Source organism: Leptospira kanakyensis (assembly GCF_004769235.1).
Lineage (GTDB): Bacteria > Spirochaetota > Leptospiria > Leptospirales > Leptospiraceae > Leptospira_A > Leptospira_A kanakyensis.
Genome location: NZ_RQFG01000005.1, coordinates 230,687 through 288,357, shown reverse-complemented (window position 1 = coordinate 288,357; position 57,671 = coordinate 230,687). Strand labels below are relative to the sequence as shown.

Below are 57,671 nucleotides of genomic sequence, written 5' to 3'. Positions count from 1 at the left end.
TGGAAATTCCTTGTCGTATCATTTGGACGAAGATATTCAAAAAGAAGGATAGGATGTTTCGAACTACAAATTCACTCACTTCTCCCTTATAACTAGGGGTTTTTTCTTTGAAAGTTGTGTATTGATCAAAATTGATTTTTGTGAGCCGAGTGAGGACGGTATCGGGAAATTCTTCTAGATGTGACCCTTGTGATTTGGTTAACAAAAGGATAAAATCATCTCGATTGGAGTCCACATATTCGAGTGCAATGTGAAATCGTTCTTTCCAAGCATCATAACTGTCGTTAAACCTTTTTTCGAAATAATCTGGATGGGAAACATAAGCAAAAGCTTTCTCCATCCCAGAAAGAACTGGTTGTAAAATCTCTGTTAGAAGGTGTTCTTTGTTTTCGAAGTAATTATAGATATTACTAGTGGAGACCTTTGCTTTTTTAGCAATGGTTCGCATACTTGCCTTCTCAAAACCGAGTTGGATGAATTCTTCTCGAGCCGCTTGTAAGATTTCTTTTCTTGTATGTTCTTTGGGAGTTTGCATGGTCCTGAACGTTGTTTCCTAAAAGAACAATGTCGTTCAGGATTCATTTGTAAAGTTTAATTTTACATGTTTATTGTATTTTGTATCAAATTTGCCACAATTCCATACAGGCGAAAACTTCCTAACACCAAAACCGGAGATCTGCCTTGGAATAGGGCTCCTAAGTCCTCTTCGGTCTGAACTCTGGTTGTTTTCGTTCTTAAAACTTCTGGAAGTTCGGGAAAAGTTCCAAAACCCGGGCCTTCCCAAAGGTAAAGCGCTACCAGGGGAAGATTTTCTAGCACAGACAAAATCCCTTCTCGGTCTTTGTCCGGCAGACTACCCAAAACAACCGCAAAAGATTTATGGGTCAGAGAAAACTCTAAGGTAGTGGTGGTGATGGCCACAGGGTTGTGCGCGGGATCAAAAACAATTTCAGGAGATTTCTGGAGAACTTCCATTCGTCCCCGAGGTCGATCCACACTTTCAAAGGAAATGGATTTTAATTTGGGTTCAAATTCCGGAAACAAATCGCTAAGGGTAGTTTTGGAAAAGAGAAAGTTAGTTTCTAAATAGGTTGGTTTTTTTGTCAGAGGGAAGATTTGGAGCGGAGTTTTGTTTTCCGAAAAATTTTGAATGATGGTTTTAAGGGAATCATCTTCTGGATCCATCACCACTAACTTTCGACAAACATCTGTTATAATCCCTAGTTTTTCTAAACAAATTTTTTTTTTGGTATCCCCTAAAATTTCAGAATGATCCAATCCAATTTTCGTAAGTACAACAAAGTCTGCCTCTACTAGTTTTGTGGCATCAAGCCTTCCTCCAAGCCCTGCCTCCCAAATTTCAAATTCTGTTTTTTCTGCCGCGAAGTAGAGGTAGGAAAACACTGTTAAAAACTCAAAATAAGAAAGTGACTTAAATTTTTCTAAATTGGGAAGGATGGTTTTGGTGAAGAAGGATTCCACATCCACTTCTTTAGGAATTTCGGATTTGCCTTCTTTAAAAATTTGAAATCTTTCCAAAGGTGAGAGTAGGTGTGGTGAAGTATAAATTCCTGTTTTGAATCCTAATTTTGATAACAGAGATGCTAAATAATGTGAAGTGGAACCTTTCCCATTGGTTCCTACGACACTGATACGAATGGGTTTGTGTAGATTTTGTTTGGATTTTACAAATTGGAAAAGTTCAGAAAGGCCATCTAAGGAATAGGTTTGAAAGACATTGAAGTTTCTTGTTTTTTCTATATTTTGTAGGCTATGTAAAAAATCTAAAAACTGCATGGTAAATTCTTTTGTGAATCTTAAAGTTAAGATCCTAGATTTAAGATCTGTTTTTCAATTGTTTTAATAATAAGGATTCTACTTTTTTTATCCATTTGGTTTTGACTTCTAAATTTGTAAAGAGTTCGAATTGTCTGATTCCTTGGTAAAGTAACATATGATAACCAGGAATGATCTCTGCCTTTTTTTTCTTTGCTTGTTTGACCAAATCAGTCTCTAGCGGATTGTAAACAATGTCGAATAACGTATGTTTTTTGGTAAAAAAGTTTTTATGAAGTAGTGGTTCTCCACCAAATCCTTTCATTCCAACGGGCGTAGTATGAATGACTAGGTCGTAATTCTCTGCTTCTTTTAGACTTTCTTCTTGAGTGGTCACTCCCAACCAATCTGGGTTTTCTAACGATTGTATGATTTCTTTCGTTGCAGATTCATTTCTTGCAAGTATTTTTACTTTTCTTTGGATCTTTTCATTCCCAAGATTTTGTTTGAGAGATTCTGCAATGGCAAATAGAATGCCTTTGGCACTTCCACCACTCCCAAGAACCAAAATTTGTTTTTCGATTCCAGGATCTAAGAGTTTGGAATTGGCTTTGGTAATGGATCTTACCGCACCAGATCCATCTGTATTCACAGCTTGGACTCCTTCACGAAAGAGTAATGTATTGGATGAACCCATTGTTTTTGAGGTTGTACAAACAATGTTCGCTTGTGAATAAGCCCATTCTTTAAAAGGGATGGTCACGGAAACTCCCTTTACACCGAGGTCGATCAAAGGTCGAAGGCCTATCTCTTTCCAGTTTTGGTTTTCAAATACTAGATACACTCCATCATACCCAGAGAGTTGGAATAGGGTGTTATGAATCCAAGGAGAAAGGGTATGTCCTAAGGGATATCCCAAGATGCCAAATATCTCTGTGTGTTTTGAATACAAGGAAAACCTCTTTTTTTATCTTATGGACTTACGAACTGCTTACCGAAAATAGGTAATAGACAGGTACAAGAACAATGATTTCATTACCGCTTGCCGCACCATCTGAGCCATGGACCATTCTCGTAGATATTTTATTCTTTTTTCTCGCATCCGCAGCCTGTGCCTATTATTTTTATTATTATAAACGTAAAGACTTACTCGGAAAATTTTGGGGATCCACATTTGTCGCAGGGATTGGAGCCTTAATCGTTTTTGCAACCTTCCAAACTTATATCCGAGATATCATCATGTGGCTCATGTCTCCAAAAATTGGATCCACTCAATTATCCAACGTGAACTTGGTTGCCATCTTTCTTGGTGGATTTACTGCTCTTTACATCATGAACCGAATCAACCATAACAAAGAAAGAAGAGATTGATTTCGATTTTTCGTATAACTTTAAGTATTTAAGAAAATTATAATAAAATCCTAGTAGGGCGAGAACAAATCCTTGTTTCCCATCTAGGATTCCCAACCGAATCCAATACATATAAAATCCTTTAAAACACGCTTTTAAAAAAGCCCAAAGAATAGAACTGGATTTTCCTTTTCTAAACTCTTCTTCCGCAAACAAACTAGAATAACGATCTATGAATTGTAAATGATCGGATATGTTTTTATAAGAATAATGATAAAGTGGGTTTTTTAATTTGATTGGTTTTCCGGAAAGTTTAACTCTTTCATGCACCAAACCACCGCTAAACTCACCGGCCGTTTTTTTGAACAACCGGATTTGGTAGTTGGGATAGTATCCACCAAATCGAATCCATTTTCCTAAATAATAGGTAAGTCTAGGGACAAGATAACCAACGGATTCTAATTTGTTTTTTGTAAATAACTCTGTGATTTCTGATTCTAAACCATCGGATACCACTTCATCAGCATCAATGGCTAGAACCCAGTCGTATTTCGTTTGTTCGATGGCGAAGTTTTTTTGGTCTGCATAGTTGTCGAACTTACGAAAAAAAACACGTGCACCTAAAGATTTAGCAATCTCAACTGTTTTGTCAGTGGAACCGGAATCGATCACTACAATGTCATCGATAAAAGAAAGGGCAACGAGCGTGCGAGAGATGTTATCCTCTTCGTTGAGGGTAATGATGGCACAGGATAAAGGAAGGGGCATATTTAAATTTGATTGGGGTCGCGGACAGAGATGAATTTTTCAGAGAGGGGAATTTCCAACCGAGCGATGGTGGAATCTTCTCCGATGATGATACGAAAGAAATTGGGGTCAATGCCTTCCCCTTTGAGCATTATGAGAATGAGGGCAAGTCCAAGACCAGCTCCTTCTGTGGTGTCCGCGTTGTCCATGTAGAACTGAGCGATGTCATCATATACCATACCTTTTTCCAATCGTTCGCGGATGGCTTTTTCTTCTTCCTTGGCAATGGGTGTGTTGTTGATGACTTCGATGGTGATTCCATCGTCATTGAATTTAAAGTTAATTAAACAATAGTATCCTTTCTTTTTGGCCTTCATTCCAAATTCGTTGGACATCTCTTCGGAAAACATTTCGCGATACTCTCTGACTCCCCTTGCATACTGCGAAGGATTTAACATACTGTATCCACGTTCTTCAAAAAAGACACGTTTTTGGTTGGCTTTGCAGGCATTGATTGCCAGTTCTTTGATGATGGTATAGAGAGTAGGGACAAGAGTGGGATAGGTAAGGCGATCCAGGATTAGGCCAACGGCCTCCTTGATATGTTCCTCAACGGATTTGGAGACCCGGTGAGTCTTTAGCGAGAGAATTTTCCCATTTTCGATGTGTAATTTGATGTGATCAGAAATCTCGCTTGTTTCCTTTCCCATACCCGAAATCTTTTCCATTCTAGTCCTTACTGTCAAGGTAACTAAGACCGCTAGTATGAAAAACCGCAGGCTTCTATTCCTCTCCTTATTTCTATCGGCTTTTGCCCCCACGATACTTTTGTCTCAAAATTTGAAAATGAAATCGGTTCGGATCTGGGACAGTGAAAAAGCCAATTTTGGCGGATTTATAGACTTGGAAGTGGCCCAAGGAAAAATCCTCTCTTTCAAAGAAGGATCCACCGTTCCGAACCCAAAGTATCTATTGCCTGGATTTTGTGACGCTTCTGTCACCATTGGGGCTGATGCCATGGGCGGAAAAACAGGGCGTGATGAACTTCCCACCTACCTTTCAGGTTATTTGGCTGCTGGATTTAGCCATATTGAGTCCGTGGGAGATCCAGGACTCACCCAATTACAAAACGAAATTGTTAAATCAAAATGGTTTTCCCCCATCCTCACCCAATCCCAAAAACCAGCATTGTATTCCGAGTTATCTGCAGGAGATGGGGCCTTGTATACTTCGGGACTAACCCATGTTCCTGATTCCAAACGGAACCGCCACCTCCCCATTTTTTTAAAAGAAGTAGAGAATCGGGGATTTTCTCAGACCGAACTGTTTGCCAAACGGAGAGAAGGAGAAGAAAAAGGATATCTTCCCATTGCTTATACTTTTTCCGACAAAACCAGCTGGGAAGATGCTCTCGACACGGGTTTTCCTGTGATCTTCCATCCCATGCCAGAAGGTACAAACTTGTACCGAGCTCAAAAGCGAGATTTCCTTTGGGCCCCCATGCTTTCTGTTTTGTATCTCCAAAATTTAAAATTGAAACAGGATGATTGGAAAGAGGAGTCAGAAAACTGGGCTCGCCTCCATTCGGTGTTTGGATCCCGATGGAAAAATTCCCTTTCCGTCGAATCTGTCGGTGAAGGCGGAGAAAACGATTTGAGCCCCCCTTCTTTTTCCGAATACCAATCCACCTTCCGAGGGGAAGTGGAGGCTCGGAAAAACCTTCTTTTCGCCAGTGGGGCAGGGCATTGGGGACTTTTTCCTGGGCAAGCCGCCATTGTTGAAGTCAGACTTTGGGAAGCACTCCTCTCCAAACCAAAAGAAAGAAAGGTGGATTTGGCATCGAACCGTCCAGGATTTTGGGCCTCCCTATTTGGTTCTTTTTCCCCGAGTCTCCTTCCCACAAATGCCGATCCGGAATCCTTACCACAAATTCGTAGGGAGATCATCCAAACTTTGACACGAAAGACCTGCGCTTTTCTTGGAGCTGACCATGGGGGAAGGATCCGAGTCGGTGGGCCTGCCCATTTTTCTGTTCATAACGAAAATCCTTTGAAACGCGCTTCCGGAATATTTCCAATTGAATCCATGGTATTAGGAGGAAAACTGGTCTATACCCCAAAACCCACCAAGGAAGGAACCGCAAAATGAAAGGCCCATCCTCAGAATTTGACCGTTTATTAGAAGAAAGTTTTAAAAAAAGACAATCCATTGAACCTGGCTCACGTCATGAAGCCAAAGTAACAGCTGTTAAGAATGATTACGTATTCATTCGTACTTCAGAAAATAAAATCTTAGGAAATATTTCTACCGAAGAATGGAGAGAAGAAGTTTTACCGAAGGTAGGTGACTCTCTTGTTGTTTATTTTCTGAAAGAAAACTCTGGTGATTTTTATTTTACTACCTGTCTTTCGGGAGATAACCTAACAGAAGAACATATGGAGATGGCATCCCAATACGAAATCCCAGTACTCGGCCAAATGTTAGTAGAGGCAAATGGTGGATGGGACGTCAAACTCGGAAGTCATTCCGCTTTTGTTCCATTTAGCCAATTAGATAGTTCTTTAAAAGGAACAAACATTGCAGGAAAACGTATTAAGTTTGTGATTTCCGAAATTGGGAAAAAACAAAACAAAATCGTTTTGTCTCAGAAAAAAATTGCTGATAAAGAAAGAGAGACCAAAAAGCAACTGTTACGTGATGAGTTGAAAGCTGGGATGTTTGTTTCCTGCACAGTCAAAAGCATTCATAAATTTGGACTCATAGTCGATATGGACGGATTTGATGCTTTGGTCCCTCAATCAGAAGCAACCTACAAAAAAAATGCCGATCTCACAACCGAATTTCGAGTAGGGGAAACTCTCCGTGCCAAAATCCTAACACTAGACTGGGTAACGAATAAAATCTCTCTCAGTGTAAAAGATTTTTTAAGTGATCCTTGGTCGGGAAAACTTCCTTTTAAAGAATCTGATATTGTATCCGGAACTTTAGAATCAATCAAACCATTTGGCCTCTTTGTTCGGTTAGGTGATGATTTTACAGGCCTTGTTCCCAACAAAGAATCCGGAGTTCCCTCGCGCACTCCGCTAAATACGGTATTCAATCCAGGTCAAAAGTTAGAAGTTTTTGTGATGGAAATCAATCCGGAAAAAAGACAGATTGCTTTGTCGATTTCCAAAGCCAGTGAAGCCAAAGATCGGATGGAATACCAAGAGTATATGTCCAAGGAAGAAACATCGGGATCCGTCTCTAGTTTTGGACTGGCCTTACAAAAATCTTTGGAAAAAAAGAATAAAAAGTAATTCACGATTTGGAGATCGCACTTTATCGCCCCGAAATCCCACCTAACACAGGAAACATTGCAAGACTCTGTGTGAATGTGGGAGTCCCCCTCTCCATTGTGGGGGAGCCGTCTTTTGACCTTTCGGAAAAAGCGGTCAGGCGTGCTGGCCTCGATTATTGGAAAGATTTGGATCTTCGCCGATTTGCGGACTATGAAGAGTTCCGAACCAAAAAAGAAGCGGAAGGGAGCCGAATTTTCCTCGTTTCCAAGTTTGGTACCAAACTGTACTGGGACGTAGACTTCCAGAAGACCGATGTTTTTTTGTTTGGAAGGGAAACTTCTGGCCTCCCCGAAGAAATCCACAAGTCCTGCCCCCCAGAACAGATCATCTCCCTGCCGATGGCAGAGGTGAGTCGATCCATCAATCTTTCCAACGCCGTTGCCATTGTACTTTATGAAGCACTGCGCCAAGAAAAAACGCGGACTAATCCCAAAGGATAAAACAATTTACAACTCCTCCGTTCCCGTTGAAATGGGAATATATGCCGTTCCCTCTCTCCAGAACTGAGTTAGAGAAAGAAGTGAAGACTTTGTTCTCCAATGGCCTTTCGGGGAATGTGAACGATTTTCACTCTTGGGTGTTTATGGAAACCCAGAGAAAATTTAAAGAAAATCCCAATACCACTTTAGAAGGCATTACTTCTCTCCTTGAAGATTTAATCAAAGACGGAATCATCACTACCAACCCTATCGATCCGCGAGAGTACCTACTCCCTGAAACTTCACCTATCGTTCGTAAGATGGGTACAACCGAACAATTTGTAATCCTTGGTGCCCTTGCCTACAATCCGATGCAGTATGTCCGGGCAAGGCTTGATTATTTTTTGAAACGGAATGGAATCCAAGAAGAGTTACGGATGGATCTTTGTATTGCTACTGTGGAAGCCGTAGAAAACGCCGCAAAGTATGGTGACGGCGGTGGTGTGGAAGTGATTTTTAAAATCGACAAACACAATACCTTCACTATCGAAATGATCAATACTGTTAAAGACTTTAATCTAGAAGATGATATCCAGAGAGGTAAGTTTTCTTCCACAGCAACACTCATGCGTGGTATGATGGTCATGCAAAAACTTTTTGATTCCGTTGATTTAGAAATCAGCGACAATCGAAAACAAGCTATACTCAAAGCAACTCGTAAACTAACATAGGTTCCTATGGCAAATTTCAAAATGGTTTCTCCTTTTAAGGCTGCCGGAGACCAGGTCAAAGCAATTGAAGACATTGCGAAGTCCTTTGGTGATGGTAAAAATAAAGTGACTCTTGTCGGTGTGACTGGTTCTGGAAAAACCTTCACCATGGCCGAGGTCATCACTCGGGTCAAAAAACCAACACTCATCTTATCGCATAACAAAACTCTTGCAGCACAGCTTTTCCGTGAGTTCAAAGAGTTTTTTCCTGAGAATGCGGTCGAATATTTTGTTTCTTATTACGATTATTACCAACCGGAAGCATACGTTCCATCTTCAGATACATTCATTGAAAAAGATATGTCAATGAATGAAGAGATCGACAAACTTAGATTACGTGCCACTTCAAGTTTACTCGAACGTGATGATGTCATCATCGTAAGTTCTGTATCTTGTATTTATGGTTTAGGATCACCTGAAGATTATATGAACTCGGTGGTGATGTTAAAAATTGGTGATAAAATCGATAGAGACCAAATCATTCGTAAGTTTCTCCATATCCAGTATGCAAGAAACGATATTGATTTTAGCCGTGGAAATTTCCGTGTTCGTGGTGATACCATAGAAATTATGCCTTCCTACCAAGAAGAAGGGATTCGGATTGAGTTATTCGGGGACGAAATTGATGGATTATCAAAAATTGATCCACTGACAGGAAAGGTAAAAATCAAACTCGATCGAGTGGTTGTATACCCTGCCAAACACTTCATCACCTCTGGCCCAAAAATCAAAGATGCCATCGAAAAAATTAAAGATGAGATGGCGGAACAAAAAGATAAATTTCTAAAACAGGGAAAACATTTAGAAGCCGAACGAATTGAATCCAGAACCAACTATGATATGGAAATGCTTGTGGAACTTGGATATTGTAGTGGGATCGAAAACTATTCTCGCCACCTAACGGGAAGACAAGAGGGCGAAAGGCCGGCTTGTTTACTGGATTATTTTCCTAATTTAGATTTTTTACTCATCATTGATGAATCCCATGTAACCTTACCTCAAATTGGAGGGATGTATGCGGGAGACCGTTCTAGGAAAATGACCTTAGTTGATTTTGGATTTAGACTTCCTAGCGCTCTTGACAATCGGCCTTTGAATTTTGAGGAATTCGAAACTCTTACACCAATGACTTTGTATGTTTCGGCCACTCCTGACCAAAAAGAAATTGATAAAAGTGAAGCGGTCATAGAACAAATCATCCGACCGACAGGTTTACTTGACCCAGTAGTCGAGGTTCGTCCTACCACAAACCAAATTGAAGATTTGTTAAATGAAATTCGTCTACGCATTGAAAATAAAGAAAGAATTCTTATCACTACTTTGACAAAGAAGATGTCAGAGGATCTCACTGATTATTACAAGGAAGTGGGTTTAAAAATCGCTTACCTTCATTCCGAAATTGATACCATTGAACGGACAGAGATCATTCGCGATTTACGTAAAGGTGTATATGATTGTATAGTAGGGATCAATTTACTCAGAGAAGGGTTGGACATCCCTGAGGTTTCTCTCGTTGCCATTTTAGATGCGGACAAAGAAGGTTTCCTCAGGAATTATAAATCACTCATTCAGACCATTGGACGGGCCGCAAGGAATGTGAATGGTAAGGCCATTCTTTATGCTGATCGAATGACTGATTCTATGAAAAAAGCAATCAGCGAAACAGAACGTCGCCGTCTAATCCAAGAAGAACACAATACAGCAATGGGGATCACTCCTCAAAGTATCATCAAAGAAATTCATGACATCCTCCCACGTGAAATGGCAGAAGAGGATAGTAAGGAAGAGGCTCTCAGGGAAATGGAAAAAGAATTTACCCTGAAGAAATACAAAACCAAAGACAAGTTACGTGATGCATTAAAACGAGAGATGTTACGATTTGCATCCGACTTGGATTTTGAAAAGGCTGCCATGTTCCGTGACAAAATGTTAGCACTCGGGCCCGATAAGATAGAATCATAAGGTAGGATATTAATTGGAAACAAATGAATTTTGGGAAAACTCAACAAAATTGGCGAGAATGGAAGACTCTCTTCCGAAACAAATTTTCCTTCTTCCCATTAAGGTAAGACCTGTATTCCCAGGAATCATCACTCCGTTAATTGTTCCGCCGGGTCGTTTCATCCAATCCATAGAAGAATCTTCGAAAGGTGCTGGGTTTTTAGGTCTCATTCTTCTAAAAGAAGATGAGTCGGATCTCCCTTCAGAAGATAATATTTTCCAAATTGGAGTGGTGGCTCGTATTTTGAAAAAAATCAATCTGCCTGACGGTGGAATGAACATTTTAGTAAACACCATCCAAAGATTCAAAATTAATTCGATCCATACAAAAGAACCTGTTCTTATGGCTAACGTAAGTTATCCGGAAGAGGAACTTGGAACAAGCAAAAACAATATCAAAGCTCTGATGAGAACTTTGCTGATTTTGACCAAAGAACTCGCACAAAATAACCCTCTATTTACTGAGGATATGAAACTGACGATGATGAATGTAAACGAACCAGCCAAAATGGCTGATTTTGTTTGTTCCATTCTGAACTTAGAAAAAGAAGAATACCAATCTGTCATCGAAGCGATTCAAATCAACGATCGATTAGAAAAAGTCTTATTATTTCTTAAAAAAGAAATTGAATTAGTAGTTCTTCAGAAAAAAATCCAAGAACAAATCAACGATAAAATTGATAACCAACAACGCCAATTTTTCTTAAGGGAACAATTAAAAGCCATTCAACAAGAGTTAGGAACTGGTGAAGACAAAACAGAAATCAAATATGAAAAACTTTTAGAAAGACTAAAGTCGATTCCCGTTGCGGAAGAGATCATTACTGAAGTGGATAGGGAAATTGATAAGTTTAAAAACTCCGATCCCATCTCCAGTGATTATAATGTAATTCGTAACTATTTAGATTTGGTGGATGCACTTCCTTGGGAAAAACCAAAGGAAAAGGATGTAAATCTTGTTCATGCCAAAAAAATTCTCAATCGCGATCATCATAAACTAGAAGATGTGAAAGAAAGGATTTTGGAATTTTTGGCAGTTCATAAACTAAACCCGAAAAGCAAAGGATCTATTCTTTGTTTGGTGGGGCCGCCGGGTGTCGGTAAAACATCCATTGCTAAATCAGTGGCGGAAGCTCTTGGTCGAAAGTTTTATCGATTTTCTGTGGGTGGTGTGAGAGATGAGGCAGAAATCAAAGGTCATAGACGAACTTATATCGGAGCTATGCCTGGTAAACTCATCAGTGCTTTAAAGATTACAAAAGAAAGAGATGCTGTCATCCTCCTCGACGAAATAGATAAGATGTCCCAAGGTTTCCAAGGAGACCCACAAGCAGCTTTACTCGAAGTTTTAGACCCAGAACAGAATTCCAATTTTAGAGATCACTATTTGGATTTGCCATTTGATTTATCGGATGTTCTTTTTATTGCCACAGCCAATACATTTGAACCAATCCCTCGTGTACTTCTCGATCGAATGGAAGTGATCCAACTTTCGGGTTATATCACGGAAGAAAAAGTGCAGATTTTTCAAAAGTATCTTTGGAAAAAAATCTTCGAAAAAAATGGATTAAATCCTGATTCTTTTTCTATGAAAAAGGAAACAGTGGCTCTTCTCATCAATTCCTATTCACGTGAATCTGGTTTACGAGGACTAGAAAAAACATTTGATAAACTAGTTCGTAAGATTGCCTTAAAACAAGTGTTAAAGGAAAAGTATTCCAAAGAAATTCGTGAAAAGGATTTGGTTGAATACTTAGGCACTCCGCCTTTTGTGGATGATCGAATGACCCCTAAGGTTCCTGGAACGGCTCTTGGTCTTGCTTGGACAAATGCGGGTGGATCCACACTCCTTATCGAAGCGGTTCTCATTCCAGGAAAAGGTGGAATTACACTCACTGGACAAATGGGAAAAATGATGGAAGAATCAGCGAACATCGCATTATCGTTTGTGAAAAATTATATTAACAATGATGTTTTGTTTGATAAAAAAGCCATCCACTTACATGTCCCAGATGGTGCCACTCCTAAAGATGGACCAAGTGCGGGAATTACAATGGCAACGGCCATTCTTTCGCTTGTCACAGGCCAAGTGATTGCTCCTGGTTTTGGTATGACAGGCGAACTGACGTTAACCGGTGAGGTTTTGGCAATTGGTGGACTCAGAGAGAAAATTGTCGCAGCCAAAAGAGTTGGGATCAAAAAAATTATTTTCCCTAAAGACAATGAAAGAGCATTCCAAGAAATCCCTGACTATGTCAAAAAGGGTGTTAGTTTCTATCCAGTCACTCGTTTTGAAGAAGTAGAAAAACTTGTTTTCCCAAAATCCAAAGGTAAAAAGAAATGAACAACCAATCCAATTCTTTTGTTCTCATCCTAGAAGTGTTGTACGGCCACCTAACAGATATGTTTCGTTTTTTCTGGGAAAGACGAGTTAAGTTTTTAACTCTTGGTTTTGTCTTAGGAGTATTTTTATCTTTTTTCTTTTTGGGTGGAGCTTATGTTGTCTGGTCGGGAGAAGAGGCCCGCGTACATAAATCATTAGAAAAATACCGATCAGAAGTCTCGAATTTTTATGATAGTTTCCAACCAAAGTCTGTCAAAATTCTGGATCGCAGTGGAAAGGTGATGGGAGAGTTCTATCGCAGGAACTTTCGCCCCATTCGTACTGACAATTTAGCAAAACACAATGTGATTGTTTGGGCAGTGTTATCCTCGGAAGACCGAGAATTTTTCTCTCACTCTGGTTTGAATTATACTGCCATAGGACGTGCAGTGGTTACTAATTTAATCCAATTTCGTTTGTCTCAAGGTGGGTCTACAATTTCTCAACAGTTAGCCAAACTTACGTTAAATCTAGGAAAACGGAACTTATTTAATAAACTAACAGAACTTTATTGTACATTTTATATCGAAAGCCAATACTCCAAAGAAGAAATTTTGGCTATGTATCTAAATCAAATTTTCCTTGGTGAAGGGAATACCGGAGTGGAAGAGGCCGCAAGGTATTATTTTCGCAAACCGGCATCGGAACTGAGTCCCGAAGAAGCAGCCTTGCTCGTTGGAATCATTCCTGCACCAAGTGTTTACAATCCCGTTCGTAATTTAGGAATCGCACTTTCTAGGCAAAAACGCGTGTTATACGATATGGCTAGAAATCCGGAACTCCATCCTTCCGAGAAAGAAATTCCGCATAAGTTTTCCGACTCTATAGAACTGAACTTAAAAAAGTTCCGAACCATTTATAAAATCAAAGAACATAAAGATGAAGAGGGAAATCCTAAATACTCCAGCGAAATTGGAAAATACGGCGCAGATAAGGATTTCCGAGTTAACTTGGCACCCGATTTCAATTCCGAAATTCGTAGGTTTATATTAGAGCGTTTTTCAAATGAAGATTTGGAAGAACGAGGGTTACTGGTTTACACTACTTTAGATTTAGAAAAACAGAGACTCGCTGAAGAAGCATTACGTGTCGGTGTGGATTCCGTCAGAGCAGACCTCACTAAACAAGAATCCGAATACCAAAACAAAGGTAAGGCGGATTTGGCAGAAGTCACTCGTGCGATTTTACCACAACTCAGTGGTTCCATGATTTCTCTCGATCCCGAAACGGGAGATGTGGAGGCTATGGTAGGTGGGTACAAAATATCCAATGTATTTCGCTTCAATCGAGCAGAAGATGCGAGGCGCCAACCCGGATCCACAATCAAAGCACTTGTGTATGCACTTGCATTTGAAAAACGAATCGTAAATCCATCTTCAAAAATCAAAGACGAAAAATTAGATATCTCTGGATATTCACCTAAGAACTGGTATAAGGGATACAAAGGTGATATCACTGTAAGACAAGCATTGGCTCAGTCTGTGAATACTGTTTCAGTTAAGTTATTAAATGAAATTGGAATTTCTTATTTCATTCAAAAATTAAGTGCAATCCTTTCCATCCCGGAAGAAGAAGCAGAAAGTAGGTTCCAAAGAAATTTATCTTTGGCACTTGGTTCTGGGGAACTCAGTCCCATGGAACTTTCAACAATTTATGCAACTCTAATGAATGGGGGAAGACGAGTCACTCCCAGAAAAATTTTAAAAATTACTGATTTAGATGGGAACGAATTTTATAGTACGGTGGCAAACGAGGCCGCCGAACAAATATTAGATCCAGTTGCCTGTGCTATGGCCATCAATACCTTACAATCCGTTTTGACGGAAGAAGGAACCATGACCCTGAAGAAAAAAGAAGGGGAACCTTTTTTATATGCAGGAAAAACGGGTACAGTCCAATCACCAAAATTTAAATCTTCAAGATGGAAAGGTTTGAAAGGTGTTCGCGATGTTTGGTTTGCGGGCCTCACTCCAAGGAATGTAACGGTAGTTTGGGTGGGTCATGATGAAGGCGCACCGTTTCCTGGTTCTGGTTCCGGTGTGTCCGGTGGGATATGGTATCGTTACACTCAAAATGTAAAAACAAAACTTGGGATGGGGAATCAGTTGATTTCTAATTTTGTGGGAGATTTTGTTAAGGTTGATGTTTGTGCCGATGATGGGACTATATTAGAAACTAATCCAGATTACGTTTGTAAGGTGCCTCTATATGCACAGTATTATTATATCGGAGATTTACCTCCGAAACGAGCTGGTTTTGTGAAACCAGAACCTCCGGTACAAAATACAAATCTCAAGCCGGAGCCTATAGATGAGGATGATTCTGAAATATCTACTTATGATTCACAAGGAAGTCGGATCCAACCAACCGCAGTAGACTCAGTGGAATTAGAACCACCACTTATAGAAAATCGGCGAGCGCGTTATAACGAAGAAACTCCTTAGAAACTAAATAGTTTTCTTGGATGGACCAAAGAAAAATCCAGGGTTTGTCTTCTCTGATCCTTTCAATTACCTTGAGGACATCCCTATTGTTTTTGAAAGGTTTGTCCAAAATTTTACCAACCTCTTTGTTTTGATAAAAAGACCTGTTCCCACCATTCCCTAGTTTTTCTGGATGGAAAAGCGGGTCTAAAAAATTCCAAACAGAATCAAAATCTGAATACCAGGTGAGTAAGGTTAAATCTCCCGTCCCTTCTCCATTTTCTTTATAGAGTGGTGCTTTCTCCATTGGTCTGAGTTTGATGGTCAGGCCAATTTCTTCTAATGCTTGTTTGATGGCTCGTCCTTTGGCTTGGTTTTCATCATCACCTCGCATTCTAAATTCCAAACTTGTTGTTTTGATTTTTGGATAACAGACAGATTTTTCTAATTCTTTTTTTGCCAAGTTTTTATCATACAATTCACCTGTCGAAATAAACCCATCGTTGATTTTCTCCATATAATTGATAGGAATGGGGCCATAACTTAGATCTGCATGATTTTCTAATAACTTACTAATGATTAAATTACGAGGGATAGATAAATTTAAAGCTGCTCTAAAGTGTTTATCAAAACAGGGATTGTTTTGATTGATGGTTACATATTGTACGGATCTTCCTTTTTTAGTCAGAGTGGATTCTGAATTGGCTTCCGGTAAAGAAAGTAGGAAGTCCGTGAGTTTGAAGGCGTCCAGTTGGCCTTTCCGATACAAAAATAAAGAAGTGGAGGATTGGGGTAAAATGAGAAAACGAATTTTCCCCGGAAAACCAGGATCAATTTCACTTTGAAATTCTAAGTCCAAAAATTCATTTTTTTTCCAAGTGATGAGTTTGTATTTTCCATAAGTCTTTAAAATTTGTTTTTCCCATTCATCTTTCCCGATGATGGAGGCAAAGGGTAAACTGAGTTTATCTTTCCACTCGGTTTCGTTTGTTCCTTTTTTGAATTCTAATTCCAATAACCCATCCGCTGAAACATGAACATTCAATAAAAATTGGTAATCGCCCTTTCTCGGGTAAGTTTCTGAAACCAAACGAGACAAACTATATTCGATATCTCGAAGAGGAGGAGCCAAAGAATTCAATTGGAACTGCCAAACATCCTTCGTAGGGTGTGACTTTTTTTGGAAGGAAGTAGCCCAGGGAGACAGGAACCCAGAAGGATTACGGATAAATAGCCCTTGGTGGATGAATTTTGCTAATTTTTGGCCGGATAGGTCGGTAATGAAAAGTGGATCTAAATGAGCAGTATCAGAAGGAAGTGCGATTTTTAGATCAAAATGGGGAGATTCTTCCCGGCAAAAAGTGAGGGACAAGAGAAAGAAAACGAGGGATAAGGTTCTCATACGTGAAGATTTACCGAAAACTCTGGCCATATTTGGCAAAATACAAATACAGACTTAGCCTCGGTGTTTTCTTGTCTATATTTGTTTCCATTTTTAACGGGGCATCCCTCACGTCTCTCATTCCTATCTTTGATTCTCTTGGCACCGGCGAAAATTACAAGTTTCAAATTGCCCTAACCAAAAAAGACCAAACATTACTTTCGGAACACAAAACTCCGACGAAACTCCAAGGACTGACTTACTTCGAATGGCAGTTTGCCAATCTCAAACAAAAAACAAATGAAGAACTGGCAGATAAAAAACCTGACGACTTGGTGTATTTATTTTGCCTCATCATCCTTCCCATTTACTTTTTAAAACTGATTTGTCTTGCGGGAACTGTATATTTTGTAAACTCCGCAGGTTTACTTGCGGTTAGTGATCTTAGGCAGGCTCTCTATAAAAAACTCCAAGTATTACCTTTAAATGAGTTCTACCGCGAAAAAACCGGCGTTCTTATGAGTCGGGTGATCAACGATGTGGACATTGTTGGAAAAGTGATTTCGAATGATCTAAAAGATGCGATTAACGATTTTTTTTATATCATTACCCATTTAATCATCTTACTCGTGTTAAGTTGGAAGTTGTTCTTTCTATTATTTATCGTAATTCCATTGATTGTGGGGCCCGTGAGTACATTTGCGGATCGGATACGAAGAACCACAAAAAACCAACAAGAACAATTGTCTGAATTGAATGGCGATCTTCAGGAAGTAATTTCTGGGATTCGTGTCATACGTGCGTTTTCGATGGAAGATAAAGAAGCGGATCGTTTTTTTAAAGTAAACCAAAACCTTTCCGATAAAACTTTTAAAACACATTTTTACCATCAAATTGGCCCCGCCTTAACGGAGTTATCTGGTTCTGTTGTGACAATGGTTTTCCTCGGCATAGGTGCGTATCTATTAGAAGATGCCAGTTTTTCGAAAGGGATGTTCATCGCATTTTTTCTTACCTTAATATTTCTCATGCGTCCTTTGAAACAAATGAGTATCCTTGTGAATTTAATCCAAGCCTCTGTGATTGCGAGTGACCGAGTATTTGAAATTTTAGGGAGAGATGTTGATATCAAAGAACCAGAAACTCCCAATAAACTTGGACCACTTTCTAAATCGATTGAATACAAAAATGTATCTTATTTATATCCAAACACAGATATTTATGCCTTAAAAAATATCAACCTGACATTACCTCTCGGTGGGACTATCGCCATTGTTGGTTCTTCGGGAGCTGGTAAATCCACTCTTGTGGATCTTTTGCCGAGACTAATTGATCCCAGTGAAGGTGGGATTTTTTGGGATGAGGTGAATGCAAAAGAATTAACTTTAGATAATTTACGCAAACGTATTGGCGTTGTGTCTCAAAATATCTTTTTATTTAACGGATCCATTCGTGAAAACATTGCTTTTGGAAAACCAGATGCTTCGGAAGCAGAGGTTCGGCGTGCCGCAGAAGATGCGTTTGCTTCTGAGTTTATCGAAGCATTCGAAGAAGGTTATGATACCATCGTTGGGGAACGTGGGGTGATGTTATCCGGTGGTCAACGACAAAGGATTTCGATTGCAAGGACACTACTTGCAAATCCTGAAGTGTTGATTTTAGATGAAGCTACTTCTGCATTAGATACGGAATCAGAACGCCTCATCCAACAAGCTTTTGTTAGATTATACGAAAATAAAACTGTAATCATCATTGCTCACCGTCTTTCTACTGTTAAAATTGCAGATACAATTTATTATTTAGAAAACGGTGAAATTGTAGAAAGTGGAAGTCACTCGGATTTACTCAAAAACCAGAACTCAAAATACAAACGTTTGTATGATATGCAGTTTTCTGGTTCTACTTAAGTAAAACTCGGAAGTTTAAAAAAAATTAAGCCAAGCGACCAGTCCCACAGTTAGGGCAAAATTTTGCATTGGGAACAGCAACAAACGAGCCACAGCTGGCGCATGTCCAATTTTCATTTATTTTGGGAGGTTGGAGCAGGTTTACATTTGTTTGTTTTAACTTTTTATCTTTTAACTCAATCTCTATAGAATCGAGAGCTTCGATATAAGGAAGTGATTGGGATTGGAATTCTTCTTCTGTTAACTTTCCTGAATCAAAATCAGACCGAATGTCTTTGAGTGAATCGAGCATGTTTCTCTTTCTTTCTGTGATTGGTCCAAGGTATGCTTCCTCGTCTTTTCCGAAAGGAGATTCATCCAGTCGAAATTTGTAATAAAACAATACAAAAGGTGCAATCAGAATGATTCCAAAAACCAGACAATATAGATATAAGAGAAAATCCATACGTTCAGAATTTGGACTTTTTATTTTTAAGCAATCTCTTTATCTTGGGTGAAAGAAGAGATTTTAGATTTATGGCCGTTACAAACTCATTAATTGAACAAAAACTTAAAACAGCAGAAGAAGTCGCAGCATTATTACCTGAAAACGTTACTTTGGGGTGTTCTGGTTTTACTCCAGCTGGTTACCCAAAACTCATTCCAGTGGCCTTTGCCAAACGCATCGAAGATCAAAAAAAATTAGGAAAAGAATTCTCTATTAATTTATACGCCGGTGCATCTACTGGTGAGGAATTAGATGGTGCCTTAGCAAAAACTGGTGCTCTGAAATTAAGAATCCCTTACCAATCTAATTCGCACCTTCGGAATCTCATCAACCAAGGTGAAACTGATTTTATCGACATGCATTTATCGCATGTGGTAAAATACATCGAACACGGAATTTTACCTAAAATTGATGCTGCCATTGTCGAAGCCATTGATGTTACCGTAGATGGTAAAATTTATCTTTCCACATCTTCTGGTATGAGTGCCACTTATATTCGTAATGCGGAATCCATTTTTATTGAGTTAACGGATACTCATCCTTTAGAATTAAAAGGGTATCACGATATTTATCTCCCGAATCATCATGAAAAGGGACTCCCGATCAATATCATCACTCCAGGAGATCGAATTGGTTTACCATACATCCAAGTCCCACCTGATAAAATCAAAGGAATTGTACGTTCGAGTAAACCTGATGCTGCAACTGTATTCAAAACTCCAGATGAAGATTGCCAAAACATTGCAGCCCATGTTTTATCTTTTATTCAACATGAAATCAAAAAGGGAAGGATTCCCAAAGAATACCTCCCATTTCAAAATGGAGTAGGAAATATTGCCAATGCCGTTCTTGCTAGTATGGCAAAAGATCCTAACTTTCATTCCATCCAAATGTATACAGAAGTGGTCCAAGATTCGGTCTTTGATTTAATCGATGCTGGTAAATTGGAAATTGCATCCACCTCAGCTCTAACTTTCTCAGAAGCCGGCCTCAAACGGTTTCATGAAAATATATCAGAATGGAAGTCTAAGTTTGTGATTCGCCCACAAGAGATTTCTAACCATCCAGAAGTCATCAGACGTATGGGACTCATTGCAATGAATACCGCAATTGAAGTAGACATTTATGGAAACGTAAATTCCACTCATGTGATGGGAACTTCGATGATGAATGGAATCGGTGGATCAGGTGATTTTACACGAAATTCTCATTTATCTATTTTTATGACCCCATCTCTTGCTAAAGATGGGAATATTTCGGCAGTAGTGCCAATGGTATCACACACTGATCATAATGAACATTCCACAATGATTTTTGTAACCGAGCAAGGGTTAGCTGATTTAAGGGGATGCCCTCCTAAAAAACGAGCGGAATTAATCATTAATCATTGTGCACATCCCATTTACCGCGATAAACTCCGTGAATATTATGAAAATGCCCTTAGAGTTTCTAAAGGAAAACACACTCCTCATGACTTGGAAAGAGCTCTTTCTTGGCATGTCCAATTTTTGAAAACAGGAAGTATGAAGTGATTGCAGTTGTAGGTTCTGGGATTGCTGGTTTAACTGCCGCTTGGGCGATCCAAAAGTTTAAAGATGTAACTTTATTTGAAAAACATCCAGAAATTGGTATGGCTGCCTTTGGCGCCAAACAAATGATTGATGGCGTTCCTGTGGAGTTTGACATTCCCTTTCGAACCATTAAACGTGATTATTATCCCACACTCTTTCAAGTTTACGATAAAGCAGGGATCAAAACTAGGCCCGTTGATTATTCCTTTAAGGTTGAATCCAATGGTGATTCTGTTTTTGGATTTCGGTCACACGAATTTTTAGGAATGCCTTTTGGCCTACCAACAATGGATTCTTTTGTTTCGGCAAAGGGGCGTAAGATTTTTTCCGACTTACTAAAGTTTTATGCCAATGCAAAATCTGATTGGGAAAAAGAAAAACAAAGTATCTCTATATTGGATTTTCTGATTAAATATGGTTACTCGAAAGAGTTTATTTACGAATTTCTTTTGCCAACATTTGCTTTAGTGAACACTTGCAAAACAGAAACGGTGGGAGCTTATCCTGCTGAAACCATCATTGGATACCATTCGCGTGGTTATTCTTATACACCTCAAGAAACAGCAAGTTTTGGAACAAGAGATATTGTAAATCGCCTCACGGGAAGTTTAACAAATTTAAATTTAAATGCGGGAATCCAGAAGATTTATAAAAAGGCTGAGAAAACAATCATCCAGTTTGCAGATGGAGAAAAGGAATTTGATCATGTAATTCTTTCAACACAAGCAAACCAAGGAAAAGAACTATTAGGTAATGGATTTGAATTAGAAAAAGAAATCCTTGGTGAGTTTCGATATGAGTCAAGTGATGTTGTATTACACACAGATGAATCTTATTTTTCAAATCCATCCGTTTCTTTAATTTTTAAAATACGAAATGGTTATGACAAACCAGAAGTCACATTGGATTTAGGTCGAATTATTCCTGAATTAAATGGCACTAAAATCTTTCAGACATGGAATCCTCACCATCTTCCCAAATCAGAAGATACCTTAAAAATTGCAAAATTTGAAAGACCGGTGATGGATGAAAGGACAACAAAGGCCATCCAAAGAATAGCAACTTTACATGCAGAACCTAATTGTAATCTCTGGTTGTGTGGATCTTATTCTTTATATGGAATTCCCTTGTTAGAAGCTGGTGCTAAGTCAGCTTTGCAAGTTGTTTCTAAAGTTTTAAACCAAAGTATCAATCATTTGATTCAAAAATAACTAGAGGGGTTTTATTTTTCAAATACGTAGTAGTGATAAGTAAGACCAAAGTTTTTGACAAACAGGTTCAAAACTTTGCCGAATATTTTTAAAGAAGCCGGCAAAGTTTTTGAAAACTCAATGAATCCTAACAGGACGGGTTTTGTCCAATTTTCTCGTTTGATTTCTTTGAATCCAATTTCCTTTAATTCAGCGATCGTTTCTTCTACTAACTTTAAATTCTCTTTTGGAATTAGGAAGGGAATGTATAACCACCAAAGTTTTTTGAACCGACTTTCAGTGATTTGAAAATTTGTGAATACAAACTTACCGCCAGGTTCTAAAACCCGGTAACTTTCCTTGTAAAACGATTGTAAGTTTTCAAAATGATAAGAGGCATCCAAAGAAAAAACGTAATGATAAGAAGAGTTTCCAAAGGTTTTTATTTTTTCCCAACCTCCATGAATAAAAGGTACTACTTTTGTATCAGTTGATACAAACAATTGTTCTGCGAAATCTGATTGTTCTCCAGGTAAATTGATTGCAGATAAAAGATTTGGTTGGTAATACTTTGACCAGTAGACTAAACTCCCTCCGAGACCTGACCCAAGTTCCAAAATTTTAGATTGAGGTCGTAAGTCGGAACGGCTCACAAATTTCGACAGAAATTTGACCCCAGCCGTTTGATAAGAATGGTCACCTTCCCAATAACCAAAGTTGGAAACAAAGTAGGGTGGCGATTGTGGAAGGACGGAGGCTGGTGATTTGGAAAAGGGAAAAGGTGTCATTTTTTGCTTGTAGGAATCTTATACCCGCTAGGGTATATGGTATGAGCCTTTCGGAAAACCAAACCAAACTGATCCATCGTATCAATCGAATCCAGGGACAGCTGGAAGCAATCAAGAATACAATTACAACAGAAGAAAAAGACTGCGAAAAAGCCATTTTGCTCTTAAAAGCAGCCCACCAAGCCATGAAAAAATTTGGAGAAGCCTATATCCACGAGTATATGGACACCTGTTTTAAGGAAAAAAAATCCACAGCAAACATCGAATCCGATGTAAAAAAAGCCATTACAGCCGCCTTTTCTCTCTAAACCGCAAAATCCTTTTTTCCAACCTCTAAAATCACTTGCCATATATACCCATAGGGGTATATATGGATCTAGAATCTATATACTATAGGGGGTATGGTAATGTTTCTAGCTTCGACAAAAACTTGGTATTTAGAGCGGGTGGTTTATTTGGTCGCCGGGCTCTTTAGTTTGGTAGGTGTCTCACTGGGAACCTTGGTTTCGCCTTGGTGGTATCTTTTGAATTTGCTCGTGGGTGTGAATTTGGTTGTTTTTTCAACCATTGGTTTTTGCCCGATGGCCATTCTTCTGAAGAAACTTGGTTTTGAACCCAAGGTAAGGGATTAAAAAATGAAATCTATCATTAGCTTTTTGCTTTTGACCTTTCCGATGGCTCTCTTTGCGGAGGCCGTCGGTTTTAATGAATTGTGGAAACGAATCGAGGAAAATTCATCAGCTAGAAAATCCAAATATTTGGAATGGAAAGCAGGAGAAATTGCCAAAGAACGTACCGACAAATATTGGTTACCTAGAGTTTATACCGATCTTAGGACTTTTCAAACCAATGACCCGACTCTCAATTTTATGGGCAAACTGAGCCAAAGAAGTGCCACTGATTCTGATTTTTCCACTGCTTCCACTAAGTTTCGGCCAGGTAACTTTTTAGATTCGAATAACGAGCCTTATTCGACGTTAAACTCCGATACTATGAATCTTTTTGCTAAAGATACATTAAACTATCCTGGAAGTCATACATATTCACGGGGAACTCTTGGTATGGATTTACCATTGTATGAAGGTGGGTCAGGAAAAACTCTCGCGGCCATGAATGAAAAAAGATCAGTGGGTCTTAAGTTTGAATGGCTTGCTGTGCGAGATAGAGAATTTGCTCAATCAGGTTTTTATTATAGAGCGATCCAAACATTAAATGAATACAAACAAAGGCTAGAAAAGATTAAAAAAATTGAATCTAAGTTTCAATCCAGCTATTCCCTCGGTAACAAAGGAAATCCTGTTGGGTATGCGGGATACTTAGCCTTAAAATCGATTAAAAATCAAATAACCATTTTGGAAAAACAATCGGATCTACAGATCCATGATTACAAAGAAACCTTATACGTTCTTTCTGATTTCCCATCTTCTGAAATAGAGATCATAGAATCTGAATTGAATGTATTTTTAGATACTTATTTCAAAAGGCCTATGGTTTACGAAAGATCCAACCAAATGAATGCGCAAATCAAATATGCGGAAGGTGAAAAACTAAAATCCGATATGGAAATGGCTAAGTTTTTACCGAAGGTTGGTGCTTATTCAGAAGCTTACGGATACCATGGGAGTCGGAATACTGCAAATGCTTACCAAGCAGGAGTGTATCTCCAAATGAATCTTTATAACCCCAAAGATATGGGAGTGGTTGAAGAATCCAAACTCAATGCGGAAGCAGCCTTAAAAAAAATTGAAGAAAAAAACAAAGAAGAAGAAGCACATGTAAAATCCCTCCTTCAAAAAGAAATTTCACTTGCTGAGAGTTTAGTGTTGGTGAAAGAAACTGTGAAATACCAAGACGAACAAATTATAAATATGCAAAGGCTTTTTCAAAGTGGTGCGATTACTGCCATTCAATTTGCCGAAACACTGAATAAATCTTTAGAACTAAATCGAGTTCTTATGGAAACGGAAATCGCCGTTTTACAAGTCAGAACAGAGACATCGTTATTTTCAAATAAGGAAGAATCAAATGAATCCATTGGAAGAAATTAGAAAAGGGTTTGCTGGACGATTGGCTGAAACTTTTTTACATTCTCGTCTTACGATTGTTATAGCAATTTCAAGTTTGATACTTGGATTATTTGCTGTTTATTTAACACCGAAAGAAGAAGAACCACAAATTTCGGTTCCTATGATTGATATCCAAATTCCCGCTCCCGGATTTTCACCCGAAGAAACGGAACGAAAAGTTACAGAAGTTGTGGAACGTGCGGTTTGGGGCCTCGAAGGTGTTGAATATGTTTATTCTACAAGTAAATGGCATGGAAGTTATATTACTGTGCGATTCAAAGTGGGAGAACCTATTGAACCTTCTTTGGTTAAGATCCATCATAAATTAATGGAGGTAAAAAATACTCTCCCTCGTAACACACTAAACCCAGTTGTAAAATCTTATTCCATCGACGATGTTCCGTTTTTGGCCCTTAGTTTTAGTTCAGAAAAAATGGATGATTACGTTTTACGTCAACTGATCGCACCACTGGCCCGTGAACTTTCTTCAACTCCTGATTTGGCATCGGTACAAATGTTAGGTGGATTGAAAAAAGTAGTTCGAGTGAAAGTGGATCCAATCCTTCTCAGTAGGTATGGGGTGACTGCGATCGAAGTGGCGATGAGTTTAAAAGAAAATGATGCTCTCATTCCTGCAGGGAAAAATTGGTCAAATGATTCAGTCCTGGATATGGAAGTGGGTGGGGTAGTAAAAAATGTATCTGATGTCAAAAGACTTCCAGTAGCACAAAGGGGAGGTCGAGTGGTTCGTATCCAAGATCTTGCAATTGTGGAAGAAGGGGCAGAAGAAAGGACAAGATCCTCTGCTTTGTATGATAAATCTCTTGGAGATGGAAAACGAAATGCGGTTACGATTGTATTCGCTAAACGAAAAGGTACAAACGTAGTCAATTTATCTAAGGATTTATTAGAAAGGGCCAATCTCTTTCAAAAAGATTTACCAAAAGAAGTTCGTTTGAGTGTCATTCGTGATTACGGAAGTACAGCCGAAGATAAATCGCATGAGTTGATTGAACACCTTCTCATTGCTACAATTTCTGTTACGGTTCTCATTGCACTTTGGATGGGTTTACGGTCAGCTCTTGTGGTCGCCATTGCCATCCCCGTTACCTTAGCACTCACTTTGGCCATTTATTATTTTCTTGGATACACGCTGAACCGAGTCACTTTATTTGCTTTGATATTTTCCATCGGGATCTTAGTGGATGATGCCATTGTTGTGGTAGAAAACATTGAAAGGCATTTGGAAGAAAATCCAAAGTTAGGAATCATTCGAGCCACTTTGATTGCTGTCTCAGAAGTAGGAAATCCAACTATTTTAGCTACCTTCACTGTGATTGCTGCTATTTTACCAATGGCATTTGTTCGTGGGCTTATGGGTCCTTATATGAAACCAATTCCCGTTGGAGCAAGTCTTGCAATGATTCTTTCTCTTATCGTTGCCTTTGTGATCACTCCTTGGGCCTCAGTTCGTTTGTTAAAAGAAAAACATTCTCATACAGGCACTGGTTCCGGCGAAAATAAAATTTCGAAACTCGATGCAATTTATATCCGTTTTATGAATTGGTTACTCGGATTCAAAAAGAATGCTAGTGTTTTTGGGATTGTTACCATTGGACTCTTATTTCTTTCTATGGCCTTTGTTGGATTCAAATGGGTGAAGGTAAAGATGTTACCTTTTGACAACAAAGAAGAGTTCCAAGTTTTGGTAGATTACCAACCAGAAACTACTCTCATCCAAAGTATGAGTCATTCAGAAGAGTTAACAAAAATTCTTTTGAAAAATCCCAATGTAGAAAAAATTCAAATTTTTGCTGGGGAAGCAGCACCCTTTTCTTTTTCAGGTATGGTAAAACATTCCTTCCTTCGTAATCTTGATTTTATGAATGATTTACAAGTCATTTTAAAGAATAAAAATAATAGAGAAGAGTCAAGTCACGAAATCATTGAATCTTTACGATCCGATATACAAAAGTTTGGTGAAAGGTATCGGGCTGTAACTAAAGTTTTGGAAATCCCTCCAGGCCCTCCTGTGATGGCAACAATGGTTGCGGAGGTGTATGGCCCAACGGCAGAAGAAAGAAAACGAGTCACGGAAGAAATTTATCAAGTATTTCGAGAAGAACCAAGTGTGGTAGATTTAGATATTACACTCCGAAATGGCCGTAGCAAGATGATTTATCCGATTGATTTTGAGAAGTCCGGGCTTTACGGAATCAAAACTTCTGCCCTTGCCTATACGGGTTCCCTAATATTCTCGGAGTCTCCCATTTTAAGTTTGGCAACAGCAGATGAACCTGAAGAAGTTTCGGTAAATCTTTCTGTGGTCCAGAGTGCACGTGGATCTAAAAATCCATTCCAAAACCAAAATATCATGTCGATGGAATCTGGTGTTGTTTCTTCCGAGAGAGTGTTAGGAAAGCCATACAAAGAAGAAGACCGGAGTCTATTTCGGAAAAATTTAAAACCAGTGCAGTATGTGATGAGTGAACTTTCTGGAGAAGAGGAAGCTCCCGTTTATGGAATGTTAAAACTCGCTCCAAAAATTAAATATGAAACACAAACTGCTGAGGTTCCATGGAATACAACAAAACCAGTGATTAAGTGGGATGGGGAATGGTTTATCACCTATGAAGTGTTCCGCGATCTTGGTGGGGCCTTTGCTGTTGTGATTTTACTTATCTATGTTTTGGTTCTCGGTTGGTTTAAAAGTTATACGGTTCCTCTTGTGATTATGGCACCGATTCCTATTTCTCTGATCGGAATATTACCGGGCCACTTTGTGATGGGAGCTTATTTCACGGCCACATCTATGATTGGGTTTATTGCCGGTGCTGGGATCATCGTTAGGAATTCTATCATCCTTGTAGATTTTATCGAAGGAGAAATCAAAAAAGGCGTGGAACTGAAGGAAGCGGTAGTCCATGCGGGAGTCGTTCGGTTTCGTCCGATGTTACTTACCGCCTCAGCCGTAGTGGTTGGATCCTTTGTGATGTTATTTGATCCTATTTTCCAGGGTCTAGCCATCTCCCTTATGTTTGGTGAGATAGCAGCTACGGTCCTCAGTCGGTTTGCAGTGCCAGTTTTATATTACTGGTTTATTGGAAAATCAAGACAAGGTGTGATCAAACACGGATAAAAGGATTTAATTTTTGAATTAAATGCGAAAACCCAAGTTCAAATAAAAAAGGCTGAAATTACTTTCAGCCTTTAAAGTCAAAACCTTTGGATCTGTTCTAAAGGTTTCTTTTCAGACAAACGAATTAACGAGTTCCTTCGTTTTTGATCTCACTATGGTTCTTATACAATCCAGTAGCTGTTAAAGAAGGTGCTCTAACATGACCTGAGTATTGTGTATAAGTAGTGCTACCACTTACGATGGAAGATTGGCATTTATCAAGCCCACCAGCACGGTTGTATCCACAAGAAGAGTGGTATGCCACTGCATAATCATCTTCTCCTGGAAGAATAGCAGACGGTCCAAAAGCACCTTTATAACCAGGTACATGGTTGATCTGAATTCCACCCGTATTGTTGTGATTGAATGCCCCACGAGCAGTTCCTACGATGAGTGATTTGTCCATCGCATTTCCTGCAAATCCAAAAGTTACGCCATTCAAAGCAGAAGCAAGTTCCGATCCACCAGAAGCGGCAGCAAGAGCTGTTACTTTTGTAAGATTGAATCCTTTTGCTGATGCGGTAGAACCAAGGTTAGACAACCAAAATTCAATCGCATAACATCCTGCAGAGTGACAAACGATTTTGCAAGAGTTAGACCCTTTGCAATAGTTCGTAAGTCCTGTCGCAATATTTGTTTGTGCACGGGCAGATCCGAAAGTTCTAGGATCCGAAGTTCCATCGTAACCGATGAAAATTTTAGATCCAGAAACTGTATTCGCAGAGGTTCCCCAATACGAATTTACGTCTGTTGTTCCCACGCCGTTGTGGTTTTTGTCTGATTTTCCGTGGATGAACACGGTGTATGTTTGGGCACTGAGTGATCCTGCAAACAGCATCACGAGTACAGTGGTTAAGGTTCTTCGCATTTTTTTTCCCTTTCCTGATTTTCTATATTACGACACAAATTGCAAAAATAAGTCAAATATGTCAAATTATATATCTTTGGGGCAAAAAAAAGACCAACCGAAATGGTTGGCCTTTTCCTTTCTCTTGAAGAGAAAGCGGAGGGTTCGGCTGCTTACCGGTATCCTTCCGTTTTGATTTGGCTGTGGTCAAGGTAAAGACCAGTTGCTGTTACAGATGGAGCACGGTAGTGTCCAGTGTATTGTGTGTAGGTAACATTGGAATTGAAAGGCCAGATTCCTTCACTTTGAGTGAGAGAAGATTGGCACTTATTCAAACCACCTGCTTTGTTGTATCCGCAAGAAGAGTGGTATGCTACAGCATAGTCATCTTCACCAGGAAGAATTGCAGAAGCACCAATCATTCCTTTGTATCCAGGAACATGGTTTACCGCAACTCCCGCAGTGTTGTTATGATTGAAAGCACCACGTGCTGTTCCTACGATAAGAGCTTTGTCCATTGCGTTTCCAGCGAAACCAAATGTGATTCCGTTGAGTGCAGAAGCAAGTTCCGATCCACCAGAAGCCGCAGCAAGAGCTGTTACTTTTGTAAGATTGAATCCTTTTGCTGATGCAGTAGAACCAAGGTTAGACAACCAAAATTCAATCGCATAACATCCAGCTGAGTGGCAAACGATTTTGCAAGAGTTAGCACCTTTACAATAGTTTGTAAGGCCAGTGGCAATGTTTGTTTGTGCACGGGAAGATCCGTAAGTTCTTGGGTCAGTCGTTCCATCGTAACCGATGAAAATTTTAGATCCAGAAACTGAACTAGTGGAAGATCCCCAGTATCCGTTTACATCTGTTGTTCCCACACCGTTGTGGTTTTTGTCTGACTTACCGTGAATGAACACAGTGTAAGTTTGGGCACTGAGCGATCCTGCAAACAGCATCGCAAGTATTGTTGTGATTGAGCTACGCATCTCTTTTTTCCTTTTCCTTTCTTTAAATGATACCTATTGAATTATCTCCAACCTTCGGTTTTGATTTGGCCGTGGTCGAGGTAGAGTCCAGTGGAAGATACAGATGGAGCACGGTAGTGGCCACTGTATTGATTGTATGTTTTGTTAGATCCGAATGGCCAAAGACCTTCGTATTGAGTGAGAGAAGATTGGCATTTGTTGAGTCCACCAGCACGGTTGTATGCGCAAGAAGAATGGTATGCCACTGCATAATCATCTTCTCCTGGAAGGATGGCAGAAGCACCAAACATTCCTTTGTATCCAGGGACATGGTTTACGGCAACTCCACCAGTATTGTTGTGGTTAAAAGCACCGCGTGCAGTTGTTACAATGAGAGATTTATCCATTGCGTTTCCACCGAAACCAAAAGTGATTCCGTTCAGTGCGTTCGCAAGTTCAGACCCACCGGAAGCCGCAGCAAGAGCCGTTACTTTTGTGAGATTAAATCCTTTGGCAGAAGCCGTAGAACCAAGGTTAGACAACCAATATTCGATAGCGTAACATCCAGCAGAATGGCAAACGATTTTACAAGAGTTTGCTCCTTTGCAGTAGTTAGTAAGGCCTGTTGCGATGTTTGATTGAGCGCGAGAAGATCCGTAAGATCTAGGGTCACTAGTTCCATCGTATCCGATGAAAATTCTTGTCCCGCCAACAGAATTGACTGAGGAACCCCAATAACTGTTTACGTCAGTAGTTCCTACTCCGTTATGATTTTTATCTGACTTTCCATGAATGAAAACTGTATAGGTTTGGGCACTTAGGGATCCCGCTAAGAGAAAGGCTGTGATGGTTGCTAAAATTGTTCGCATTGTCTTTTCCTGGTCTGAAGGTATGTTCTCTTTGTTTTATAAGTTTGGCAAAACATTGACAAGAAATTTTTTGCCTAGTTTAGACAAAATTTTAACATAAATTTGCCATTGTCAGGGTTTCTCTGACAAGACTAGGGCTAGAATCCTAGGATTTAGCTAGGGGGATGCGGATGGAGAAGAGGGTTTTCCCTGGAAGGCTTTCTACTTGGATGTTTCCGTTATGGTTTTGGATGATCTTCTGGACTATGGAAAGTCCGAGTCCCGTGCCCATCCCTAGTTCTTTGGTGGTAAAAAAGGGCTCAAAGATACGAGGGAGGATGTCGGGGGATATCCCTTTCCCATTGTCCTCGATGGTGATGACTGCCTCCGTTTGTTCTTCCTTTAAAAAGATGCGGATCTTACCTCCATCTTTGGGGCAGGCTTGGATGGAATTGTAAATCAGGTTTGTCCAGACTTGCACGAGTTCGTCGGCGTGACCCAAAATCACTGGGTCACCCTCCACTTTCCAATCGATTTCAATATTCTGTTTCCAGCTGGTGGAATACATGGAAAGGACGGAATCAATTCCTTCTTTGAGAGAGAGGAGTTTTTGGGATTCTTTGGGACCGGAGTATGAATGGTGTTTGAGAGCAAATACAATTTTTGAGGCTCGTTCCACTGCGGTTTCGATAATCCCCAAATGGAATCCAATGACAAAATCATTCAACTTGGATTGGAAGATAAACCTTCCTTCTTCAGTATCAAAAAGTTTCTGGAATTCTTCCGGAACCACTTCCATTTTAAAATCAAAACAAGTATCAGCGAGTGAGATAGGATCGGGAATTGATTTAGATTTAAAAAAAGCGATGAGTTCTTTTTTTCTTTTGAACCTTGATGTCACTTCGGAACGTTTTTGGTTTTTAAATTCGGTTATGAATTTTTCTGCTAAATGATCATTATCTGTTTTGGTTATGTTTTCACCAAAACTTTGTCCTTCTTTGATGAATTGAATACTTCCTTTAATGGCTGCTAGTGGGTTGTTGATCTCATGGGCGACGCTTGCAGCGATTTTTCCCAGAGTAGACATCCTCTCTGCTTGTAAAAGTTGTTCTTGGGTTTCTTTTAATTCTAAAATGGTTTGGTTTAATGATTCGGTGCGTTCTTCGATTTTTTGTTCTAATTGGTGTCTTGCATCGCGAACAATAGAAATCATTTCGTTGAAACTATTCGATAATTCTCCAATTTCATCTCTACTGGATACTTTGACTGTGACAAATAAATCCCCTGCTTGCATTTTTCGGATGCCTGCAAGTAACCTGGTTAAAGGATAAACGATACTTGTTTTGTGTAAAACAGGGTATAACATAAAGATAGTGAATAAAGAAAATAACAGTGTGACAATCAACCAAACTACTGTTTGATGGACAGTGGTTCTGTATTCTATATAAGGAATCGCAACAAAAAAGTGATGGTTTTTTGCATAAAAGTCGGATGTCCAATAAATCCCGGAAGGATCTTCTGAAAAGGAACTTAAGTTAAAATGTTCGAAGGTTAAGGGACGGTTTTTAATCTGCAGTAAATTGGTTTTAGTGAAATCAATTTTATTGATTCTGAAACTATCATCTTGTACATCCACAACAAGATCTGACAGATAAACAAAGGGATAAATGGAACCTAATTCCAATTGTGTTTTGATACTATGTTTTTCCCTGCTCATTTCATTTTGAAAGTCAGCACGGAATCGATTAAAAAGAAAATTAGCAACGATAGAAAGAATCAAATAAAGTACAGTTAAGTTGAATGTCATAATTTTGAATCCAACAGTGGAGGGGATTGTTTCTTGGTTGAGAGAAACCAAAACAAGAATCGTCATGATAATGATTGTTAGGTTGGTAAGTAAAAATAAAAAGGTGGGTTTGCTGAAGTAATTTAAATCTACTAATATATCTGCAAAAGCCAGGGAAAGGATTCCAAAGATAGCTAGTAAAAATCCCCCCGTATTCCTTTTTTTGGATCCTTCAAATCGGAAATACTTAGCAATGAGTGCAACAATGGTATTTCCCAGAATCAAACACAAAACACCTGCAATGGACAGGATCGAGAGTTGGATGATGGGTGAAGACACATGTTGGTTCGGAACATAAAATTCCATCTTAGGATCAAATAGGATTTCTCGAAAGAAAAACCCGGTTCCATTGGCAAGGATGGCGAGGGTGGCAAGAAAAATGTGGATCCGTAAACTCCAGTCTTTCCACCTAGGAAAACTATTTTCCTGGAACCCGAAGGCAAGCTGCGAAGCCGAAACCCCCATAATCAGGATGGCAGGGTTTTTTAAAAAAACAAAAACATAGGCCGTCCACGGGGCCACATACGAGTTACAAATTGACCAAGCCACTGACCAGAAGAAAAGACAGGCAAGTGGGACGAGGAGGCCGCGAAAGGTGGGAGTTAGATCCTCCTTTCTCGACAAAAAGTAGGAAAAGGCGATCCCACTCACCAAACAGAGGCCAAAATAGAAGAAACTATAAAGATTCAGTAGGGGAGCCAAGCAATCCAGGTATCCACGATCTTTGACTTTAGGCAAGCATTTGATTTTCCCTGGGGACTTTCACTAGTGCGGTGCACAAAAAATGAATTGTCCGCATAGGGGGCCGGGAAATCATGGACTTATAGTGCGATGCACAAATGAAAGTCTACTCAAGAGGACCCAATGCGAAAATCTAAATCAATCACCAAAATTCTAGGAACCGGTTTACTGGTTCTAATTTTCCTGATGGAATCATACGGGAAAATCAGCTCGGCAGGTTATAGTGCAAGAAATGACATTTCGAAAAGGAAATTAGAAGCCTATATAGCCAAACACAGGCCTGGACTGAACGAACAGGAACGAAAAGAACTTGTTTCAGTGATGGAGAGAGCTTCTTACAATCTCCGATTGCCCGTAGGAAACAAACAGGAACGTTTTGATAAACTTGGTTTTCTTGTAGGTCTCATTCATACAGAATCCCAATTTCATAAACGTGCCAAATCCCATAAAGGAGCACTCGGCCTCATGCAAGTGATGCCTGCGACAGCAAAATGGCTTGCAACAAAAGAAGGAATCCCTTTCCAATCTGCAAAAGACTTATATGATCCAGAGATCAACTTGCAGATTGGTGTTTTGTATATGAACTATTTGATCGAACGAACGGATTCTGTAGAGGCCGCATTGTTATCTTATAATGCAGGACTTGGCGGTTATAAACGATTTGGAGGCATTCCAGAGTATTCAAAGTCTGTGTTCAGATACTATGAAGATTGGAAATCAATGCAAATCCCTACACAAAGTTTGATTTCCGAATCGGTTGCCAGTCTTCTTTCTATTTAAATTTTACTTTACATAGTTTCAAAACAGACAAGGCTCTTATCCGTTTTATAAACAAAAAGGATGGGAGCGTATGGATTTAATTCGTAGATACGGTGTGTATCTAGCAGCTGTTATATTGGTCGTTGTGGGTCTTATCTTCTATATTTCAAAGGATAATACCGGTTCTGATCAAGATGCTAGCGAGAAAGCCAGACAAGAAAGGATGGCAAGTGGTTCTGATCCAACGCAAGGGGATGATGGTTCTGGAAACGGATCTGATGGGTCTGGTGGAATTCCAGATGATGGTGCCACTCCAGAATTCATTCTCGAAAAGTATTTAGAATGGGCCGAATACCCTCCATTTTCAAGACCTATGTCCATTTTAAATCATGACTTAGCTTTTCCTTTTATCATCGAAAATTCTCCCGACTACTCCATTGATCCAAAAACGAACGAACCAACAGGTTACGTATGTTTGTTCCAACCGAAAACTTGGGCCGTGATTGGTAACAAGGACATGATGTATGTAACTTTAGAATGTCGTGATAAAGCAAGGAATCGTGTGAAGGTATCCATTGATTCTCACCAAGTATTTAAAGAGTGGGAAGGCCAAAGGTATGGTGTTGTCAGTGCTTCTGTGAATGATAACGGAACCGATGGCGACCAAACTCGTGGAGATAATATTTTTACTTTTTCATGGAAACCACAAAAACCGGATTGGGGACAAATGTCTCTTGTGGCTGAAATCACTTATGGCCCAGAGAATTTAAAAACAACTCTTACTTCTAGTTTCTTTTCGAGCCCATCAATCCCTGCAGAATTTAACGGTGTTTTTTCTGATTCCTTACATGATGGATCACTCATTGTTCGTGCGGTGGTGAATGTTTATAAAAAAGGAAAATACCATTTAGAGGCCAATTTAAAGGACGAAAAGAATGGGGAATACATCGCCTATGCTGTGTATGATGGTGATTTGGTTTCCGGTTCTAACGAAGTAGAGTTTACTTTTTTTGGAAAAATTCTTCGTGATAAAGATTTGGACGGACCTTATTTAGCGACATCATTTCGTGGACACCGAGTGAATTTACCAATTGATCCCGAATGGTTCAACCAAGGAGCGGAAGGACTTAGAAAAATCCAAGCCGCCAAAACGACAGAACCAGATCGTGAACTTGTTTTGCCTTACAAAGATGAATACAAAACAAAATATTATAAGGTAGAATCCTTTTCTAATGCAGCTTGGGATTCGGCAGACAAACAAAATCGCATTCGTCAAATTAAATCGTTACAATAACCTATGTTAGAAAGAACTAAAAAATTCATTAGAAAGAGACCATTTATAAGTCTCTTTCTGCTTTTTATCCTAACCCTTCCTGTTTCCTTACATATTTTGTTTTGGGGACTCGTGTCGTTCAAAGCACCAAAATACAGCGGTGAAATTGTCTCTGATAAATTAACTTCAACAGTAACTGTCATTCGAGACGAAGCTGGAATTCCTCATATTGTTGCCGGGGATGCAAAATCCGCCTACTTTGCGCTAGGTTATACCATGGCACAAGATCGGATTTTTCAGATGGAGTTACAAAGACGGATCGGGAAAGGGGAACTCACTGAAATTTTCGGTGAGAAACTGATTCCCACAGACCAGTTTCTAAAGTCTCTTCTTTTGAAAAAAACTGCAGAAGAATATGCAAACAAAAACAATCATATCCATCCTGAGGCTTGGAACCAATTGGATTGGTTTTTGGATGGGGTGAATCATTTTCTAGCGGAAGACAATCTTCCCATTGAATATACCATCCTTGGAATCAAACCAAAACCTTTTGATCGAGTTGATGCTATTTCTTTTCTGTTTTATATGGGGTTTTCTTTTGCGGAAGGGATCAAATCGGACAGTTTGTACACCATTTTGGAATCCGAGTTAAAAGAACGTTCTGCCGCAGAACTGTTCCCACGTTATGATTTTGAAACCAATGCGACCATTCTGGAAACACAACCGGGTGTCCAAAGGTTAGCAAATGGAGGAAATTTCAAAAATTTAAATTCAATTCAAACACAGAGTTTAAATCCAAACCCAAGTCGCAGCCATGTGACTTCTTCTGATATAAAAAATCAAAAGGTTGTATCTGAAGTCCTGAATTTAAAACAACTAGTATCCTTTGTGAACGATCTCCAATTGCCAATTGAACCTTTAGAAGGAAGTAATTCTTGGGTTGTGGCCCCGAGTCGTTCGGAAAGTGGTGGGGCCGTTCTTGCCAACGATCCGCACATTGCTCTTTCCAATCCTGGTGCTTGGTATGAAGCATATATCGAATACCCTGGATATGAAAACTATGGATACTTTCTTTCCATCATTCCTTTTCCACTCATTGCCCATAACAGGGACAAAGCATGGGGACTCACCATGTTGGAACAAGATGATGTGAATTTGTATTTAGAAACCATAGAAGCTGGGAAATTTAAAACTGGAACTGGTTGGAAGGATTTAACCTATTACCGAGATAACATTCGTATGAAAGATGGAACAGAAATTCCATTTGAAGTAGGAATTACAAACCACGGCCCTCTCATCACCGAACATATCAAAGGTTATAAGGGAAGGCCGGTGAGTTTGTATTGGGCTCACCACCATTTAGAGAATCCTTTACTTGATGTTCTTTTTCAAATGGGAAAATCCAAATCGTTTGCAGAACTTGATTCTGCATCTTCTATGATTGGGGCACCTGGTCTTAATTTTAGTTATGCGGATAAAAATGGAAACATTGCTTATTATGCAGTGGGAAGATTCCCGATTTTAAAATCAGGAAATTCACGTAAAATTTTAGAAGGTTCTACGGGAGCAAATGACGTTACGGGTTATCTTCCTGCGAAGAACAATCCAAAGATCATCAATCCTAAAAATGGAATCATTGTGACTGCCAATAACCAAGTAGCCAAATCCATACCGGGACTTGGAAAACCAGAAGGTAACTGGCAACCACCTGATCGTTTCCAAAGGTTAGTTGGGATTTTAGAAACAAAAGAAAAATGGAGTTTAGAAGAATTAGCTTCCATCCAAAATGATACGGTTTCTTCGTTTGCTCCTGAGTATTTGGATCTTGTTTTAACTTCAGTGAAAGATGCAAAAACACCAAATGGAAAAAAAGTTCTTACCATTTTAAAAAATTGGAATTTTGAACATTTTCCCGAATCACAAGGTGCTGCCGTTTATGATGTATTCTTTTACATCACCCTTCGGGAATTGCTCATTGATGAAATGGGATCCACCAATTTCGAGTTATACGGAGATATGGCTGAGTATTGGAACGCCTATCGCAGGTTTGTTCGGAATCCAGGTTCGCCGTATTGGGATGATTTACGAACGGAAGGGGTTCTTGAATCTAGAGAAGACATTTTCAAAAGATCCATTGAAGAAACAGGAAGGTATTTGGAATCCCGTCTTTCTGCATCCCCGAGCCTTTGGACATGGAAAAATTTGTATAAAATCAAACACCCTCATCCACTTGGCGTATTACCTCTCATCGGTGGTGTGTTTAATATTGGCCCACTTCCTTCTGCCGGTGGTGCCGAGGTGGTGAACAACTTAAAATACAAACTGATGAAAGAAGATTGGACGGCCTTTGCAGGGCCTTCGAAACGAAGAGTCATTGACTATGGTCGTTTTGAAGAGTCGGTCACCCAGCTCCCCATCGGAAATAGTGGAAATCTTGCCAGTCCCTTTTATGGAAACTTGGTGGATGATTATATCAACGGAGTGCACAGAAAAATCTTGTATTCGAAAGAACAAGTCGGTGCTGGAAAATACCGATTGGATTTTCGACCCCGCTAAAATTTAAAAAATTTCCCCACTGGGCCTGTGGGGATCTCTCTTTTTTCTACTCTGAAAGATTTAATTCCAGCCGATCCTTAAAGTAGATGTTCCGTTCCTTCCTCCTCACTTTATTTTTTGTAACGGCAACTTTTGCCCAATCTTCTGCAGACAGGTTAGCTTTCGCTTTTCGGAGCCAAGCTTCTCTTGACCCTTTACGAATGATTGTTGTGGGTGAGGTTGTGGGAATTGAAAAAGCCAGTTACTATGAAGTGGATACACTTTCCCAAGAGTTGGAAGTGGACACAAGGCCTGACACAGTCACAATCAAAGTTGCAGATCCCAAAGGGATTCGTGTGGGACAAACTTTATATCTTTTAGAAAAGAACCAAGACCACAAAACATTTCGCGATGGAAACATTGTGGGTATGATTACGGTAAAGTCAGTATACCAAACTACTTTTTTTGGATGGCAGGTTCGTGGAGAAGGGTATTTACGACTCATTGAAGATCGTCCCGTAACGGCCGCTAGACTACTTGATACAACCAAATACGATGAAGCCTTTATGGCAAAAAAGAAAGGAGATCATTATTTTGCCAAAGGGCAAATGGATGAAGCTCTTAGAATGTATAAACATTCTGTTTCTCTTGACCAAGGATCACCTGATTCTCATTATGCGCTCGGAAAAGCTCACTGGAAAGATGGAGAAGGGTATGTATCCACTGCTTTTGAATATTCGATGGCATGGAAAAACAGAGAACGATTTTCCAATGCACAAGAAAGGTTATTATTTCTCGTAGATTATTTACGGTTTCTCACTTTCTACTTTAAAGTAGAAGGGAAAGAAAATAAAAAACAATTGGATCTAATGCCTCAAGTGGCCAAAGAAGCAAGAAACCTTTACCCGAAAAATTATGAGGTTTGGTTGTATAGTTTTGAAACTTCTTTTCTGAATCTTTTGCATTCGAATATGGCAGATGCAGGCGTCGATGGTCGTAAAAAAAGAGAAGAGTGGGCAGAACGTTCGGAAGAGTATCTAAAAAAAGCCTACTCACTCAGAAAATCTGATTATTATCTACATAAATTGGCTTGTGAGTTCTATCATCTAAAATGGAAGGAAACACGAGGTTCTACGAAAGAATCAGAATACAGAGAAAAACTAGTCGAACATGGAAAACTATTACGCCTCTATTATACAGGGGAAACGACTTTATCTGAAGATCTTCTCAATGCGATTCGTTTGGCAGAAAAACAATCAGGATCATTCTGAAAGAATTTTCATACTCTTTTCAAACAAATAAGATTCTAAATACAACATATCATCTGGGGCTGAACTGAAATAGTTTACCCCAAGGTGGTAATGATCTCCTCTGTCCAAAAATCGAATGATTTCCCCACGAATGATCATGGTTCTATCTTTACTTAAAGGGATAAACATTTTGATGATATTGTGTCTTTTTAAGTATTGGAACAATCGTTTGTCATAAATTTCAAAAAGAAGACCATCGAGAGAAATATCCACAACCTTTGTTGTAGACTGCATGGTTTCATAACTTCCATGTTGGATGGCAATTTTAGTGAATACATAACTAATGATTTCTGCTAATTCATAAATATAAACAGCTTGGTTTTGGGAGATTGTAAACCTGTCCATGGCAGTGGAATGTACTTTAATAAATCCGACTACATCTTCGTACAAACGAATCGGAGTGATGATGTAGGAAACATAAAAATCTCTGGATTCATGTTTACGCATGGATTCAAAAAATTCTAATGCAAAATCTTCCCCAAATTCCTTTGCCATTTCTTTGTGTTCGTTATAATAATTAAAAAGTACTTCGTCACCTGGGTCATTGATATAAGAGGCAATTCGATTGCAATCGGGGATATAAATTGATTTTCCCGTTCTAAGAATTGTTTTTTTGACAAAGTCTTCGTATTCATTTAGTTTTTCATCTGGCTGGAAAAAATGAATTTTATAGTCTTTGGAAATACGTTCTATCGCTTCCGTTAACATCACGTTGATGAGTTTGCTATCGGGTCTATCCTTTCGTACTTCTTTCATTAGGTGAGGGAATCGGCTCTCTGCATAAAGGTTTTTCCCGACTTCTCTTGAACCACCTGTCAAACTTCTAAATAAAATGATAAAGTTCATAAACAAATCATCCACTGGGATACGTTTGTTCGTTCTGAGTTGGTAAGATTGTAACTCGGTGGGAGTTTTGATGACTGTTTTTTCTTTTTGGATATCGAGAATGACAACTTCAAATTGGTAGTTGATGTTCATCACTTCAAAACGCACTCGGGCACGTCTGGAACCTTCTTCCACCAAATCAGGAATCATCAGTGTCACTGTATGGGCTTCAATTTCTTCCACAGCAGCGACAAGTGTATGTTCCTCGTAGATAAATTCAAATTCTCTATTGTCGGCTTTGAGGTAGTAAAAGAGGTGTTTGACTATGTTTACATCAGACCCGATGATGGTTTCTTCAAATAACGATTCTAAAATCGTTATCAGTTCCTGCATCGAATCTGTTCTGCCGATTGCCATACTAAAATTATCGATTTTTAGAGTGTGAAAATCGATTTTCTCGGTCGGAAAAAGTGATGGGAAACGACAGAATTCGCCGAAATGGGAAGTATATGGAACTCACTCTCCCCAAACAAGTCAATCCTGAGCTTTTACCGATGATCCGCCAAGGACTCCTCAGTCCGGAGAAATTAGCGATCCTCACTGAATTGTATGCCATTGTGGAGAGGTTTTCAGGTTCACTTTATACGGATGAGGAAACCCAAAAGAAAATTTTAGAACGCACAGGTTCCATCCCTGACCTCATCACTTGGAGTGATTATTTCCAAACGGAAGTGGCTTCCCGTTATTTTTTAGAGTCGGAAGAGTCCTTACAAAGAATTGTGGATACCATTCGTTTCGATTTGATCTCCGCACATTTGATCTTTAGTGGAAAACCAGATCATTATAAAGATAAAATTAGAGCCGAAGTTTTGGTCAGTAAGGGCATTGATTCCGCTCTACCCAATCAAAACCAGGAATCACAACACCTAGAAATTCTACTCAATTACTTTGAAAATATGGAGATCGGGAACAAACCTTTATCTTTACAAGATAAAGCCTGGTACGAATCCTTTCAGATAGATGAAATCGCGATTTGAAACCAAAGAGTATGAATTCCTAGAAATTGAATCCCGTGATACTGAAGATGGAAAGATCGTTTCCATCTTCCTAAACAATCCCTCTTCTCGTAATTCCATGACTTGGAAAATGGGAGAAGAGTTTGCCGACCTCATTCATTCCTTAAGAAAAGAAAAAGTCCTACCACGAGCCGTGATTGTCTCCGGGCGAAACGATGTGTTTTGTGCTGGTGGTGATTTGAATTTACTCAGATCCTTCTCTGAAAAGTCTTTCTCACAAAACAGACGTGATATGAGAAAATTCTATGGTTTCTTTTTGTCCGTTCGTAAACTTCCCGTTCCTGTGATTGCTGCTGTGAATGGGCATGCCATTGGAGCTGGTCTTTCTTTAACATTTGGTTGTGACTTACGAATTTTTGCAGAAGAAGGTAAGTATTCTTTTAATTTTGTGCGTCTAGGAATTCATCCAGGGATGGGTTCTAGTTTTCTTTCTCCTGAGTTACTCGGTAAAAGTTTAGGTGGAAGGTTGTTACTCACTGGTGAAACTTTTGATGGTAAGTTTGCTAAGTCTTGCGGCCTTGCGCTTGACAGCGTTCCTAAATCAGAAGTGTATTCTCGTGCCATGGAACTTGCGTTGTCCTTATCGAAGGCTGCACCTCTCGCCTTACAGGAATTAAAGAAGAATTTATACTCCTGGAAACAGCTCGATTCTGCTCTAAAAAAAGAAGCAGAATCCCAGGCGCGGAACTTTATTTCGGACGACTTTAAGGAGACAATCAAAAGTATCTTAGAAAAGCGGGAACCGAAGTTTACCGGCAAATAAAAAATTTAGAAGGTTTCTAAATAATGGCTCGACAAGGGTTTTTTAAAAGGTTACACCAAAGCTGAATGGCGGAACTTCCACTCAATCCCGATTGTTTTGCATGTGATTATAAAAATCACAACGTCTTACACTGTGCTGCGCATGAGACCATAGAAAGGATCAACGCGGGCAAAGATTTTACTGTGTTCCCTCGGGGAAAACAACTCGTTACCTCAGGTGAAAAAGCAGAAGGTTTTTTCTTCATCAAATCGGGTCTCGTGAGAAGTTACGTGCAACTCGCTAGCGGAAAGGAACAGACCTTACGTCTCAGTGGCCCAGGAGACTGGGTTGGGTTCCGGGACTGTATTTCCGACTCTATCTCCCATCACAACGTTGTCGCCATTGAAGACACACATGCCTGTTACATCACGGGAGCTCTAATTGATGCTCTTGTGAAAGATGATATGAATTTCCAAAAAGAAGTTTTTAAACAAATGGCTAAGGAATGGCAGGAGATGGAGGAACATGTAGTTTCTCTCGGAACCAAACAAGTCCATGAAAAGTTAGCGGAAATTTTAATCGTTTTAGACAATGCCCAAGGCCGTAAGAACCAGGTGGAACTCAAAGTCACAAGGGATGTCCTCGCCACTTTCATTGGAACCAAAACAGAAACCTTGGTTCGTGCACTTTCTGACCTAAAGGCCAGGGAATTCATTTCTGTGGACAAAAACCGCATCGACATTCTGAACAGGGAAGCTTTGTATTCCCTTTCAAAAATCGCCTAAATTTTTTTACGAATCTATTAAGCCGGAGGAAGGGAATTCCGATGGTAGAAGTGATTGATAATCAAGGTAGGGTCTGTTGCCTGATTTTACCTTAAGTCACTCCCGGGGGGCATTCCGAAAGGATTCCCCCTTTTTTTATTTCCCTTGTTTCTTTCCAAGCCATCTAAATTCTGGAAGTTACATGAGCAGAAATCGAAGCCAGGGTCCAAACCTCTTTGGGAATCCCATCCTTCATCCCTTAAATGTCATTCTCATCGTTAATTGTCTTATTTTTTTTCTCCAATACTTTGCCAACCAACAGTTAATTTATCGGTTTGGTTTAACACCTGACTTTGTGTTAGGTGGTGCGATCTGGCAAGTATTTACCTATGGTTTTTTACATGCAGTGGAACTCATTCCATTTCACCTACTTGTGAACATGTATGGTATGTATATGTTAGGAACCAATATCATTCCTATCATCGGAAAAACTAGATTTACGATTTTGTATTTTGCCTCTCAAATTGGTGCCGGGATTTTTGTGGTTTTGTCTGCCTATTTAAACGAAGTGTTAGGTGGTAATATTCCATTTTTAGAATCCATGACCACACAAACCATCGGTGCCTCTGGAGCCTTGTTTGGGGTACTGGCTCTTTTTGGAATTTTTTATCCGAATGCAGAACTCCTATTATTTATTTTTCCAGTAAAAGCTAAGAATGCTGTTTGGGTATCTCTCGTGATCGGATATTTGATCTCACAATTTGGGAACGGCGCCATTTCGAACACCTGCCATTTGGGTGGGGCACTCACAGCACTCTTACTCTATAAACTCTTTCAAAAACAAATCAAACCAGGAAGTTTGCCTTACATTCCAGGTTTGGAATGGGAAGCCCCAAGGGATCAAAAAACTCAGTCCAAACCAAAACCAGTAGCTGTAGAAGATCTTTTTCTCGATCAGAAAAAATACAATGAAAACATACTAGGTCAGATCCATTCTAAAAAAGACAAGGCTTCGGTAATAAATTATTTACAAGGATTACAAGTGGCAGATGCCAATATTTGTCCTCCTGCTACGTATAACACCGAGGATCCGATCTGTTTGCGTTGTGAATGGTTGGCAAATTGTGCGCTTCGGAAGGTAAAAGAATAAATTTTCGTCTAATTCCTTGACAGCCTCCTTAGATAGGGATAATGAAACCATGCCTGTAGAAAAAAAATCCTCAGTAGATGAGGTTTTAAAACGAGAAAAATTAGCGAAAGAATTCGAAAAAGAAAAACGTAGTACCGAACAAAAAGCGATCGAACAAGCAGCTGCTAAATTGTCGGCACAGAGTCCAGAAACTACCGATACCACAAAATCTTCTAAATTCATTACCAATATCGATATTGCGTTTTCTCAGGCGAAAACGGATCTTAGGTTTTATTTTTTAAATGATGGGACCTATGCAGATGATTTTAAGAAATTATTCCAAGAGAACGAATCCCTATTCAAACGGTATGGAATCACAAGCCAAAAGTATTTAGAATACATTCGAGAGTCTTTTGACCGTTACAAAAAGATCCACGATATGATGCCACTGGATCCCATGAAACCCAAACATTTCAAATATGTAGAGGATTCCATCGCCGAACTTGTTAGGATGTTCAACCAACGATTTGGGAAGTAAAACTGACTGAGAGAGAAGGGTCAGGAAAAAACATAGGATTTCCCTAATTCTTTGAGAAGAATTTGCCTGCCAGTTGTTGGTTTTCATAGAGGGACTTCTTTGCAGGAACATTGGAAACGCATTCTTATTTTTTCGGTCATTGCCATGGTTTATTTTTTTTGGGTATTTATAGGGTATGATTTGGCCGGGGTTCTCGGCCTCGCTTCATGATCTTTCCGCACATTCTCTCTTGACACCTAGGTTTTCTGCCAAACATGCTAGGAATATGGTGGAATCAAGAAAGACATCCGAAACAGACATCCGGTTGGACTTAAATGTCCGAGGCACAGGGGTCTACCAGTTTGATACAGAAATCCCGTTTTTTGAGCATATGCTCTCCCATATCTCCAAACATGGTCTCATCGATATGGATTTAAAACTCCGAGGGGATATTGGTATCGATTGCCACCACTCGGTAGAGGATACCGCTATCCTTATGGGACAAATGATCCACACCCAGCTAGGTGACAAAAAAGGCATCTTTCGTTACGGTCACTTTACTTTGCCTATGGATGAGGTTCTCACAACTGTGGCTGTGGATCTAGGGGGACGTTTTTATTTTAAATACTCAGGTCCTCCTATGGACGGGAAGTTTGGAATTTACGATGCTGAACTTTCTCTCGAGTTCCTCCAGAAATTTGCTCTCAATGCGAAGATGAATTTACACGTAGTGGTTCACTACGGTGAAAATCGCCACCACATCCACGAATCCATTTTCAAGGGACTTGGCAAAGCTTTACGCCAAGCGATTGCGATTGATCCTTCCGCGAAAGACCAAATCCCTTCGACAAAAGGCATGCTCGAGTGATTGCAGTTTTAGATTTTGGAATGGGGAATATCCATTCCTTACTCAAAGCTGTTTCTTTATACACGAGTGATTTCCAATTCACAAACGACTTGGCAATAGTCAAAAAGGCAGATAAAATCATTTTGCCTGGTGATGGCCATTTTGATAAAGCCATGCAGAATTTAAATGAAGCTGGTTTTTCATCCGTTTTGAAAGAACATGTGGCGGCAAAAAAATCCTTACTTGGAATTTGTATCGGATATCAGGTGTTATTTGAGGATTCGGATGAAACATCCAAAACAGGAACCACCATTCCTGGCCTTGGGCTCATCCGTGGAAAAATCAGAAAGTTTGAAGGAAAACAAAATCTTAAAGTTCCTCATATGGGTTGGAACAAACTTTTTGATATCAAAGCCAAAAATACAAAATTACTAAAAGGAATCTCCAATGAATCCTTTATGTATTTTATCCATTCCTATAGACCTGTTGGTGTGGATCGGTTAGATGTAACAGCTAACTGTCATTACTATGGGGAATCTTTTCCCGCAGTAGTAGAAAAAGAAACCGTATTTGGAACCCAGTTCCATCCTGAAAAATCGGATAAAATAGGACTAGGAATCCTAAAAAACTTTATAGAACTTTAATATGTTAGTATTACCTGCCATTGATCTTTTGGACAACGAAGCTGTTCGTTTACTCCAAGGGGATTATTCTAAAAAAACTGTTTATTCTTCTGAACCAGAAAAAATGATCCAAGTGTTTGAAGAACAAGGGGCCACTCTCATCCACATCGTGGACTTAAATGCAGCAAAAACTGGTAAGTCAGAAAACGAGAAGGCCATTCGCAAAATCAAAGAAAAATGTTCTGTGAAACTAGAGTTAGGCGGCGGAATTCGTTCTTTGGAAAATATGAAATTTTATGATGGGCTTGGGGTATCTCGGTTCATATTGGGAACAGTCGCTGTAGAAGACAGGACTGTTGTTGAAAAGGGGCTTAATGAATATGGTCCAGAACGGATCGTCATTGGTGTGGACGCCAAAGATGGATTTGTCCGCACCAAAGGTTGGGAAACCAATTCCGGAATTAAATACACAGATTTTCTAAAAACAATGTATGCGATGGGAATCCGCCATGTCATTTTTACTGACATTTCTAAAGACGGAATGATGGCAGGACCAAACACAGCGGTTTATTTGGAGTTATTGTCTCAATTCCCAGATTTACAACTGGTTGCTTCAGGTGGGGTTTCTTCCACGGAAGATCTAGTGAATTTGTATGATGCCTCTAAAGGGAAACTTTTTGGGGCCATCACCGGAAAAGCCATTTATGAAGGAAAATTAGACCTAAAAGAAAGTATCAGGATTCTAAGTAAGAAGAGGAATGAAAATTGATGAATCGTAAGAATTTAGCATTAGCAGGAGTGATCGGTGGAGTCATTGGACTCATTGTCTCTTTCCTATTAGCAATTGAATACTTTGGCATAGGAACAGAAAACATTGCCAATTCCGCATGTTCCGCGCTAGGTGGCGGTGACTCTTGTTTGAAAGTAGCAGAGAGTTCTTATTCTGCAATCCCCGGTGTTCCCTTTTTAGGAAATGTTCCCATCGCCTTACTTGGTTTTGGGTTTTATGGATTGTTAACCTATTCATTCTTTTTGATCACTAAGGCAAAATCAAACGAAGAAGTGTCTAAAACCATTTCTCTCCTTTTTCCTGTTCTAGTTTTAGGACTTGTTTTGGATTTAGTTCTATTTGGAATTTCTGTAGGGATCATTGGAACCATTTGCCAACTTTGTTTTGTGACTTACATTGTCACCATTGCACTTCTTAGCATTTTATTCCTACTTTGGAAAACGGAAGGAAAACCAAAACTGGATATCCCTGCGGCCCTCAAAGAAGGAATCGCCACATTAGGACTTGTTTATTTTTTTAGTTTCTCTTTAGGTTTTGCCACAAGCAAAATGTGGGTGAGTAATGCTAGTTCTAACACTTTAGCAACCTCTAGAGGGATGGACTCAGCCGAAGTTCAATCTAAAATTGCGGCTTATTTCCAAGAACCAACACTTGGAATCCAAGTTGCGGGTTCTCCATTTATTGGTAAAAAAGATGCTCCTATAACAATTGTTAAATATGCGGATTACAACTGCGGACATTGTTTGCACACAAGCCATATTTTACATACAGTTCTTTCTGAATACGATGGAATGGTTCGAGTGGTATATAAAAACTTTCCTCTCGATGGAACTTGTAACCGCCTCATGCAACAACCAAGACCAGGTGCCACCTCTTGTGTGGCTGCCATTGCGGCCATTTGTGCGGACAAACAAGGGAAATTTGAACCCATGTATCGTGGGCTTTATGATAATTTAGAAAAGGGTGTGGCTCACTCCGGATCTAGTGTTGTGAATTTAGCCAATTCCATTGGACTCAACGTCAATTCTCTAAAGGCTTGTATGGCTTCTAAAGAAGCACAAAACCAATTGAATGCTGAAATTGATGAAGCAGAAAAATTAAATATCCAATCCACTCCTTCACTTTATATCAATGATAGAAAGATAGAAAGTGGAACACCAAATCCAATTTTTCTAAAAACACTCCTCGAACAAATCATCCAAAAGATGTAATTTGATTTTGGCACCTACTAAAACTTAGGTGCCAGGCGGATGGGTCCTTCTTGCAAACGAGAAGGATCACCCACTCGTTCCAACTCCCAAGAATCCAAAACATTTTTATCTTTTGTATGTAATGCCGGTCTTAAACTAAGAACGGAATTTCCTTTTTTGTACAATGACCTTCTGCCGTAAAACCAACCCCCAGTTTCTTCTGGATGTGTATTTTTCCCATACACTCCACCCATTTCAAAACTAAGTTTTAAGTCTTCCGCAAGTCTTGTAAACATAACTGGATCCATCGAGATTCCATGATCTGGGCCTTCTAAATGGCGATCCAAGGTAAAATGTTTTTCAAAAACAACAGCACCCAAACCACAGGCAACGGACGAAGCCAAAGTCCCATCTGAATGATCACTAAAGCCGACAACATAGTCCGTTGTATCCAAATAAAAAGGAATGGATTGTAAATTTACTTTGTTTAACGGAGTGGGATACATCGAAACACAATGGAGAAGGCATACTTCTGCCCCAGTTTTTTTAAATAAAGAAATGGCTCTTGTGACTTCTTCTGGTAAGGCGGCCCCAGTAGAAACAATGATTGGTTTTCCTGATTGGATGGCTTTATTTAGTAAAGGTAAATTAACAATATCACCGGATGCAATTTTTAAAACAGGAACATTCAGTCCACATAACAGATCTACTGCGGAATCACAAAGAGGTGTGGAAAAAAAATCGAGTCCCAAATCCAGAGCTGTTTTTTGGAATTCCTTGTGATGAGTTTCGGTTAATTCATATTGTTTAAAAATATCATAAAGAAATTTGACATCGGGATTTGTGTTGTCTATGAATTCTTCTGTCCGATAAGTTTGGAATTTGACCGCGTGCGCTCCCGATTCTTTGGCTTTGGCGATGGTTCTTTTCCCAATTTCAAGATCGGCATTGTGGTTCAGACCAATTTCTGCCACCAAATAGGGTGCCGACTTTCTCGTAAGAGTTTTTTTTCCAATATGAAAATCCAAGTGTAACCTCTTGGATTCATTGTCGGCAGTTTAAACAAATCCTAAAATCTTTCCCAATTGGAAAATCAGAAAGGAAGCGGTAAAGGCAAGGATTGTCATATATAAAAACTGAACCACGGGCCAAAGAAGAGTGCCCGTTTCTTTTTTAGTTACAGCCAAAGTGGACATACATTGGCTGGCAAAGGCAAAAAATACGAGTAAAGATAATCCGGAAAGGGGAGTCCAAACGAGCGATCCATCGGCCCTTTTTTCTGTGCGTAGTGTGGAACGTAAAGATTCGCCTTCTTCGTTTTCCTCTGAGCCATATAGCACTGCTAAGGTGGAAACCATCACTTCACGTGCTGCAAAAGATGTTAAAATGGAAATTCCAATTTTCCAATCAAATCCAAGTGGTTCGATGGCTGGTTCCATCACTTTTCCTATCCTTCCAATATAAGAAGATTCAATGGGACTAGTTTCCCATTCGTTATTTTTATATTCTGCGGGGAAATGGCTGAGAAACCAAAGGAGAACAGAAATATATAAAATAACTTGGCCTGCAGTGGATAAAAACGATTTTACCTTTCCGAAAACAGTATGAAACAAACTTTTTAAAGAGGGGAGATTGTATCTGGGGAGTTCCATCACAAAGTAAGAAGAATCTTCTTTAAAGACTGTTTTGCGGAATACATAGGCAAATCCAAAACTTGCAACCATTCCCAGAAAAAACATAGAAAACAAAACAAAACCTTGGACATTAAAAATTCCAAAAACGGGTGGAAAACTAAAAACAGTTCCCACTATCAAAATGTAAACAGGATATCTTGCCGAACACATCACAAGAGGTGAAACCATAATCGTTGTAAAACGGTCTGATTTGTTTTCGATGGTTCTTGTTCCGAGGATGGCAGGAACGGCACAAGCGGCAGAAGAAAGCAGAGGGATAAAAGATTTTCCTGATAAACCAAATTTCCCCATCACCCGATCCATTAAAAAACTAGCACGTGCTAAATATCCGGATTCTTCTAGAATCCCAATGAATAAAAATAACAGTGCAATCTGTGGTATAAAAACAATCACACTTCCGACACCGCCAATGATTCCTTCCGCCACCAAAGACTTGATAAGTCCTTCGCCAAGATACGGTTCCACAATCGATTGTAAGTTTGTGATTCCGAGTTCAATTAGATCCATGGGAATTTCTGCAAAACTAAATAAACTTTGAAAAAGAAGTCCCATCAAAAGAAAAAAACAAACAAAACCAAGAATCGGATGTAATAAAACCCGATCCAACTTTTCTTCCCAACTTCCGGGAATGGATTTTGGATAAGTAATGGCATCGGCCAAAACTTTTTTAATAAAAAAGGAACGATAGATCATTTCTTCTTGGTAATAGAAGGAATAACCTTTCCCCACAACTTGTGATCGTAACCAGTTCTTTGTTTCTTCAGGAAACTTTAGGTAATAACGTTCCTCACTGAAATGAGGGTCTTCGTTTAGGTATTTGAGAGATTGTGATAAAAAGAATTCTGCTTCGTTAGAATCGATCCCTAGTTTTTGTTTTGCTGTTTTTAAAAATGTTTCTTCTTTGGTTCCCCAAGTCCAGAGGCGGGCGCGTTTTTGAAATTGATTTGGTTTTGTGATCGTTTCTTTTAAAGTTTCAACTCCCTCTCCTGATTTTGCATTCACTAAAATGAATTGGAGTCCAATCTGTTTTTTTAGTTTATCCAAATCCAATTGAATTCTTTTTTTCTCGAGGACATCTTTCATGGTAAGAACCACGAGTGTGGGAACACCCATATCAATGATTTGTAATAAAAATTGAAGTCCTCTTTCAAAGTTTAAGGCATCCAAAACATAAATAACTTGTTCTTCTGGTTTTCTTGAAAGTAATACTTCATAGGCAATTTTTTTGTCTTCGGCAACTCCACCAAGGCCGTATGTTCCTGGTAAGTCGGTGATGATCCATTCGGAACCATTGGCACTAAAGATACCTTCTCTTTTTTCTACGGTAACTCCGCTAAAATTTCCTGTTTTTTGTTTGAGTCCAGTGAGTTGGTTGAAGAGGGTTGATTTCCCACAATTGGGATTTCCAACTAAAAAAATTCTTTTGTCTTTCATGTTGATTTGATTTTGACTTGGATGGCGTTCCCATCTCCAATCCTTAGAGCAATAGTGGTTCCACTTAAAACACAAACCATCTTCCCAAGAAGAGAAGATTTATCTTTGAGTGTAATTTCGGCCCCTGGGAAAAATCCAAGTTCCAAAAGTTCAGTTAACATAGGTCTTGTGAGTTTGCCTGAATCTAAAGAAACAATTTCCGCTTTTTCACCAATTTTTAAATCTTGTATAGTCATTGGATTATGAGATGGCAAACTTCTGTGAATCGCGGAATAAATTGATTTCTGGTGCCATTGACTTTACATACCGATCAAAGTATAACATTTGTTTCATAAGAAGGGCAAATTCTCTTGGAATTTTGAGTCCATTTTTTTCGGCAATTTCCTTCATGTCGTACATGATTCGATTTACCCTAGATTCGTCAAACATCTCATTGTCAGTCAAATGAACATAGACTGATTCTAATTCATTAAAAACAGAATCTAATTCTTTGGCTAAAATGGCAGGGTTTACTCCACTATCTGTTGAATCCATTTCTACTAGACCTTGTGCAACTAATGTAGGTTCACCGATCCCAATGCCTTGTGTGAATAACATAAGTCCTTTCCAAATTCGAGGAGAGATCCTTCCCACAATTCCAAAATCGATAAAACCGATGGTTCCATCTTTTAGAATCATTAGATTTCCTGCATGAACATCGGCATGAAAAAATCCTTGGTTGGATAAAGAGGAAAACCAAATTTCCAAAGCGTCACTTAAGACCTTTCTTGGGTTGTTTGTAAATTTACGAAGCCCCGCTTCATCAGTGATGGGAACTCCATAAAATCTTTCCATGGTTAAAACTTTTTTGGAAGATAACGTATGGTAAACTCTTGGGACTCTCGCTCTGGATTCTTTAACACGCAAAAGATATTCTTCAAACTCTTCGATGTTTTTTGCTTCTTGGATGAAATCAATTTCTTGTAAGATAGAAATTTGAAATTCTTCAAACATAGCCGTAAGTCCTGATTTTTTAAATTCAGGCGCAATGACGGCTAAGATTTTGGTTAAAATTCCTAAAATCTGCATGTCGGTTTTTAAAGTTAGGTGGACATCCGGCCTTTGGACTTTGACTACTACATCGAGACCTTCTTTTGTGACTGCGGCGTGGACTTGGGCTATGGATGCGGAGGCAAGGGGAGTTTCTTCAAAACTATGGAATAGGGTTTCGAGTTTCCCACCCAATTCCCGTTCGACGGAGGAACGAATGTCTCGGTAGGCTACTGGTCGGACTGAGTCCAAACAGGCTTGCATCTCTTCGACATACTCTTTGGGAAAAATAGACGGAGCACTTGCTATGAATTGACCGAGTTTGATATACGTGGCACCCAGGTTGGAAAAGGCATCCCTTAAGGTGATGGCAATTTCTCTGTGGTTTGGTTCTCCCTTTGCCAGCTGGGCGAGAATCCCGAATGCTTTGGTTGTGAATACAAAACTGGAATGGGCGACGCGAAGGCTTGATTGCCAACCAAAAGAAACAATTTCAGAAAGGGAATCCATACGCCCTAATTTGAGACCTAAATCGGGATTGGAAACGAGAAAATCCCCTTCGCTCCTGCAATTGAAATAGAGTTGCAGGATTAGGTCTCAAACAAAAACTTATCAAATCACACCCATGAGCCAAGAAACTGTCCTGTACCAAGAGTTAGAAAAACTCGATCTGAACGAGATCAAAAAAATCGCCAGCCTTTGGAACATCCAAAAGATCCCGGGAAAGGACAAAAAATCGACCATTTTGGGCCTCATGGAGATTTTCCAGAACGAATTTTACCTAAAAGGGGTTCTGGAAAAGTTCACCCCCCTCCAAGTCAACATTCTGACATCCATATTGAAGAACAAAGGGGTCATGACTCTCGGAGAAATTTCGAGAAAGGTCAACATTCCGCCTATCAACGTGGAAATGGAACTGAACGTTCTTAGAAAATATTATCTTTTATACCAAAGAAAAAACCGTGAACGTCTTACTAACAATTTAGATAAATACCATACTTATGACGAATATTTAAGACTCATCAAGGTAGAAACAAATCCTAAGGGTGAGAAATTTAAGTTCTCTACAGAGAAGGCCTTACACAAAGCCACTCTTGCTGAACTTCCTGAAGAATGGAAAGAAGCAGTTGGTGCCAAAAAAGGCGAACACATTGAAACATTTTTAAAGAACGCTTTAGATACGGAATTCCTTCAAAAATTAATCGAAGGTCTTTCTGATTTTGATAAAGATGTTCTACACCAAATTTATATCCATGGTGGTGTGATCGAAGCGGATACCATCCGTAATTACATCACAGTCAATCGTGGACGGTTTGAACAAACCATTCCACTTTTAACATCTCTTTATTTAGTTCGTGATTTATATTACGTAGAAGACAAATTCATTCGAGTGATTGTCATTCCAAAAGAAATTTTGGATCATCTACAGTTCTCTCCGATTTTACCTCCGGTAAAAAAAGGAACTCGCGTTCGTCAGGAGAAAATTTCGGCCAATGGTTTGGATTTTTTCTTAAACGTAAAAAAACTGATTTCTTATATTTCACGTAAAGGTTTGAACCTTGCAAAATCAGGAAAAATCAAACAAGCAGACCATAAAAGAACGGAAACAGAACTTTTATCTCCTGACATTGAAATTTTCCCAGAAAAAAGCCAAGTTTATCAAATTGAACTCATCCTTCCGATCCTAAAACTTTTAGGATATGTGGATATCAAAGGTGAAAACGTAATCCTTGTTCAAGAAACAGATGAGTTTCTAAAGAAAGATATCTTCGAAATCATGAAACTTGTGATTCACGAAGTGAATGAAGCAAGAACTCGACGTTTGAATCCTGCGGAAGTTTTTACTGCCACCGAAGTTCCGTTCTACGAAAAAGGAATTTTGGACAAAACGGTAAAACTCATTATGGCGCATGGAAAGATCAACACATCCGTAATCTTTTCACATATCATTCGTGACCATTTGGTTTTTTCACCAACCTTCCAAATTAAAACTTATGAAGAAGATTTGGCAGACCTACGGAAAGAAATCATTTCTGCTATTTTCTATTTACAACTCTTTGGTCTCATTGAAGTGGAATATCCACAAAGAAACCTAAGTCTTTCGGAACTAGGGGCTCATTACTTCAACCACGAAGCACTAGTGACGGTAACAGAAAAAGGTGGAATCACCATCAACCCAGACTTTTCGATCATTGCCTTCCCGGATCGAGTGTCTCTCAATGGAATCCATTTGTTAAAAGCTTTCTGTGAATTGAAAGATTATGACCGTGTTTATACTTTTTTACTCACCAAAGATAGTTTCCAATTGGGGATCCTTCTTGGTTATGACAAAGAAACCTTTGTTCATTTCTTAAGAGAATCTTCGAAGGCAGATCTTGCTCAAAATTTACTCTTCTTACTTGATGATTGGGGTAACAACCTTCCTATTGTTACCATTACGGAAGATTCGGTTCTTCTCCGAACCAAAGATTCACAAGTAATGGAACTACTTTTGGGTCAAATTAAAGGTAAAAAATTTGTATTAGAAGAAGTAAGCCCCACTGGGATCATCATTGAGAAATCAAAGGTGATGGAAGTGATCACAATTGCCGAAAAACTCAATATGATCATTCGTTTGAACCGGTAGGGAAGACAAACATCCCTAAACATAAAAAAAGACCAACGTATGTTGGTCTTTTTTTTGCCCTGATGATCTAACTAAACTTTAGTTTAGGCCAAGTTTTCAGATTATTTCTTTTCGCCGACAGTCAGTTCTGGATCGGTGATTTTGATTTTGTTTTTAAAATCCCATTTGCGAAACGGAGAGACTGCATCCAATCGTTCTTGGGTCACGAAGAACAATCTTTCTCCGTATTTGACAAGCCCACCCTTATAATAAGCATATTTCGTTTTGTGGTCTACAGTTCCCACTTCTACGACCTTATTCCAATCTTCGCAGGTTTTTAAAGAAGGTACCTTTCTGAGATACAATTCCTTAATAGAGTTTTCTTTCACCGCATCGCGAAGTATTTTTTCCCATTCCATATTCGAATAGCCTTTCTGCCCTTACCTAAATTTCAATTTCATTTTTCATTTTATGGTACTATCGGCCCTGGACTTATGGAAAAAAACAAAAAATAAAAGGAAAACCACCATGATTCGCCAAGGACCTGGGCCGAATTCGATATAGGGAGTGGTTCTATCTTTCTCCACTGTTGGAAGATCTAAGTATCCGATGGCCTTTTGGAATGTTTGTAATTCTCCCATCATCTCTCTTCCCCATGGATCAAAGGCCGTGGTGATGCCAGTGACAGCAACTCGGACGACGGGCCTACCCGATTCAATCGAACGCAGCCTTCCTGCTCCTGCGTGTTGTTTGGATTCGGTTAAACTCTCAAACCAGGAATCATTGGTGAGATTGAGAACAAATTCCGAAGGCGAATGATTTATGATCTTTCGAAGAAAATCAGGATAAAGGATTTCATAACAAATCAGCGAACTGAATGTAACCCTTTCCCCCATTTTGGTTTGGAAACTTAAAACATCAGTTAATTCTCCTGGAATATGATTGCTCGTTTCCGGAAAAATGTTTCGTAACCAAGGAAGTTGTTTTTCACCCGGTAAGTACTCTCCAAAAGGTAATAGAACTTGTTTGTATCTTCTTTCTGAGGAAAGGTTGAGGGGATGGAGGAGGGTGAGTGTGTTCCTTGTTCCTTTGTCCCAAACAAGTTCATTAAAAACAAGAGGGGTATTACTGGTTCTTACCAAATTTGAAGTAACATCCACAAAACTTTTGCTATACGTTGTATGGGGATTTTGTGAATCGAGAGTCCCTAGGAAAGGAATGGCAGATTCTGGTAATACGAGTAAGTCTATTGGTTTGGATGCATTACGAATGGCTTCCTGGCCAATATCATAAACGGATTGTATGGTTTTTGTCATCCATACTTCGTTTTCTTGGATTTCTCTTTTCGCATAAGGAGTGTTTGGCTGAATGAGGGCCAAATGGATTGTCGGGCCCTGGGGAATGGATTCTGCCAGGAAATATAAGTTGATTAGGAAAAAACAAAAGATAGGAATCAGATAAGAAAAATAATGTCTGATCCCTTTATCCGACTTTAAAAGCATGAGATAGAGAAGGGCAGCAGAGAAAATAGAAACAAATCCTAATACCTCAACTCCAAACCTCGCCATTTGTCGCCAAAGGATATTGTTTCGAAATAAGTCCCCCCAATACACAGGAAAAACCATCGGGCAAATCCAATCCGAAATTAAAAACAAGGACGGAAGAACCAGTAAAAAGAAATGTGAGTTTTTGATGGTTCTCTGTTTTGTCAGAAAAACAGACCCGAAAAAAACGATTCCAATCTTATAAAAAGATAAAAGTGCATAAACCAAAAATAGAATTATGGAAACAAAAACACCCTGGCCAGAGATATTACGAATCGCATTCCAAATCCAATAAAAACTTGTGAGTGTTACTAAACTGGAAAATAACAATGTCGAAAGGAATGTATATTTCCAACTGGATTTAATGGTTAGTTGTTTGGTGAAGTAAAGAAGTAGGAAGATACAAATAAACCCTGCGGATGCAAATCCGAAGGGTTCTAACGCCAGTGCAAATAAACCTGCGACTGGAAAAAGTAAAAGGAGAGGGTATTTAATTTCCGGAATTTTTGAGTGTTTTCTCATATTCCATTCTTCTTGAATATTCCTCTGCCAATTCTTTACTACCTAAAGTTTGGACTCTTAGATCCATTAATTTCTTTTCTCGTTCTGATTCAGAAAGATTGGGATAATTCTTTAAAAGATTTTTTTCTTCCACTTGGAGTTTGGAAATTTTTTCCTCTTCCTCTTTCATTTCTTTTAAAACCTTTTCCATTCGGTCGTTCCCATCTTTGCCAAAATAACGAATCCTAACTTCTTTTTCTTTGTTTTCTCTTTCCGAACCAGATAACTTAGAAAGTTCAATCTGTCTTAAATCCATTTCGTTTTCAAACTTATCATACAAAGGTTCTCTCGCTGCCACAGCATTGTAAAAAGTCCCAAAGGATTTTTTACGATAGTCCTCATACAAACGAAGTCTTTCTTCTGCTTTTAGATTTTTGGTTTCATCTAAGAAATTTTTTCGATTAAAACTAAAATCGGCAGTGGCTTCTTCTAATCCGAAGATGAGTTCTGCATCTTCTTTGGCAAAATACTTCCTACGAAGTTGTTTGATTTGTTCGTATCTTTCTTGGTTGGTGTAGGATTTACTGGAAGGATCCAAATGCACCATAGCCTCTTCATATTTTAGATAATTGGAAAGCATGGTAACAAGTCGTTTTGCCTCTTCCCCACCATATTCATTTTGGAGGAAGGCTTTGATGTATTCATGGCATTGTTCGCGGGTGCTACCTTCTGGGCATTGCCGACGTAAGTTCCAAAGTTCTGAAACTAAATTCAATTCACCTGATTTGGCGCGTGCCAATATTTCTTCAAATCGAAGGAACTGTCCATCCGCTGAAAAAATAGTTTTTGCGGACTCTAAGTAAAATGGATCCACAGAAAAACCATCACTTTGTGTGCGAAAGTATGATTCCGCTTTGTCATTTGGGTTTTCATCAACACTAGTTTCTAATTCTCCAGGACTGAAGATGCGAAAAGCGACAAAGATAAGGAGTAGGGCTCCAATGGCATAACCAAGGTAACGTAAATTTTTAACATTCATAGGAGATCGTATCGTAGTAAAGAATGGATTTATACTTCTGGAAACAAAAAAACCCAAGCATCTGCTTGGGTTTTCTGAAAAAACTCCAGTAACGAATTACTGGTTCGACTTCATGTTAGAAGCCATATTCAAGTAGAAACCTTCTACATCATACCATAAACTTCCTGAACGGAGAGTGTTGGATACTTGTAAGTGGTCAATCCCTGTAGTGAAGATTCCATAAGAAGGTCCACCTTTCCAAGTTCCCCATTTTTGTGAAGAAAGTGGAACGAGTCCATCGTTAGTAAATCCTTGTCCTTGGAAAAGTCCACCAGCCCCACAAGCAGGGTGAAGGATTCCCATAAGAGGGTGTTGGATGAGGTCAGGAATTGTAATGGAAGAACCATAAGAGAAATACTTCACACCTGATTTGTTGGGAGTGTATCC

50 protein-coding genes (2 of these 50 running past the window's edge) are annotated in these 57,671 nt (G+C 39.3%); 29 read left to right on the top strand and 21 right to left on the bottom strand.

Annotated features, from left to right (window positions below):
* The 3 genes from EHQ16_RS01890 to EHQ16_RS01880 form a co-directional block, all read right to left on the bottom strand.
* Nucleotides 1-535, bottom strand: partial view of a TetR/AcrR family transcriptional regulator gene (locus EHQ16_RS01890; protein WP_135636886.1) — the 5' portion only. The gene continues 86 nt to the left of window position 1, outside the view; only the first 535 of its 621 coding nucleotides appear in the window; its start codon is at nucleotides 533-535; the stop codon falls past the left edge of the window.
* Between the two features lie 62 nt (nucleotides 536-597).
* A complete protein-coding gene (locus EHQ16_RS01885) occupies nucleotides 598-1,797 on the bottom strand; it encodes a Mur ligase family protein (protein ID WP_135636888.1) in 1,200 nt (399 codons plus the stop codon).
* Nucleotides 1,798-1,837: 40 nt separating this feature from the next.
* Nucleotides 1,838-2,728, bottom strand: a complete 891-nt coding sequence (locus EHQ16_RS01880) for a shikimate dehydrogenase family protein (protein ID WP_135636890.1) — start codon at nucleotides 2,726-2,728, stop codon at nucleotides 1,838-1,840.
* 74 nt (nucleotides 2,729-2,802) lie between these two features.
* Here EHQ16_RS01880 and EHQ16_RS01875 point away from each other — a divergent pair, with 74 nt between their 5' ends.
* Nucleotides 2,803-3,147: a hypothetical protein gene (locus EHQ16_RS01875; RefSeq protein WP_040917277.1), complete on the top strand. Its 345-nt coding sequence runs from the start codon at nucleotides 2,803-2,805 to the stop codon at nucleotides 3,145-3,147.
* Here EHQ16_RS01875 and EHQ16_RS01870 read toward each other — a convergent pair.
* Nucleotides 3,052-3,894, bottom strand: a complete 843-nt coding sequence (locus tag EHQ16_RS01870) for a glycosyltransferase family 2 protein (protein WP_135636893.1) — start codon at nucleotides 3,892-3,894, stop codon at nucleotides 3,052-3,054. The two genes, EHQ16_RS01875 and EHQ16_RS01870, sit on opposite strands and share 96 nt — an antisense overlap.
* A 2-nt stretch (nucleotides 3,895-3,896) precedes the next feature.
* A complete protein-coding gene (locus tag EHQ16_RS01865; protein ID WP_135636895.1) occupies nucleotides 3,897-4,601 on the bottom strand; it encodes a histidine kinase in 705 nt (234 codons plus the stop codon).
* A gap of 37 nt (nucleotides 4,602-4,638) precedes the next feature.
* On the opposite strand from EHQ16_RS01865, the gene EHQ16_RS01860 reads away from it, so the two are divergent.
* Genes EHQ16_RS01860 through EHQ16_RS01830 form a run of 7 tightly spaced genes read left to right on the top strand, consistent with a single transcriptional unit; the run spans nucleotide 4,639 to nucleotide 15,231 of the window.
* A complete protein-coding gene (locus EHQ16_RS01860) occupies nucleotides 4,639-6,021 on the top strand; it encodes a hypothetical protein (RefSeq protein WP_135636897.1) in 1,383 nt (460 codons plus the stop codon).
* On the top strand, nucleotides 6,018-7,172 hold the full coding sequence (locus EHQ16_RS01855; protein WP_135636899.1) for a S1 RNA-binding domain-containing protein: 1,155 nt from the start codon (nucleotides 6,018-6,020) through the stop codon (nucleotides 7,170-7,172). Before EHQ16_RS01860 ends, EHQ16_RS01855 begins: the two co-directional genes overlap by 4 nt.
* Before the next feature lie 8 nt (nucleotides 7,173-7,180).
* Nucleotides 7,181-7,654 carry a tRNA (cytidine(34)-2'-O)-methyltransferase gene (locus EHQ16_RS01850; RefSeq protein ID WP_135636901.1) on the top strand — a complete coding sequence of 158 codons (474 nt, stop codon included), beginning with the start codon at nucleotides 7,181-7,183 and terminating at the stop codon, nucleotides 7,652-7,654.
* A gap of 41 nt (nucleotides 7,655-7,695) precedes the next feature.
* A complete protein-coding gene (locus EHQ16_RS01845; RefSeq protein ID WP_135636903.1) occupies nucleotides 7,696-8,364 on the top strand; it encodes an ATP-binding protein in 669 nt (222 codons plus the stop codon).
* 6 nt (nucleotides 8,365-8,370) lie between these two features.
* Complete coding sequence (gene uvrB / locus EHQ16_RS01840; RefSeq protein WP_135636905.1) at nucleotides 8,371-10,365, top strand: excinuclease ABC subunit UvrB; 1,995 nt, start codon at nucleotides 8,371-8,373, stop codon at nucleotides 10,363-10,365.
* A 58-nt stretch (nucleotides 10,366-10,423) separates the two neighbouring features.
* Nucleotides 10,424-12,748 (top strand): endopeptidase La, encoded by a 2,325-nt coding sequence (gene lon / locus EHQ16_RS01835; protein WP_244241978.1) that lies wholly within the window; start codon nucleotides 10,424-10,426, stop codon nucleotides 12,746-12,748.
* Nucleotides 12,745-15,231, top strand: coding sequence for a transglycosylase domain-containing protein (locus tag EHQ16_RS01830; protein WP_135636909.1), 2,487 nt, complete (start codon nucleotides 12,745-12,747; stop codon nucleotides 15,229-15,231). Before lon ends, EHQ16_RS01830 begins: the two co-directional genes overlap by 4 nt.
* Here EHQ16_RS01830 and EHQ16_RS01825 read toward each other — a convergent pair.
* Entirely contained in the window at nucleotides 15,188-16,612 is a 1,425-nt protein-coding gene (locus EHQ16_RS01825; protein WP_135636911.1) for an ABC transporter substrate-binding protein, read from the bottom strand. The genes EHQ16_RS01830 and EHQ16_RS01825 overlap by 44 nt on opposite strands.
* Before the next feature lie 2 nt (nucleotides 16,613-16,614).
* Here EHQ16_RS01825 and EHQ16_RS01820 point away from each other — a divergent pair, with 2 nt between their 5' ends.
* Nucleotides 16,615-18,498 carry an ABC transporter ATP-binding protein gene (locus EHQ16_RS01820; RefSeq protein WP_135636913.1) on the top strand — a complete coding sequence of 628 codons (1,884 nt, stop codon included), beginning with the start codon at nucleotides 16,615-16,617 and terminating at the stop codon, nucleotides 18,496-18,498.
* Nucleotides 18,499-18,523: 25 nt separating this feature from the next.
* On the opposite strand, the gene EHQ16_RS01815 is transcribed toward EHQ16_RS01820, so the two are convergent.
* Nucleotides 18,524-18,943, bottom strand: a complete 420-nt coding sequence (locus EHQ16_RS01815) for a zinc ribbon domain-containing protein (protein WP_135636915.1) — start codon at nucleotides 18,941-18,943, stop codon at nucleotides 18,524-18,526.
* 71 nt (nucleotides 18,944-19,014) lie between these two features.
* Between EHQ16_RS01815 and EHQ16_RS01810 the strand changes: the two genes are divergently transcribed.
* Nucleotides 19,015-20,517, top strand: coding sequence for a succinate CoA transferase (locus EHQ16_RS01810; protein ID WP_135636917.1), 1,503 nt, complete (start codon nucleotides 19,015-19,017; stop codon nucleotides 20,515-20,517).
* On the top strand, nucleotides 20,514-21,767 hold the full coding sequence (locus tag EHQ16_RS01805; RefSeq protein WP_135637352.1) for an FAD-dependent oxidoreductase: 1,254 nt from the start codon (nucleotides 20,514-20,516) through the stop codon (nucleotides 21,765-21,767). Before EHQ16_RS01810 ends, EHQ16_RS01805 begins: the two co-directional genes overlap by 4 nt.
* Before the next feature lie 11 nt (nucleotides 21,768-21,778).
* Here the strand turns inward: EHQ16_RS01805 and EHQ16_RS01800 are convergent, their stop codons facing one another.
* On the bottom strand, nucleotides 21,779-22,534 hold the full coding sequence (locus EHQ16_RS01800; RefSeq protein WP_135636919.1) for an SAM-dependent methyltransferase: 756 nt from the start codon (nucleotides 22,532-22,534) through the stop codon (nucleotides 21,779-21,781).
* A 41-nt stretch (nucleotides 22,535-22,575) separates the two neighbouring features.
* Between EHQ16_RS01800 and EHQ16_RS01795 the strand changes: the two genes are divergently transcribed.
* The 4 genes from EHQ16_RS01795 (at nucleotide 22,576) to EHQ16_RS01780 (ending at nucleotide 27,739) form a co-directional block, all read left to right on the top strand.
* A complete protein-coding gene (locus EHQ16_RS01795) occupies nucleotides 22,576-22,842 on the top strand; it encodes a metal-sensitive transcriptional regulator (RefSeq protein WP_135636920.1) in 267 nt (88 codons plus the stop codon).
* 99 nt (nucleotides 22,843-22,941) lie between these two features.
* A complete protein-coding gene (locus EHQ16_RS01790) occupies nucleotides 22,942-23,166 on the top strand; it encodes a YgaP-like transmembrane domain (RefSeq protein ID WP_135636921.1) in 225 nt (74 codons plus the stop codon).
* 3 nt (nucleotides 23,167-23,169) lie between these two features.
* Entirely contained in the window at nucleotides 23,170-24,582 is a 1,413-nt protein-coding gene (locus tag EHQ16_RS01785; protein ID WP_135636923.1) for a TolC family protein, read from the top strand.
* Nucleotides 24,560-27,739: an efflux RND transporter permease subunit gene (locus EHQ16_RS01780; RefSeq protein ID WP_135636925.1), complete on the top strand. Its 3,180-nt coding sequence runs from the start codon at nucleotides 24,560-24,562 to the stop codon at nucleotides 27,737-27,739. Before EHQ16_RS01785 ends, EHQ16_RS01780 begins: the two co-directional genes overlap by 23 nt.
* 124 nt (nucleotides 27,740-27,863) lie before the next feature.
* Here the strand turns inward: EHQ16_RS01780 and EHQ16_RS01775 are convergent, their stop codons facing one another.
* From EHQ16_RS01775 to EHQ16_RS01760, 4 genes are all read right to left on the bottom strand, one after another.
* Nucleotides 27,864-28,646, bottom strand: coding sequence for a hypothetical protein (locus EHQ16_RS01775; protein ID WP_135636927.1), 783 nt, complete (start codon nucleotides 28,644-28,646; stop codon nucleotides 27,864-27,866).
* Nucleotides 28,647-28,798: 152 nt separating this feature from the next.
* The gene (locus EHQ16_RS01770; RefSeq protein WP_135636929.1) at nucleotides 28,799-29,605 is read right to left on the bottom strand and encodes a hypothetical protein; all 807 of its coding nucleotides are present in this window, start codon (nucleotides 29,603-29,605) and stop codon (nucleotides 28,799-28,801) included.
* Nucleotides 29,606-29,646: 41 nt separating this feature from the next.
* Entirely contained in the window at nucleotides 29,647-30,453 is an 807-nt protein-coding gene (locus tag EHQ16_RS01765) for a hypothetical protein (protein ID WP_135636931.1), read from the bottom strand.
* 145 nt (nucleotides 30,454-30,598) lie between these two features.
* On the bottom strand, nucleotides 30,599-32,980 hold the full coding sequence (locus tag EHQ16_RS01760; protein ID WP_135637354.1) for a HAMP domain-containing sensor histidine kinase: 2,382 nt from the start codon (nucleotides 32,978-32,980) through the stop codon (nucleotides 30,599-30,601).
* Nucleotides 32,981-33,142: 162 nt separating this feature from the next.
* On the opposite strand from EHQ16_RS01760, the gene EHQ16_RS01755 reads away from it, so the two are divergent.
* From EHQ16_RS01755 to EHQ16_RS01740, 4 genes are all read left to right on the top strand, one after another.
* Entirely contained in the window at nucleotides 33,143-33,799 is a 657-nt protein-coding gene (locus EHQ16_RS01755) for a lytic transglycosylase domain-containing protein (RefSeq protein ID WP_135636932.1), read from the top strand.
* A gap of 70 nt (nucleotides 33,800-33,869) precedes the next feature.
* A complete protein-coding gene (locus EHQ16_RS01750; protein ID WP_135636934.1) occupies nucleotides 33,870-35,072 on the top strand; it encodes a hypothetical protein in 1,203 nt (400 codons plus the stop codon).
* A gap of 3 nt (nucleotides 35,073-35,075) precedes the next feature.
* Nucleotides 35,076-37,607, top strand: coding sequence for a penicillin acylase family protein (locus tag EHQ16_RS01745; protein ID WP_135636936.1), 2,532 nt, complete (start codon nucleotides 35,076-35,078; stop codon nucleotides 37,605-37,607).
* 86 nt (nucleotides 37,608-37,693) lie between these two features.
* The gene (locus EHQ16_RS01740) at nucleotides 37,694-38,857 is read left to right on the top strand and encodes a tetratricopeptide repeat protein (protein ID WP_135636938.1); all 1,164 of its coding nucleotides are present in this window, start codon (nucleotides 37,694-37,696) and stop codon (nucleotides 38,855-38,857) included.
* On the opposite strand, the gene EHQ16_RS01735 is transcribed toward EHQ16_RS01740, so the two are convergent.
* Complete coding sequence (locus EHQ16_RS01735) at nucleotides 38,849-40,138, bottom strand: PilZ domain-containing protein (protein ID WP_135636940.1); 1,290 nt, start codon at nucleotides 40,136-40,138, stop codon at nucleotides 38,849-38,851. The two genes, EHQ16_RS01740 and EHQ16_RS01735, sit on opposite strands and share 9 nt — an antisense overlap.
* 92 nt (nucleotides 40,139-40,230) lie before the next feature.
* Here EHQ16_RS01735 and EHQ16_RS01730 point away from each other — a divergent pair, with 92 nt between their 5' ends.
* The 9 genes from EHQ16_RS01730 to EHQ16_RS01690 all read left to right on the top strand — a co-directional run bounded on the left by EHQ16_RS01730 (nucleotide 40,231) and on the right by EHQ16_RS01690 (nucleotide 47,420).
* Complete coding sequence (locus EHQ16_RS01730) at nucleotides 40,231-40,758, top strand: hypothetical protein (RefSeq protein WP_135636942.1); 528 nt, start codon at nucleotides 40,231-40,233, stop codon at nucleotides 40,756-40,758.
* Nucleotides 40,742-41,560 carry an enoyl-CoA hydratase/isomerase family protein gene (locus EHQ16_RS01725; RefSeq protein ID WP_135636944.1) on the top strand — a complete coding sequence of 273 codons (819 nt, stop codon included), beginning with the start codon at nucleotides 40,742-40,744 and terminating at the stop codon, nucleotides 41,558-41,560. Before EHQ16_RS01730 ends, EHQ16_RS01725 begins: the two co-directional genes overlap by 17 nt.
* A gap of 65 nt (nucleotides 41,561-41,625) precedes the next feature.
* Nucleotides 41,626-42,324 (top strand): Crp/Fnr family transcriptional regulator, encoded by a 699-nt coding sequence (locus EHQ16_RS01720; protein WP_135636946.1) that lies wholly within the window; start codon nucleotides 41,626-41,628, stop codon nucleotides 42,322-42,324.
* A gap of 181 nt (nucleotides 42,325-42,505) precedes the next feature.
* Nucleotides 42,506-43,453, top strand: a complete 948-nt coding sequence (locus EHQ16_RS01715) for a rhomboid family intramembrane serine protease (RefSeq protein WP_135636948.1) — start codon at nucleotides 42,506-42,508, stop codon at nucleotides 43,451-43,453.
* A 49-nt stretch (nucleotides 43,454-43,502) separates the two neighbouring features.
* Nucleotides 43,503-43,970, top strand: coding sequence for an LIC11177 family protein (locus EHQ16_RS01710; RefSeq protein WP_135636950.1), 468 nt, complete (start codon nucleotides 43,503-43,505; stop codon nucleotides 43,968-43,970).
* Nucleotides 43,971-44,235: 265 nt separating this feature from the next.
* The gene (gene hisB / locus EHQ16_RS01705) at nucleotides 44,236-44,817 is read left to right on the top strand and encodes an imidazoleglycerol-phosphate dehydratase HisB (RefSeq protein ID WP_135636952.1); all 582 of its coding nucleotides are present in this window, start codon (nucleotides 44,236-44,238) and stop codon (nucleotides 44,815-44,817) included.
* On the top strand, nucleotides 44,814-45,440 hold the full coding sequence (gene hisH / locus EHQ16_RS01700) for an imidazole glycerol phosphate synthase subunit HisH (protein WP_135636954.1): 627 nt from the start codon (nucleotides 44,814-44,816) through the stop codon (nucleotides 45,438-45,440). Before hisB ends, hisH begins: the two co-directional genes overlap by 4 nt.
* A 1-nt stretch (nucleotide 45,441) precedes the next feature.
* Nucleotides 45,442-46,188 (top strand): 1-(5-phosphoribosyl)-5-[(5-phosphoribosylamino)methylideneamino]imidazole-4-carboxamide isomerase, encoded by a 747-nt coding sequence (gene hisA, locus EHQ16_RS01695; protein WP_135636956.1) that lies wholly within the window; start codon nucleotides 45,442-45,444, stop codon nucleotides 46,186-46,188.
* A complete protein-coding gene (locus EHQ16_RS01690) occupies nucleotides 46,188-47,420 on the top strand; it encodes a vitamin K epoxide reductase/DsbA family protein (protein WP_135636957.1) in 1,233 nt (410 codons plus the stop codon). The genes hisA and EHQ16_RS01690 overlap by 1 nt, the downstream gene beginning before the upstream one ends.
* A 17-nt stretch (nucleotides 47,421-47,437) precedes the next feature.
* Here EHQ16_RS01690 and EHQ16_RS01685 read toward each other — a convergent pair whose 3' ends face one another.
* The 4 genes from EHQ16_RS01685 to EHQ16_RS01670 are packed head-to-tail and all read right to left on the bottom strand — an operon-like array spanning nucleotide 47,438 to nucleotide 52,066.
* On the bottom strand, nucleotides 47,438-48,427 hold the full coding sequence (locus EHQ16_RS01685; RefSeq protein ID WP_135636959.1) for an N-acetylneuraminate synthase family protein: 990 nt from the start codon (nucleotides 48,425-48,427) through the stop codon (nucleotides 47,438-47,440).
* Between the two features lie 30 nt (nucleotides 48,428-48,457).
* On the bottom strand, nucleotides 48,458-50,527 hold the full coding sequence (feoB, locus tag EHQ16_RS01680; RefSeq protein ID WP_135636961.1) for a ferrous iron transport protein B: 2,070 nt from the start codon (nucleotides 50,525-50,527) through the stop codon (nucleotides 48,458-48,460).
* On the bottom strand, nucleotides 50,524-50,763 hold the full coding sequence (locus EHQ16_RS01675; RefSeq protein ID WP_135636963.1) for a FeoA family protein: 240 nt from the start codon (nucleotides 50,761-50,763) through the stop codon (nucleotides 50,524-50,526). The genes feoB and EHQ16_RS01675 overlap by 4 nt, the downstream gene beginning before the upstream one ends.
* A gap of 4 nt (nucleotides 50,764-50,767) precedes the next feature.
* Complete coding sequence (locus EHQ16_RS01670) at nucleotides 50,768-52,066, bottom strand: ABC1 kinase family protein (protein WP_135636965.1); 1,299 nt, start codon at nucleotides 52,064-52,066, stop codon at nucleotides 50,768-50,770.
* Nucleotides 52,067-52,181: 115 nt separating this feature from the next.
* Between EHQ16_RS01670 and EHQ16_RS01665 the strand changes: the two genes are divergently transcribed.
* A complete protein-coding gene (locus tag EHQ16_RS01665; RefSeq protein ID WP_135636966.1) occupies nucleotides 52,182-54,182 on the top strand; it encodes a helicase in 2,001 nt (666 codons plus the stop codon).
* 101 nt (nucleotides 54,183-54,283) lie between these two features.
* On the opposite strand, the gene EHQ16_RS01660 is transcribed toward EHQ16_RS01665, so the two are convergent.
* The 4 genes from EHQ16_RS01660 to EHQ16_RS01645 all read right to left on the bottom strand — a co-directional run.
* A complete protein-coding gene (locus tag EHQ16_RS01660; RefSeq protein ID WP_100791356.1) occupies nucleotides 54,284-54,580 on the bottom strand; it encodes a hypothetical protein in 297 nt (98 codons plus the stop codon).
* Nucleotides 54,581-54,625: 45 nt separating this feature from the next.
* Entirely contained in the window at nucleotides 54,626-56,227 is a 1,602-nt protein-coding gene (gene lnt, locus EHQ16_RS01655) for an apolipoprotein N-acyltransferase (RefSeq protein ID WP_135636968.1), read from the bottom strand.
* Nucleotides 56,196-57,245 carry a lipase secretion chaperone gene (locus tag EHQ16_RS01650; RefSeq protein WP_135636970.1) on the bottom strand — a complete coding sequence of 350 codons (1,050 nt, stop codon included), beginning with the start codon at nucleotides 57,243-57,245 and terminating at the stop codon, nucleotides 56,196-56,198. The genes lnt and EHQ16_RS01650 overlap by 32 nt, the downstream gene beginning before the upstream one ends.
* 96 nt (nucleotides 57,246-57,341) lie before the next feature.
* A protein-coding gene (locus EHQ16_RS01645) for an esterase/lipase family protein (RefSeq protein WP_135636971.1) crosses the window boundary here: on the bottom strand, nucleotides 57,342-57,671 show its end. It continues 600 nt past the right edge of the window; only the last 330 of its 930 coding nucleotides appear in the window; its start codon lies off the right edge, out of view; it ends in the stop codon at nucleotides 57,342-57,344.

Bases quoted from the DNA above. Each gene is read 5' to 3' on its own strand.
- EHQ16_RS01885 (WP_135636888.1), bottom strand. From the start codon at position 1,797: ATGCAGTTTTTAGATTTTTTACATAGCCTACAAAATATAGAAAAAACA.
- EHQ16_RS01875 (WP_040917277.1), top strand. From the start codon at position 2,803: ATGATTTCATTACCGCTTGCCGCACCATCTGAGCCATGGACCATTCTC.
- EHQ16_RS01870 (WP_135636893.1), bottom strand. From the start codon at position 3,894: ATGCCCCTTCCTTTATCCTGTGCCATCATTACCCTCAACGAAGAGGAT.
- EHQ16_RS01865 (WP_135636895.1), bottom strand. From the start codon at position 4,601: ATGGAAAAGATTTCGGGTATGGGAAAGGAAACAAGCGAGATTTCTGAT.
- EHQ16_RS01860 (WP_135636897.1), top strand. From the start codon at position 4,639: ATGAAAAACCGCAGGCTTCTATTCCTCTCCTTATTTCTATCGGCTTTT.
- EHQ16_RS01855 (WP_135636899.1), top strand. From the start codon at position 6,018: ATGAAAGGCCCATCCTCAGAATTTGACCGTTTATTAGAAGAAAGTTTT.
- EHQ16_RS01845 (WP_135636903.1), top strand. From the start codon at position 7,696: ATGCCGTTCCCTCTCTCCAGAACTGAGTTAGAGAAAGAAGTGAAGACT.
- uvrB (WP_135636905.1), top strand. From the start codon at position 8,371: ATGGCAAATTTCAAAATGGTTTCTCCTTTTAAGGCTGCCGGAGACCAG.
- lon (WP_244241978.1), top strand. From the start codon at position 10,424: ATGGAAGACTCTCTTCCGAAACAAATTTTCCTTCTTCCCATTAAGGTA.
- EHQ16_RS01830 (WP_135636909.1), top strand. From the start codon at position 12,745: ATGAACAACCAATCCAATTCTTTTGTTCTCATCCTAGAAGTGTTGTAC.
- EHQ16_RS01825 (WP_135636911.1), bottom strand. From the start codon at position 16,612: ATGAGAACCTTATCCCTCGTTTTCTTTCTCTTGTCCCTCACTTTTTGC.
- EHQ16_RS01815 (WP_135636915.1), bottom strand. From the start codon at position 18,943: ATGGATTTTCTCTTATATCTATATTGTCTGGTTTTTGGAATCATTCTG.
- EHQ16_RS01810 (WP_135636917.1), top strand. From the start codon at position 19,015: ATGGCCGTTACAAACTCATTAATTGAACAAAAACTTAAAACAGCAGAA.
- EHQ16_RS01800 (WP_135636919.1), bottom strand. From the start codon at position 22,534: ATGACACCTTTTCCCTTTTCCAAATCACCAGCCTCCGTCCTTCCACAA.
- EHQ16_RS01795 (WP_135636920.1), top strand. From the start codon at position 22,576: ATGAGCCTTTCGGAAAACCAAACCAAACTGATCCATCGTATCAATCGA.
- EHQ16_RS01790 (WP_135636921.1), top strand. From the start codon at position 22,942: ATGTTTCTAGCTTCGACAAAAACTTGGTATTTAGAGCGGGTGGTTTAT.
- EHQ16_RS01785 (WP_135636923.1), top strand. From the start codon at position 23,170: ATGAAATCTATCATTAGCTTTTTGCTTTTGACCTTTCCGATGGCTCTC.
- EHQ16_RS01780 (WP_135636925.1), top strand. From the start codon at position 24,560: ATGAATCCATTGGAAGAAATTAGAAAAGGGTTTGCTGGACGATTGGCT.
- EHQ16_RS01775 (WP_135636927.1), bottom strand. From the start codon at position 28,646: ATGCGAAGAACCTTAACCACTGTACTCGTGATGCTGTTTGCAGGATCA.
- EHQ16_RS01770 (WP_135636929.1), bottom strand. From the start codon at position 29,605: ATGCGTAGCTCAATCACAACAATACTTGCGATGCTGTTTGCAGGATCG.
- EHQ16_RS01765 (WP_135636931.1), bottom strand. From the start codon at position 30,453: ATGCGAACAATTTTAGCAACCATCACAGCCTTTCTCTTAGCGGGATCC.
- EHQ16_RS01755 (WP_135636932.1), top strand. From the start codon at position 33,143: ATGCGAAAATCTAAATCAATCACCAAAATTCTAGGAACCGGTTTACTG.
- EHQ16_RS01750 (WP_135636934.1), top strand. From the start codon at position 33,870: ATGGATTTAATTCGTAGATACGGTGTGTATCTAGCAGCTGTTATATTG.
- EHQ16_RS01745 (WP_135636936.1), top strand. From the start codon at position 35,076: ATGTTAGAAAGAACTAAAAAATTCATTAGAAAGAGACCATTTATAAGT.
- EHQ16_RS01740 (WP_135636938.1), top strand. From the start codon at position 37,694: ATGTTCCGTTCCTTCCTCCTCACTTTATTTTTTGTAACGGCAACTTTT.
- EHQ16_RS01735 (WP_135636940.1), bottom strand. From the start codon at position 40,138: ATGGCAATCGGCAGAACAGATTCGATGCAGGAACTGATAACGATTTTA.
- EHQ16_RS01730 (WP_135636942.1), top strand. From the start codon at position 40,231: ATGGAACTCACTCTCCCCAAACAAGTCAATCCTGAGCTTTTACCGATG.
- EHQ16_RS01725 (WP_135636944.1), top strand. From the start codon at position 40,742: ATGAAATCGCGATTTGAAACCAAAGAGTATGAATTCCTAGAAATTGAA.
- EHQ16_RS01720 (WP_135636946.1), top strand. From the start codon at position 41,626: ATGGCGGAACTTCCACTCAATCCCGATTGTTTTGCATGTGATTATAAA.
- EHQ16_RS01715 (WP_135636948.1), top strand. From the start codon at position 42,506: ATGAGCAGAAATCGAAGCCAGGGTCCAAACCTCTTTGGGAATCCCATC.
- EHQ16_RS01710 (WP_135636950.1), top strand. From the start codon at position 43,503: ATGCCTGTAGAAAAAAAATCCTCAGTAGATGAGGTTTTAAAACGAGAA.
- hisB (WP_135636952.1), top strand. From the start codon at position 44,236: ATGGTGGAATCAAGAAAGACATCCGAAACAGACATCCGGTTGGACTTA.
- hisA (WP_135636956.1), top strand. From the start codon at position 45,442: ATGTTAGTATTACCTGCCATTGATCTTTTGGACAACGAAGCTGTTCGT.
- EHQ16_RS01690 (WP_135636957.1), top strand. From the start codon at position 46,188: ATGAATCGTAAGAATTTAGCATTAGCAGGAGTGATCGGTGGAGTCATT.
- feoB (WP_135636961.1), bottom strand. From the start codon at position 50,527: ATGAAAGACAAAAGAATTTTTTTAGTTGGAAATCCCAATTGTGGGAAA.
- EHQ16_RS01675 (WP_135636963.1), bottom strand. From the start codon at position 50,763: ATGACTATACAAGATTTAAAAATTGGTGAAAAAGCGGAAATTGTTTCT.
- EHQ16_RS01670 (WP_135636965.1), bottom strand. From the start codon at position 52,066: ATGGATTCCCTTTCTGAAATTGTTTCTTTTGGTTGGCAATCAAGCCTT.
- EHQ16_RS01665 (WP_135636966.1), top strand. From the start codon at position 52,182: ATGAGCCAAGAAACTGTCCTGTACCAAGAGTTAGAAAAACTCGATCTG.
- EHQ16_RS01660 (WP_100791356.1), bottom strand. From the start codon at position 54,580: ATGGAATGGGAAAAAATACTTCGCGATGCGGTGAAAGAAAACTCTATT.
- lnt (WP_135636968.1), bottom strand. From the start codon at position 56,227: ATGAGAAAACACTCAAAAATTCCGGAAATTAAATACCCTCTCCTTTTA.
- EHQ16_RS01650 (WP_135636970.1), bottom strand. From the start codon at position 57,245: ATGAATGTTAAAAATTTACGTTACCTTGGTTATGCCATTGGAGCCCTA.